Below are 56546 nucleotides of genomic sequence, written 5' to 3' on the forward strand. Positions count from 1 at the left end.
CGCCACCGGGTCACCGCGGGAGGCGAAGCGGGGGCTGCTGGCCTGGGCGCTGGCTCTGATGGAGGGGACCATCGTCCGCGATTCCTGGCGCCAGGACGACCCCGGCCACATGTACGACCGGATGCTCGCCACCCACCTGGACACCCTGGCCCGCTGGGGGTACGCCCCCGCCCCGATCGAGCAAGAGCTCATTGACGGGCTCGACACCACCGCTAACCACGACGACGAGGACGGTGTCGGCGAGGACGCCGGCACTGAGGAACACGAGAAGGGGGAGGACTGATGAGCGCTGTTGTGCGTTTGACTGTGCGGACCGCGTCGCTGCTGGGTGCGTTGCAGGGGCTGGTGCCGCACCTGCCGTCCCGGCAGCGGGATGAGGACCGGCCGGTCGGGGTCGGGGTGGCGCGCCTGACTGTCGCCGGCGACTACCTGCTGTGCCTGGCCGTCGCGAAGGACCGGGCCCGCTACGTGTGTACCCGGGCCCTGGTGGTCGACGTCGACGACGACGGCATGCCGGTGCCGGACGTGTGGGCCACCCGCCCGGTGCTGGCGGACCTGATCGGCATGCTGGCCCACGCCGACGCCCAGGACGTCGAGCTCACCATCGACGAGCGCAACCTGGCACTGACGGTGCGTGAGGTCGGGGTGCTGTGGGGCGGCCGCCAGGTCACCGTGCGCACGGACCCCCCGCCCCTGGACCCCGAGCGGGCCGACGTGGCCGCCATGCTGGTGCAGGCCTCCCAGGCCCGCCTGGCGTCCTGCGGGCACGTGGCCCTGTGGGCAAAGGACGCCACCGCCATGGGCCGCACCGCCGCGATGGTCGGTGACTCCCTGTCGTGCCGGCTCGGGGTCATGGGCGGGGATCAGACGGTCCTGGTGTGGGGGTACTCCGCTCGCCGCCGCACCGACGCCAACGACCTGGAGGAGGTGGTGCCGGGGTCCACCTACCTGGGCCTCACCATGGGCTCCCAGGACTCACACACGCTGCCTGTGTTTGAGGACGTGTCCTGCTACGCGGGGGACCTGCTGGACCCGCTGCTGGACGCCGTCCTGCCCGACCTCGACGGCGATGACGCCGACGCCGAGGTCTCCAGCATGGATGTGGAGGGCGCGTTCGTCCGCGCTATCGACGGCTACCTGGCCGGCCAGGACCCCGACGGCCCCGATGACACCGTCGGCGGCTCGCCGTGGGGTGGTGATGCGGCATGAGAGTGATCGTGCGTATCGAGCGGGACCTTGCCGGCCCGATCGAGGTCATCGAGGAGGTCCCCGCCGAGGTCGTGGATGAGTCGTCCGGGTCTGAGGTGGTGGCGGCCATCCGCCGTGAGGCGGCCCGGGTGGAGCGCCTGCTGTCCTGGGCCACCTCGCGGGCCCGCAGCCGCATCAACGCCACCACGGATCGGGAGGCGTGATGGGTACCCACGACCCCCGCGCCCCCCTGGTTCGACCTCTACACCAAGGACCACTGCCCGCGCTGCGACCAGGTGATCCGGCACCTGGAGCAGCTGGGCGCCCAGTACCGGGCCCGCCCGCTGGTCGATCACCCCGAGGCCCGGCGCCTGGCCGCCGACCAGCACATCACCAGCGCGCCCGTAGTGGTGGCAATGACCCCCGTGGGGCTTGTGGCCGGCGTGTGGGGCGGCTTCCGCCCCGACAAGGTCCGCCAGCACATCGACAACTACACGCCCAGCGTCTGGGACGAGCAGGAGGCCGGAGCATGACCACCAACACGACCCCCACCGATCTTGGGGTGCTGGTGTGGGACGCGGAGATGCGCCTGGCGGCCGCCGACGTCCTGACCGGCAACGGCCGGGACGGCCGGCGGGAAAAGATCCGCAAGACGCGGGCGATCCGGACCGTGGCTGAGGCGACCGCCCGCTACCGGCGCGCTCCTCGCCTTCACCGGGCGCGGATCGTCATCGACGTCGACTACCCCGACCGCCGCCGCCGGGACATCCACAACCTGCACTGGACCGTCAAGCCCCTGGTCGACGGCCTCACCAGGGCCGGCCTGCTCCCGGATGACGACGACCGCCACCTGGACTGCATCACCCTCCAGCCCTCCGGTCGGCTCTCGCCCAAGATCCTCGGCCAGCGCACCTACACCTTCCACATCCACGTCTACCAGGAGCCCACACCATGACCGACACACTCACCATCCGACCCACCCCCGCCGCCGAGCTGGAGCGTGGAATGCTCATCCGCCACCATGGTGAGACCCGGCAGATCGTGAGGGTGTGCGACTACGGCACGCAGCACGTCGTCATCTATTGCCACGACGGCACCAGTACATACCGTTCCGACGCGACACTCGACGTCGTCGTGCCGCCTGAGTCCGACCCTGAGCCCGAGGCCGAGTCCTGGCCGACGGAGCCGATCATCCGCATCCTCGACGGCCACCAGGGCCACCGCGACATCGGCGGCATGGTCGCCCTGCGCAGCAGCATGTACGCCTACCGCCTGCTCTCAGACGGCGACGAGGCCGCCCTCGTCCTCCGAGACCAGCCCGACGCGGAGATCGAGGACTGGGAGGGCCTGTCCGTCGTGCCGACCGAGGCCGTGCGGACGCTCAGCAGGCGGCTCTCTGAGCTTGGCATCGCCTCGCCGCTCCGCCGCGACGCCGCCATGGCCCGCGTCGTCGACGCCGCCGAGGGCCTCGTCCAGGTCGCTGACACCGGTCAGGACGCGGACTGATGACCAGTGGCATGAAGATCACCGGGACGGATCTGGCGGGCCTGATCCCTGCTGGCTCCTCGTCCGCGCCGGTACCCAACTCGGTGGCCTACGCCCTGCTGGAGCGCCTTGCCGACGCCGGCGGCCCCGACACCTGCGCCCATGGCCACGAATGGACGATCGCCACCGCCCGGGTCCGGGTACGTGACCGCCGCCGCTCCGGCAGAGGCATCGTCATCGAGCGTGACTGCCGCATCTGCAAGCACGAGGCGTACCGCGAGGCCCGCCGCCACACCCGCCACCAGATGAAGGGCGGGCGCCTCACATGACCACCACCCGTCACCTGGACGCCAAGCAGTCCCGGCAGGAGGAGATCGCTCTGGCCTACCAGGCCGCCTGCGAGGCCCGACGCGGCAAGCGGCATGGCGTCGTCGTCACTCCCGTGGAGGTAGTGGACCACCAGGTCCGCGCCGTGCTCCAGCTGGCGCAGGACCAGCACGGCCCCGGCAGGGACACGCTCGTGCGTATCCGCGCCCTGGACCCGTTCGGCGGGACCGGCATCTACCTCGCTCGCATGCTCCAGCTGGTGCCACTGTGCCCGGACGACAAGATCGTCCTCGCCTCCCAGGCGGTGATGGTCGAGATCGACCCTGACGCCTGCCAGGCCGCCGTCACCAATCTCAGAGCGGTGATGGCCGAGGAGACCGGCCAGGACCAGATCATGCCGCTGGTGTGCCAGGCCGACACCTACACCACCGGTGACGAGGTGTGGGACATGACCTGGCGGCTGGCCCACCTGTACCGGCGCACCCGAGCTGCCTGTGAGGAGGCGTCCGCGTGAGGACCGCCGCCGACTACGACTCCATGTGGAGCATCGCCACCCGCCAGGGTATACACCCCGGCCGCTGGAAGAACCTGCTCGACGGGCGCGAGAGCCTCGCCCACGTGTGCCGCATGGTCGCCTCTGACGCCATGGGTGCCGGCCTGCTGGTCTCCAAGCGGCGCGCGCTGCGCCCCGCCTACGCGCCCGGCATCGCCGAGTACACCAGCCGCATCACCGCTCTCGGCGCGATCCTGTACGCCAGGGACCTGCCCACCGTGGCAGCCCGACGCCTGGCGGCCCAGGCCCGGATCACGCAGGTTGCCGCCGTCATCGACCAGTGGCGAACCCTGGACGCCAACCGTGAGGCCGAGGCCGCCCTCGACGCCGTCGGCGGCCCGGGCACCGGCTCAGACATCTGGTGGTCCCGCCTACTCGACCACCACGCCCGCCCCTGCTGGGTCCCCGCCGACACCCACGACGACGACCTACCCCACGCCGCCCTGGTCATGACCGCCGCCACCGCCCTGTGCTGGCTCACGAACCTGTACACCGACCACCGCGTCACCGAAGATCCCCGCACCCTCGGATTCATCACCTACCCCGAACTATCCGCCTGGAAACGCGACCGCCACCACCAGACAGCCAACTAACCGACCAACCAGCAAAGGACCACAGCCATGACAGCACTACAACCACCGCCCGAGCCCAACAACCAGGGACCCGCCTACGTGATCGGCAAAATCATCGGCGGTCTGATCCTCGCCAGCCTAGGCGCCGCCGTCGTCTCCGCGCTCGCGGCCCTGACCATCATCATCTGGCGGTGGGCACTATGACCGCCACCAAACCCGGTCGGTACATCAACCGCCCAGTCGCCACCGAAGCCATCCAATGGGACGGCAGCGAGGAGTGCCTTGGGGCCATCGCGCGATGGGCTGAGGATGCCCTGGTGACCGTCTCTGTGGAGGGCCAGCTAGGCATCGACTCGCCGGAGAGTGCCATGCTTGCCTGCCCCGGGGACTGGATCATCCGCGGCGTGCCAGGCGAGTACTACCCCCGGAGGCCCAACACCTTCAACTCCGCCTTCCGGCCCGCCCCGCAAGGCGGCGCTGCGGGACCGACGGGTTCCGACGCCGACTACCTGTACCGCATCGCAGATCTTCTGCCAGGCAAGCACCGCGACCGCGCCCGCAACATCACCTCGGATGTCGAGCTGTTGCTCACCCATGTGGAGGACGCAATCTGGGTGATCGACCACGCCACCACCTCGCCCGAGCGGCGTCTCGCCGAGGTTCGTGAGTTGCTCGCCCAGCACCTGGTCACCGAGGACACCCGAGCGGAGATCGAAACCGAGGACGGCAGCCCGCCGACGGCGGACCGGATGCAGGCCCTGGCTGCCTTCCAGGTCGCTGTCGCTGCCTGCACTCTCGGCCTCGACGGCGACGCTCTGTCCGCTGTGCTGTCGCAGGCGCTGCAGGCGGCAGAGAGAACTGCCAGCTCTCAGCGGTCCCTCCGGGGGTAACCCCCGATGACGCTTGCTTGTTCTCGTGGCCCGCCCGCGCTCGCGGGCGCTATGGCCCTTGTTGTTCTTGTTTCCCCCATTGTTAGGAGCCTTGTATGACTTGGCAGCGGTCTGGTGACACTGCGGCGGATGATCCCCGTGTGCTCGCGGTGCTGTCTCAGCCTGAGGCTGATGGTCGGCTCCTGAACGAGGTACGCGGGTTCATCTGGGCGCTGTCGCTGGAGAGCGCGAAGTACAAGACGGACTACGCGGTCAACCTGGGTGTGACGGTCAAGTGCGCGGGCGGTGACTTCGAGCGCGCCAAGCTCCTGACCGACCTGTGCGTCCGCACCGGGCTCCTGGAGCGGGTGGAGATCAACGGCCTGCCTGGGGTGAAGCTGATTGAGGATCCGGACTTCATTCACCTGATCAAGAAGGCCGAGAGCGACTGGGACCGTCAGCGCAAACGCGACTGCTCGGACCCGAACCTGAAGTGGCCGGTAATCCTTCGCGATGGGGACCACTGCCGGTACTGCCACCACGAGGTGCACTGGACCGGCAAGATGTCCAACCGCAAGGCCACGCTGGACCATCGCGTCCCCGGTCAGCCGGGGACTGTGGACACCCTTGTGGTGGCGTGCGCGCGTTGCAACAGCGCGCGTCGTGACGACGAGGACGGGACCTGGGACCAGGAGCACCCGCTCCTACCTGTCCCGGCCCGCCCCTACTACGGCAACTGGTCCCGCAAGCACCTGGTCGAGCGCGGGCTGTTAGTGGCCGACGCCCCGGTGGGGGCGGACTCCGACAATATTCGGCAGGTGGACGCCTCCGGCCCTGATCAAGCCGGCCAGGTGGTCCCCGCCCTGGGAACGCCCCCGGCGTCGTCGCAGCCAGCGACGGCGCGTCCGCAGGGGCTCCAGGTCGGCAACCCCGGCACCGCAGATCTCGGTGCGCCCGCGGGTTCCTCGCCAGCGTCGGAGACTGCTCCCGCCCCGGTGTCGGCCGGCCAGCAGCCCCCGCCGCCCAGGCGCATGCGCTGGGGACCGCCACGCCGCAGCCCCAGGCCCGACCCGCAGGCGGGCCCGCCACCACCACACCCACGCCGTGACCGGGAGTTCACCGTGAGTTCACCGGGAGTTCACCATGAGTTCGGAACTGACTTCGAACTCAGTTCGAACTCCCAGCCTCCGGAGTACGTACTCCCCGGGTCGGGACGGGACGGACTCGGGAAGGGTCCGGGAAGGGACGGGCCTGGGTCGGGCACGGGTCGGGTCCGGGCTCGGGACGGCGCCGGGTCCGGGCCTGGGTCGGGTCTGGGTCGGGACGGGAGCGCTTGCCTGCCTCGGTCCCGCAGAAGGAGGAAACGGCGATGAGCGCATGTGTCCGTGGCTGCACGGTCCGTGGCATGCACGCCCCGGACTGTGACGGCACCAGCACCGACCCAAGCGGCCAGGTAGTTGAGTGCCTGGGGTGTCTGCCCAGGCCGGTGGTGGAGGGCGTGCTGTGTGGCCGGTGTTGGGGGCGCTTGCAGTCTGCTGTGCGCACGCTGCCGTCGTTGGTGGAGCACCTGTGTGCGGTGGCGGCGCCGTCGGTGTCGTCCCCGTCCGGTCACACTGGTGGTGGGGCCTCGCCGCCTGGGCCCAGGGTGCTGTATTCGCAGGCGCTCGGGGCTGCGGATGATCTGGTGGGGATGCTGGCTGCCTGGTGTGATCAGGTGGCCGACGACCGTGGGCTCGCTGTCCCGCGGCCGCCGGGGCTGTGGCTTACCGGTGACGGCGAGGCGGTTGCCGGGGTGCGCTCGTCTGGAGCCGCCCGGGACCTGGCTGACTGGCTGGGGCCGCATCTGTCGTGGTGCGCGGCCCAGTCGTGGGCTGGGGACATGGTGGAGGACCTGGGCCCGGCTGTGGCTCGGGCGTCGGCCGCGTGGCCGGTGGAGGAGCCGGACCGTCGGATCACGACGGTGAGGTGCCCCAGGTGCGGGCGACGGTCGCTGGTGCTGCACCCGCCGCGTGTGGAGCGCGGCTCCCTACAGGTGTCCTGCTCGGCGCCTTCGTGCGGCGCGGTGCTGTCGGAGGAGGACTGGGCACGCGCCCGCTCCTGGGCAGTAGCCGTGGCCCGCATGGCCGCCGGCCCCGACGACACCACGGAGGCTGGGGCGTGATCGTCGACGGCGAGCAGTGGGAGCGGCTGGCCGACGTGCCCCGGCTGCTCGGGTCCCGGCCGGCCGCCACCATCCGGGCGTGGGTCCGGTCGGGCCGGGTACGGGCCATCCGCCTGGGCGACGGCGGCCACCGCGAGGTATACGTGGCGATCACCGACGTGCTCGCCGCCGACGCCTCCACGCCCCGCCGCCGAGCCCGCCATCGGCGTGTCACCTAGCCAGTGCTTGCCGCCGCCCGCCTGGCGCTTATAACATGCCTGCCAGCGGGACAGCTGCGCCCGCCGTCCGAGCCCCGACCCAATACGGCCGGGGCTTCTCAGTCTCCGTGAGCCTCGATCTGGGCGCGGAGCGCGCGGATCTCCTCGCGCAGGGACTCGACCTGAGCTCGGGTGGCTGCCTCCTGTTCGGCGCTCTCCTCGGTGACGAGTGAGACGATCCAGGATGCCAGGGTTGCTGTGACGACGCCGATGAGTGCGACCCCGCCGATCATGAGCAGGATCGCGGCGCCTCTTCCGAGCGGAGTCACGGGTGCCAGGTCGCCGTAGCCAACCGTGGTGATGGTGACCAGTGCCCACCACAGAGCATCGCCGAAGGACGTAATGGACGCCCCGGGCACATGCCTCTCGGCGTCGAGCACGGCGAGTGCTGCGATGAGAGATAGCAGCATGACGGAGCCGACGGTGTAGATGGTGATCTTGCCGCGGAGCGCGGTGCCGGCGCTGCGCTGTAGGACGCCGAGGAGCGTGACGAGGCGCAATAGCCGCAAAGGCCGGAGCATCGGCAGGACCACAGCGGCGAGGTCAAGCAGGTGGTGTGCGAGCCATTGCCCCCGGTCGGGAGCTAGCACGAGCCGCACGCCGAAGTCGATGGCGAAGGCCATCCAGATGCCGTTGAGTATCAGCTCGGCGGTGGATCTCTGGCCTCCATGGAGATCCGCGATGACTTCCCATGCGTAGACGGCGAGAAACAGTAAAGCTGCAACTGTCAGCGGCGGTTCTGTGCAATGCTCCCAGGAGCGGAGCCGCCTGGTGTCGGTGCTGGCGTCGGGCATGCCCCTGATCGTAGGCACCCCCCAGGGTTCGGCCCCCTCCCCCTGTGAGGCCCCCCATCGTGAAGCACCCCCCCCGGGTGTGATACCCCGCCCCCCCTCGACATCCCCCTCCCCGGAGGTGACCATGGTGCAGTCTCGTGGGCACCGTCGGCTGCGGCGGCTGCGGGAGGAGATGCGGGCCGCCCGCCCCCAGCCCTGCCGCCGGTGTGGGCAGCCGATCGACTATGACGCTCCGCCTGGCGACCCCCGCTCGTTCCAGCTTGGGCACCGTCTGTCGTGGCGGGATCATCCTGACGAGCGCCTTGATCCAGCGAATCTGTGGCCAGAGCACGAGCTGTGCAATAAGCAGGCTGGTGCCACGGATGCTGGAGCGCAGCTCGGTCTTCGCTCGCGCGATTGGTGAGCGGGGAGGGGGTCGGAAATCTCTGTGGCGGGATTGGCGGCGCAGTCCGCCGGCAGTGCTCCCTCTCCCCACTGGGATTCGGGGCGGGTATCCCCCTCATTTCCCGGAATGGCAACGAAAAGTGGCGTCTCAATGTATGACCGCGCAGCGATTCGGGCGATGGCCGCCCAAGGCAAAACCGTGGAGGAGATCGCCGCAACGCTCGGCGCGACCATCACCACTGTGCGCCGGGCGCTGGATCTCTCCCGGCCGGCCACCTACCAGCGCGATGCGTTCGCGGACGGTCCAGTCGGCGATCAGATCCGAGCGGTACTCGCCCAGTACCCGCAGATGAAGGCAACCGGCATCGCGTACCGGATCGGTTGGTCGGGATCCATGCGAACGCTCCGCCACGTCGTCGCACAAATCCGGACCGAGCATGAGGAGGCGCGTTCTGGTGGCTGACATCGAACCACCTCAGCATGTAACCGGCGGTGCCGCGCAGGTGTGGCGCGACGTCGTCGCCGCTCACCCGAAGCCCGGCACGCTCGACTCACGCAGGCTTGAGGCTTACTGCTACGCCGTCGATCATCTACGCCGGGCGCACCAGGCGGTCGCCGAGGAGGGGCTCACCGTCGAGGACGCCCGGGGGCAGGTTGTGAAGAACCCGGCGCTCGCGGCCGCGAAGGAAGCTCAGGAGCAGATCCGCCGCTGGGGCGCGGAGTTCACTCCTCCGCATCCTCCGAGACGGCGTCGGGGCACTATGTATGACGCGACGACGGCGTCGATCACCGCGGCAGACCACCTGAGTGATGGGAAGTACCGCGGCGCGTGTGAGGCGGTCAAGACGCTGGCGTGGCTGATCGACGAGGCACAGCGGGCGGGCATTGAGGCACTGCAGAAGACCGCGTTCGGCGCTATCCCCGCCTATCTGAAGGGGTGCGCTGATTTACAGATTACGCCGGCGGCGCTCCCCGAGGATGCTGCCCGTCCGAAGCGACGTGGAGAAGGCCGACTGAAGGCTCTGCGAGGAGGTTTGGCGAGTGCGTCTGGGCAGTGAGACGCCGAGGATCTTCACGCCGCCGCTTCGCCCGCTCACTCCCGAGACTTCATGGGGTTTCGCCGCTGTGGAGTTCGCCGAGCTGCTCGGTATCCATCTGCTGCCGTGGCAACGGTGGCTATGCATCCACATGCTGGAGCTGCTACCTGATGGGCGTCTCCGATTCCGCATCGTCGTTACCCTCGTCGCTCGCCAGAATGGCAAGAGCACTGTCGCGATGGTTGTGCTCCTGTTCCTGATGTACGTCAGGGGATGGTCGGTGCTGGGCACCGCGCAGGACTTGGAAACATCGGAAGCGCTGTGGGCTGAGGCAGTCGAGCTTGTCGACCCTGCGGAGCATGAGGACGATCCCGACTTCGTGGACGAGCTTGGTGATGAGGTCCGCCGGATCTCGCTTGGGTCCGGGATGAAAGCCCTGCAGTTGTGGAACGGCGCGACCTACAAGGTGAAGGCCACGTCACGGCGGGCGGGCCGTGGCAAGCACGTGCAGCTGGTCGTGTTCGACGAGCTGCGGGAGCACCAGGACTGGTCCTCGTGGTCCGCCGTCTCGAAGACCACGATGGCTCAGGACTCCGGGCTGGTGCTGGCGCTGTCAAACGCCGGCGACCACGCCAGCGTCGTCCTGCGTCATATGCGGCGCCTAGGGCACATAGCCCTCGGAGACCCAGACGGCATCTGGGCTGACGCTCCGGACGACACAACCAACGGGCTGGACGACGACGGCGAGACCGACGCCCTCACGCAGTCCCTGGGCCTGTTCGAGTGGTCGACACCGCCCGGCGCGTCCCGGTGGGACCGCGCCTCCTGGGCACAGTCCAACCCCTCCATGAACCACCGCCGGGCGGATGGATCAATCGGTATCCGCGAGGAGACGATCGCGGCATCCGCCGCTACTGACCCGCCGGGCGAGTTCATGACCGAGGTCCAGTGCCAGTGGCTCTCCTCCTCCGCCAGGCCACCATTCGTGGAGGGCGCCTGGGAGGCCGGCCTCCGCACTGACACGTTCATCCCCGCAGAGAACACGGTCGTCTACGGCCTCGACGTCTCCTGGGACCGCAGCGCCTCATACGTCGCTGCGGCCGGAAACAACCGTGGCGTCCCCCAGGTCGAGATCGCCGCCCGGCTACCACGCACCGACTTCACCGCCGACTGGTTCCGCGCACGAGCCAACCCCCGACGCCCCGATCACGGTCATCGCCCAGGGCAAGGGCGCTCCTGTATCCACTTTGCTCCCGGACCTGGAGGAGATCGACGGCGTGAACGTCATCCGCTGGCAAGGAGACGACCTCGGCGCATGGTTCGGCCGCATGTGGGACCTCGTCACCGCATCGCTCCCGGCGCAGAACTCAGTAGTCGTCGGGGGCATCAACCATTTGCCGCAGCCCGTCCTCGACGTCGCCGCCGGCACCGCACTCTGGCGCAACGTCGGCGACACCCGAGTCATCGACCGCAAGGGCTCCCCAGAGGACGCCGCCCCACTGATCGCGGCCACCGCCGCCGTCGGCTACCTCACCACTCCACACGACGAGCCCAGGTCTGCCTACGACGACACCGACGGCGTCATGTACGTCTAGAAAGGACGACAGCGTGCGCACCTACCGCCATCTCATCGCCGCCAACATCGTCGTCAACCTCAAGACCGGTACCGCGCTTGCGGGCGCGCTGGTGAAGCAGTCGGGGCCGCTCCTGTTTCTGCGGAATGTAACGGTCTACGCAGAGGGTCGGGAGCCTCAGCCGGCGGATGGGGAGATCGTCGTTGAGCGCGGCGAGATCGAGTTCATTCAGAAGCCGATAGCGGGGTGACAACGTGACGTTCGTTGTTTCAGCGTCCGCCGTCCAGCAACTCGCTCGCCCTATCTCGGCGCCGTCTCTGACACTGTCGGTGACAGACGACTGGCGAGTGGACTATGAGGACATCTGGCGCACTCAGGATGCCGTGCGCACGGTTGTGGACTTCCTCGCCCGCTCAATCGCCAGCCTGTCCCCGCACGTGTTCGAGCGCGTCTCCGATACCGATCGTGTCCGGGTCACGGATCATTCTCTGGCGCGTCTGCTGTCGGCTCCGAATCCGCGGACGACCCGCTACCGGCTGCTGAATGACCTGGTCCATGACATCGCCATCTTTGACACTGCCTACTGGCTCAAGATCCGCATCGGTGATGCCTTCGGCCTAGTACGCGTACCGCCCAGGATGGTTACTCCGCGCGGCGGGTCGTGGATCTCCCCGGAGTACTACGAGCTCCGCGGTGATCGGGGCTCTCGTAAGGTCCCGCCGGACCAGCTGGTGCACTTCCGTGGCTACAGCCCGGACGGTGACCTGACCGGCACGCCTCCTATGGAGGCTCTCCGGCAGGCGCTGGCCGAGGGCTTCGAGGCTGGCCGGATGCGCTCGCAGGTGCTCCGTAACGGCGCCCGCGCCTCCGGCTACCTGCAGCGTCCTAAGGACGCGGCCAGGTGGAGTGAGGAGGCGCGGGAGAAGTTCGCTCGCTCGTGGGCGTCGCAGTACACGGGCGCTAATGCGTCGTCGGGCGGTGGCACGCCGATCCTGGAAGACGGGATGACTTTCGTCAAGGTCGCCCAGACTGCCGATGAGCTGCAGTACGTGGAGGTTCGCAAGCTCACCCGCGAGGAGGTGGCGGCGGCCTTCCACGTGCCGGCCCCCATGGTCGGCATCCTCGACCACGCGACGTTCAGCAATATCCGGGAGCAGCACAAGCAGCTGTACCAGGACACGCTCGGCCCGTGGCTGGACATGATCGAGCAGGAGATCGCCTTGCAGCTGATCCCCGATGTCGAGCCCACACGCCGCTTGTACGTCGAGTTCGATATCCAGGCGAAGCTGCGCGGGTCGCTGGACGAGGAGGCGCAGTCGCTCTATCAGGCTGCCGGTGGCCCGTACATGACCCGCAACGAGGTACGTGCACGCCGCAATCTGCCGGCGCTGCCTGGCGGAGACGAGCTGATCACGCCGCTGTCGGTCACCACGACCGGCGGGGACGCAGCGCCAACGACTACTGGTGATACGGCGTCGGAGGACCCGCCGGACGACGACGGCGATGAGGAAGCCAAGTCGGCCCCGCTGTCTGTGAAAGCGGGCGCGCGCCGGGCTGCCCCGACTGCCGAGCAGATCCGCCAGGCCCGCGATTCGGCCGAGCAGACCCTGACCAGGTTCTTCCGGCGGCAGCGGGACTCCGTGCTGTCAGTACTCGGAGCTAAGGCCGCCGACTGGTGGGACAGCCGGAGGTGGGACAAGGAGCTCTCCGACGACCTCGAAACCCTTGCCCTGGACATCACCGCCAAGGTCGGGGCCGCCGCAGCGGAGGCGCTCGGCTTCACCGCCGACGTCTACGACGTCGCCAGAACCCACAAGTTTCTGCGCGCAGTCGCTGAGTCCCGTGCCGGAGCCATCAACTCCACTACCAGGGACGCGATCGCTGCTGCCCTCGACCACGACGACGAGGAAGACGGGCCGTCTCCGGCTGACGTGTTCGATGCCGCGACCGGCGACCGCGGCCGTACCGCGGCCGTCACCCTCGCGACCACGCTGACGACCTTCGCGGCGACCGAAGCCGCCCGCCAGGCCGCCCCCGCCACCGCGTTGAAGATGTGGACCGTCACCTCCGGGAATCCGCGCGCCTCGCACGCGGCGATGGACGGCGAGACCGTCCCCGTCGACGACCTGTTCAGCAACGGCATGAGCTGGCCGGGCGACCCTGTGGGCGGCGCAGACGAGGTCGCCGGCTGCACCTGCACCGTCACCACCATCATCCCCTGACCAATCCGAGGAAGGACCGTCATGGAGTTCAAGACCGCGCCCGTCCGGATCAAGGCCGGCCCCGAGGACAACCTCGCCGAGGGCGAGTTCCTCGTCTATCCGTCCACCTTCACGCGTACCCCCGACTCCTACGGCGACGTCGTCGCCCCCGGCGCCTTCACCAACACCATCAAGGAGTGGAAGGAGTCGGGAAACCTCCTGCCGGGACTCTACGGGCACCGCATGGACGACCCCGACTACGCCGTCGCTTACGCCCTCGACATGGGCGAGGACGACCACGGCTGGTGGGTACATGGCGCCTTTGACCTCGACTCCCCCAAGGGCCATCAGGTCTACCGGCTCGTCAAGGGCCGCCGCCTCACCCAGCTGTCCTTCGCCTTCGACGTCCTGTCCTCCGGCGCCGTCACCCTCGACGACGGCACCAAGGCCAACGAGCTCCGCGAACTCAAGGTGTACGAATTCAGCTTCGTGCCCGTGGGCGCGAATCAGGACACGTCCGTGGTCGCCGTCAAGGACGCCACGATCGCCCTCACCCGCAGCCTCAAATCCGGGCGCGTCCTCGCCCAGAAGCACATCGACTCCCTCCGCACCGCGTGGGAGGCCATCGGCGGCGTCCTCGACGCCGCCGAAGCCTCCCCCAACCCCAACGACCAGGAGAAAGCCAGCACCACCCCGCAGGCCAAGCCCGAGGACCCCACACGGGGCAAGAGCGAGGACCAGCAGACCCCGGTGTCCGCAAGAGCCCTGGCAGCCAGAGCCGCGCTCGCGGCCATCCACACCATCTGATCCCAGGGAAGGGACACACATCATCATGGATAAGCTCACCATGCTCAAGGATGCGGCCGCCAAGGCCGCTCAGGACGCCCAGGACATCGCGCAGAAGGCCGTCGACGAGCGCCGGGACCTCACCGACGCCGAGCAGAACGACTACAAGGCCTCCATGGCCAAGGCCGCCGAGCTGCTGGAACAGGCGAAGGCCGTCAAGAAGGACAACGATCTCCTAGCCGAGGTCAAGGCGTTCGCCAGCGAGCTCGGGGGTGTCAAGACTGAGGACATTGACCTGACCGGGACGGTCTCCAACACGCTCTCCCAGCGGGAGAACATCGGTGCCACGTTCGTCAAGTCCGACGCCTACCAGGCTCTCATCAAGACGTTCGGGTCCCGCATCCCCGAGCGTGCGCAGATCCAGACCCCGCCGGTCGCGGTCAAGTCTCTGTTCACCGGCGCCGGCGACACGTCAGCGGGGGCATTCGTCGTTCCGGAGGACTCCGGCATCATCGAGATGCTCGGCCGTCGGCCGCTCACGCTCCGGGACGTCATCTCCCGTCGGCGCACCAGCTCCGATGTCGTCGAGTACGTCCGCCAGACCGCCCACACCAACGCGGCTGCCCCTGTGCCCGAGGCGACTACCGCCGAGGCTCCGACTGCGGACATCGTTGCCGGCGGCTACAAGCCCGAGGGCTCCTGGGCGTTCGAGCGAGTCTCCACCGCGGTCAAGACCATCGCTGAGTGGGTGCCGGCCACCAACCGGGCTCTGGCGGATGCCAAGCAGTTGGAGGACCTGATCAACGCCGAGCTGGCAGCCGACCTGGCTGAGACCGAGGAGACGCAGATGCTCTCCGGTGACGGGGCTGGTGAGAACCTGACCGGCATCCTGTCTACCTCCGGCATCCAGCAGCAGGCCTACGACACGGACATCTTCACCTCCGTTCGCCGCGCCATTACCAAGGCCCGCACCGTCGGCCGCGTCGCCCCGAACGCCATCATGCTCTCCCCCGTCGACGTCGAGACCATCGACCTCGCCCGGGAGAACGGCAGCACGGGCAAGTTCCTCGGGGCCGGCCCCTTCGCGATGGGTCCCCGCACCCTGTGGGGCCTGCCCATCCTGGAGTCCGAGGCGATCGCTGAGGGCACTGGCCTGGTCGGTGACTTCACGAAGGCCGTGCTGTGGGATCGTGAGCAGACCACGATCGCCGTGTCAAACTCCCACGCGGACTTCTTCATTCGCAACCTCGTCGCCATCCTCGCCGAGGAACGCCTCGCGTTCGGGGTCACCCGCCCCGCCGCGTTCGTCCGGACCGCTGTCCAGGCCTGACCCGCTGGTGGCCGCCCCGGAGACGATGCGGGGCGGCCACCAGACCCCTACCGAGGAGGTACCACCCCATGGGGAAGCACTCCGCACCTGTGGAAGGAGCCAAGATGGAACTCAGGCCCTACACCGTGACTGTCAACGGCACCCGCACAACCCTGCTGCTGACTGACCGTGATGCCGCCGCACGCGGGCTCCTGCTGGCCCCGGAGCCCGAGGTGGAGGTCAAGCCCGCCCCGACGCCGGCGAACAAGTCGCGTAGGCCGTCCCGTAAGGCGGTGACCAGCCGTGGCCCTGCCTCCGCTAGCTGAACCACAGCAGCTCGCCAACTACACGGCCGGCGCAATCGCCGTCTCCGACCCGCGCGCCAAGACGCTCCTGGAGGCAGCATCTGAGGCCGCCCGCCGCTACTGCGGCTGGCACATCGCACCAGTGGTCACCGAGACCCTGGTCTTGGACGGCTCCGGCTTCCACATCATCGAGCTACCAACCATGCGCGTGAAAACCATCAACGCGCTCATCGAACGCCTCCCCGGGCGCAACGGTCGCACCCACAAGTGGACTCCCGATGAGCTCGCCGACCTCGAATGGTCACGGCTGGGCACGCTCCGCCGCCGCCACGGCATCTGGACCGACCGGTACCAGGGCATCACCATCACCCTCAGCCACGGCTACGACGCTGCCCCGGACGTAGCCCAGACCGTCTGCCAGATCGCAGCCATGGCGCTTGCCTCCCCTACCGGCGCCACTCACGAGCAGGCCGGCGGAGTCTCCATCTCCTACGGCACGACCGCCTCCGGTGTCGCCGGCGGCCTCACGCTCCTAGACCGTGATCGTCTAGCCCTCGACCCCTACGTCATCCGGAGGCCCTGATGCCACTGCCTGCCTGGGCGGCCGACACGGTCACCATCATTACGCCCTCCTGGCGCACCGAGCGGGGCAAGCAGATCCCCGACTACGACAATCCCTCCACGATCACCGAGATCACCGGGTGCAGCATCCAGCCCGCCGGCACCGCCGAGACCCTCGCCGCACGCCAAGCCACCACCGTCCGGCTGACCGTCTACCTCCCCGCCGGCACCGTCATCGACGCTCACGACGCCGTCGTGGTCGCAGGTACCCGCTACCACGCCGACGGCGCCGGCCAGCAGTGGCGGTCCCCCACCGGCGCGCTCAACCACACGATCGTCAACCTCGTCGACTGGGAAGGATGACCGACTGTGGCAACTGCAATCCGCTTCGAGTGGAACCACGAAGAGTTCCAGCGCGTCCTCAACTCCTCACAGATCCGAGACCGCATCAACGCCATGGGCCGCGCTGTCGCCTCCGCCGCAGGCGAAGGATTCGAGGTCGAGGAGTACACCGCCAACTACGGCGGCTCGCCACGCCCCATGGCCGTCGTACGCGCGGCCACCTACGAGGCCCGCCTAGCAGAAGCGCGGGACAAGGCCCTCACCAGGGCGCTCGGCGCAGCCTCTGGAGCCCGCTGATGGAGCTCATCCGCACGATCGACGTCGCCGACGCGATCAGGGCACATATCGCCGAGGCGCTCGCGGTGGAGTGCACGGCCGGCACAACCCCGACCGAGTTCGCGCGTCGGTCGGTGCACGTGACGAGAGTCGGCGGGCACCGGCGGGATCTGGTCACCGACGTCGCGACTCTGTCGATCGACAGCCGGCACCTGACTTCAGAAGTCGGGGCGGATGAGCTCGCACGTGATGTCGACGCGGTCGTGCACGCTGCCGAGGGCACCATGCTCGGCGAGACGTCCTGCTACGACGTCACCACGCTGGCGGGCCCGTACCAGAACCCTGACCCTACGAATCCTGCCCTGTACCGAGTCTCCGCCTCCTACCAGGTGGCGGCCCGTATGACCACCTGACGAAAGAGAAAGAAGGAACCCCCATGCCAGTCTCAGCAGCAAACGTGATGGTCGGCGCCGCCGACCAGGAAACCACCGGCGCGATCCTGAACCACGATGTCGGCCAGAAGAGGCCCATGAACGCCCTGGACAATTTATCCGGGTACAAGGACTCTGGCTACATCTCCCCGGACGGTCTGACGCTGACGCCCGAGTACAACACCACCGATATCACCGAGTGGAACGGCGCCCTCGTCCGCCGCATCCTTGAGTCCTTCAACGGCACACTCTCCTGGGCGCACCTGGAAACCGACGCGGAATCCCTGCGCACCTGGGCCGGAGACGTCGACGTTGAGGAGGCGACTGAGGAGGTCGGGAAGACTATTGTGGCCGCTCTCGGTGCTCACGAACACCCGCACCGGACATGGGCGTTCCGTATCAAGGATGGAAAGCGGCGAATCCTGATCTGGGTGCCGGACGGGCAGGTCACCGACGCCGGCGAAGTCACCTTCACCAAGGCCGGTGCGATCACCTGGCCGGTGACGCTCTCCACCTACCCCGACTCGAAGGGGAACTGCATCTACATCATCCTCACCGACGGTAAGACCACCACCGCCATCGGCGGCTGACCCTAGGAAGGAATCACAATGCCGTTTAAGGTCCCCGCCGCGAAGGCGTCAATCAGACAGAACCTGTTTGAGTTCACGATTCCGGGGTCGAAGAAGGTCTATTCGCTACCGCTGATGCAGTACATCTCCGCGGATTTCTCCGAAAGATTGGCCTCACTTGCCTCGCGAGTCAAGACCGCTGAGCAGCATGAGGACAAAGACGCCGTACCGCTTGCCATGGCTGAGACCACGTCCTTGCAGCGGGAGATAATCGAGCATTACTGTCCCGGCCTATATGCGCGTCTGTCCAATGACCAGATCGGGGCGCTCATGGATGCCTGGCGGCAGGAATCGAGTGTGGGCCTGGGGGAATCCTCGCCGTCTGCCAAGAACTGAGTACCTACGGCGAGGCGATTGAGGCCGACCTGCTGAGGTCTGGCCTCCGGCTCTCTGATCTTGGCACGGAGCGCCTGTCCTGGCGGGACCTGTGGGTATTCATCACCTACTCGCCGCGGGACAGCTCCTATGCGCGCGCGGTCCTGGGCGAGGAGGCCCTGTGGGGGCTCACCGAGCACTTGCTGGCAGCCGCCGTCGACGCCCTCAACATAGCGAATTGGCAGCGCGCCAACGCCGGCAAGAAGTCCCCCAGCCCTCGGCCGAAACCGATCCCACGGCCGGGGGTCAAGACAGAGGAGAAGCGCTTCGGGCAGGGCGCTATCCCCATCCGGGATTTCAACTCCTGGTGGGAGAACGGATAGCGTCATTTGAGGTGAGTGGGTATGGCTGGTGAGGCGTCCATCGCGCAGGTGTATCTGTCGATCCTGCCGTCCATGGCGGGCTCCCAGGGCAAGATTGCGTCCGAGATGACCGCCGCCCTGTCCGGCACTGGGTCGGTCGCAGACAAGGCCGGGCAGGCGGCCGGAGCGTCACTCGGTGGCGGGCTTCTGGCGTCCGCGAAGCGGATGCTCGCCCCTGCGGCAGTCGCGGCAGCGGTCGCGGGTGTCGGCACGGGCCTGTACAACATTGGGAAGACCTTCGACGACATGACCGAGACCATCCGTGTCGGTACCGGCGCGTCCGGCGAGAGCCTGGATGGGCTGGTCGACGTCGCGAAGAAGGTCGGCTCCCAGGTGCCCGTGTCGTTCGAGTCGATCGGCCCTGTGGTCGCTGACCTGAATACCAGGCTCGGTCTGTCCGGTGACACGTTGACGACGGTCGCCTCCCAGTATTTGGAAGCGGGCCGCATTCTCGGCCAGGACGTCGACATCCAGACCACGACCGCCGCGTTCACCGCGTTCGGCATCGAGGGCGCCAATGTCGAGAAGGCGATGGACTCCCTGTTCCAGACGTCGCAGGCCACCGGCGTGGGCATGAACGAACTCGCCTCCGCAGCCCAGTCATCGGCGCCCGCGATGCAGAACCTCGGCTTCAGCTTCGAGGAGACCATCGCCCTCGTCGGGTCTCTCGACAAGGCAGGCCTGAACTCCACGCAGACCCTCTCCGCCATGTCCAAGGGACTGGTCACCCTCGCCAAGGACGGGGAGGAACCGCAGGAGGCATTCCGGCGCGTAACCGGCGAGATCCAGGACCTAATCACCGCCGGGGACACCGCCGGCGCGATCGACCTCGCATCCGGAATCTTCGGCACCAAGGCCGCCTCACAGTTCGTTGGCGCCGTCCAGTCCGGCACCCTCGCACTCGACGACCTCGTCGGCGCCACCGGCGCCACGAGCGACACCATCCTCGGGCTCGGCGGCGACACCATGGACTTCGCCGAGCAGTGGCAACTGGTCAAGAACAACGCCCAGCTCGCACTAGAACCCCTTGGCTCCGCCGTGTTCAGCATGCTCGGTGACGCGCTCGCGGGGATGGTCGAGCCCATGCAGGCGGTCGCAACCTGGATGCAGGAGAACCCGGCGTTGACGAAGGCCCTGGTCGTAGCGCTTGGAGCGCTCGCCGTCGGGCTGGGCGTAGCGGCGGCGGCCCAGTGGGTGATGAACTCCGCGCTGCTCGCCAGCCCCATCACCTGGATCATCGTCGGCATCACCGCGCTGATCGCAGCGATCGTCGCCGTCGTCGCCAACTGGGACAGCGTCACCGCATGGATTCAGTCCACGGGGTCTGCGTTCCTGGACTGGTGGAATGGCCTGTGGGACTCCATAGGCGCATGGATCTCCCAGACCTGGGACAACATCAAGACCTGGGTGGGCCAGAAGTGGCAGGCCGCCATCGACAAGGTCAAGGGCATCGGCCAGGCATTCAGCACCTGGTGGAGCAGCCTTTGGAAGACCGTATCCACGTTCCTGTCCAATGCCTGGAACGGAATCATCAACTGGGTCAAGGGAATCCCCGGCAGGTTCATCGCGGCCATCGCCAGCCTCGCCGGCTCCCTGCGCAGCACGATGACCAACGCGACCAACGGCGCGAAGAACGCCGTCACAAGCGGGTTCAACGCCGTCGTCTCCTGGGTCCGCGGCATCCCCTCACGGATCGTGAGCGCCCTCGGAAACACGGGCCAGCTGCTCGTGAACGCCGGCAAGAACATCATCAATGGCTTCCTCAACGGCCTCAAGAATGCGTTCAACGGGGTCAAGAACTTCGTCTCCGGCATCGGCTCCTGGATCAAGTCTCACAAAGGCCCCGAGTCCTACGACCGCCGCCTCCTTGTCCCCGCTGGCGGATGGATCATGGCCGGCCTCGAACAGGGCCTGCGCGCCGAGATTCCATCCCTGCGCCGCACCATGGACGACATCACCGATGAGATTCAGGTCGGAGCCCAGATCTCCGTGTCCAGTACCGCCAACAACACGCGAGCCCTCGGCACGAGCAACTACGCCAAGGGCGGCAGCGGCCCGACCGTAGTGCTCAACCAGTACAACCCCGTCGCTGCACCCGACTCCAAGATCCGCGACGACGTCGCCGCCGGCATCCGACTCGCAGCCATAATCTAAGGAGGCCACGGGTGAGCGAGTACCAGCTCGACGGTCAGGACCTCGACGACCCCCAGGGCCGCTGGCGCCTCACCAACACCACCACCCTGCCCAACTGGGGAGCACCCCGCCTCATCAACATCGAGGTACCCGGCCGCACCGGATTCCTCCCCACCGTGCCCACCTCTGCCGACCCAATCACCATCACCCTCGGCCTGCTCGTCACCGACTCCGACCACGGACGCTCGGGACTGGACGCCAACCTGCAAGCGCTTGCTGCCATAGTTCGGCGGCATGATCGGCTGCTGACACTTACGCACACACTGGAAGACGGGGCTGTCAGGGAGACACTGGTGCGATTGTCTGGCGCGATCGAGCCTGAGTTCTACCCTGCCGGTTCTGCTGCGGTCCTGACGGTGGTGCTGGAGGCTCCGTCAGGGCTGTGGTGGGACGTGGAGGAGACCGTGGCGCCCAGCACTGACCTGTCACCGCTCGACGGCGGGGCAATGCCGATCCCGGACGCAGTCCTGCGGGTACGGCCGTCCGCGCAGCGGGTCATCATCCAGGACGTGGCGAGCGGCGACACGCTCACCTGGGAAGGGTCGCTCGTCAGCAACGGCACCCTCACCATTGAGCCCGCCAAGTTCGCGGCAACCTGGTCCAACGGTACGGACACCACCAAGGGACTATCCCTGCCCGCCCACGGCTTCCACCTGACACCCGACTCGACCGGCCGCCATGCCCTGACCGTGCAGGGAGGCGTCGTCGAGGTGACCGCGCGGAGGTGCTTCTGATGGCCGCCGTCGACGTGCAGTGGCCCAGCGGCTGGGGCAGGGGCGCAGGATTCACCACCAGCGGCAGCACCGTCACCTACGACGGCAACCCCGCCAGCAATGCCCGCCGCCTTACCTCCCCCGTCCTCCGCCTGGACGAGGGGAGCTACATCGTCAGCTTCCAGTACACGGCCGAGGCGGACTGCTACCTGGAGTGCTACGCCTACTTCTACGAGGGCGACACGTACGTGCGCAGCGCCTGGTCCACGCGCGAGCGCATTTACGTGACAGCCACGTCAACCCCGACGACCGTCGAGTGGCAGGTGCCAGTCGCCTACCAGGGCTCCGAGACGGGCATGAAGATCATCATCCAGGCAATGGCCGGGGGCGTGAAGGGCACGATCCGTGCAGTCACTGCCCGCGAGGCGCCCGCCTGGGAGACGCCCTGGCGGTTCGCGTGGTGGCTGGACGGGGCCGGGTGGGTGCGGGACTCCGCCACCCAGGTCACCTACGACGGCACCGACTACGCGACTGCGGGTGCCGCCCAGCGGCGCCTCTACCCGCAGGTGATGCTGCCCGTCCCGGAGGGCCGGTACATCCTGACCATGGAGGTCAAGACCACCTCCGTGGAGAAGCCGTCGGCGACGGCCTACTACTTCAGCGCTGGCACGTACGCCATGACCCGCACGGCCAATGTCGCGCAGGTGCCGCCCCTGCCCGGCGGCGACACCTGGACCCGCTGGGATATCCCCTACGAAGTCGCCTACGCGTCCGGCGAGGGGTATGCCCGCCCGCTAGTGGTCCTCCCGGCCGGGGCAGTAGTCAGCATCCGGGCCGTGCGCATCCTCCGCACCGACATCCAGGACCCGCAGATCGCACTCGCCTGGACCGGTAACTGGTGGGTGAACGCGGAGACCACGAAGACTGCCTCCACCATCTCGTCGTCAACCGCGCAGACGACCGGCACCTACGGCCGGTGGGGCAGCAACACTAAGCCGTGGCCGGGGGGCCGCACCTACAGGTTCAGCGTGGTCGTGGAGGCGGATGCGGACGCCCCCGTGTCCATGTCCATGGGCGCCTACATCCTGACTACTGGCGGCGCCTACGCCCGGTCGATCTGGCCAGCAGGCAACAATAAGTCGGTGGAGCCCGGCCGCCGCCAGGTCCACAGCGTGGACGTAGTGGTGGACTATCGCCAGGGGGAGGGCAACCTCCAGCTCATCTCCTATCTCCGCCCGGGCGGCAGCACGCTCATCGTCCACCAGGCCATCGTCCAGGACATCACCGACCTTGCCGCGCCGACCGCACCGGCTGGCGTCCGGCGCCCGCAGATGCGGGCTGTCGCCTACAGCATCCTGGGGGACCGGATCGGGCAGCTGCCGGACGTGCTGTCGATGACGGCGACCCTGCCGCGCAACGACACGCCGACGCTGAGCCTCTCCTACGCGCCGGAGCCTGCCGCACGGGGCGACCTGGTGGAGCGGGACATCGAGATCGGTGTGGAGGTGTCCTGGGACGGCTATGCCTGGTTCGAGCCGCCGGGCTGTCGCTTCATCACCCTGTCCTCCAGCGGTAACCTCCTGGGGGACGGCACGGAGGCCCGCAACCTGGACGCCGTGCACATCTCCCACATGCTGGACGAGGCCCTGGTATGGGAGGCTCCCGCAGCGGCTCAGGATGCGGACGGCAAGTACAACTTCCTGTCCGTCTCGGCTGGGACCATCTTGCGCACGGTCTGGGACGCCGCCGTACGGCGCGGGTGGGGGCGGGGGCTCACTCTCGACTGCACCACCGCACGAGACAGTGCGGGGGCTGCTTGGACGACGGTGACCACCTTAGCGTTCGAGGTGTCCACGACTATCGGCTCCGTGCTGGGGGCTCTGACTGATCTCGGCATGTGTGATTGGCGGTGGGAAGGCCGAACGCTCCGCGTCTTCAATGCGGACACCGTGTTGGCCGGCGAGAGAGCCATCGTGTGGCCTCTGGCCGTGGGCACAACGTCGGCGCCGGAGTCTCGGTCGTGGCAGGATCTCGCCACCGATGTGATCGTCAAGGGAGAGGGCCACGCGTCCTGGACCTATCACAACGACGAGGCTCCTACGTCTCTGCGTCGTATTGAGCGTGTGGTAGAGGCTGGCGGCGTCGAGCTGGAGTCCACAGCCCGTCTCTCCGCCCAGGCCACGCTAAGAGCCGGGGCGACCACCGCAGAGGAGATCACGCGGGAGTGGAGCGCATTCGACGCGAAGTGGCTGCCGTTCGCCGACTACACGGTGGGCGACTGGATCCAGGTACAGCGTGCCAGTGGCAACGACAGGCTGCAGGTCGCCCAGGTGTCTCTCACCTGGGACGGTAATGGGCTAAGTGGTCACACGACGTTCGGCACCGTCCTGGCGGACAGCCTGTCCCGTCTGGCGAAGCGGGCAAAAGGCATCGTCGGGCTGGCGTCCACGGGCGGGAACTCGACCCGGCCGGCGGCGACCGCCGCGAAGCGCACCCCGGCAGTACCCGCCGGGCTGGTAGCTCGCACCACGGCCTGGACGACCTCGTACGGGTCCACGGTCGCCACGATGGACGCCACCTGGACTGCGGTCACCACCGACACGCGCGGTGTGGCGCTGGAGGGCATCGAGTACCAGCTGCGTGTTGCCCAGGTAAGCGGGCCGCCGCGTATTTGGTCTGTCGGATCGTCAACGGCGGGCTCCGTGGAGGGCCTGACGGCAGGTGAGCAGTACACGGTAGAGGTACGTGCCGTCGCCACCCAGGAGGGCACGTACTCGGCATGGTCGAGCCCCTACGGGTTCATCACTTCCACGGATGACACCCCGCCAGAGAGGCCCTCCAAGCCAGCAGCACGCAACTCCTTGTCAGTCCTGGTCGTCACGTGGGACGGGCGGGACTACAAGGGCGGCAACATGCCCGTCGATTTCTCCCACCTGGAGGTGTCCGTAGTCGCACCCGGCGCGACACCCCGGGCCACCTCCCGCACCTACATGCCGGAGGATCGGGAGGTGCGGATCACAGGCCTGGACTACAGCACGTGGGAGGTGCGGCTGAGGGCGTTCGACTTCGCGGGTAACGCCTCTGCGTGGTCCGACCCGGTGCAGGCGGAGCTTGAGCCCCTGGTGGATGCTGACGCGATTCAGGCGCAGCTGGACGCCATGCTGCCTGGTCTGGAGGAGAGGTCCGCGATCTACCAGCGGGCCGCCGCACTGGTGGCCTCCGGCACCGCCGTTGCCGACCGGCTGCCCCCGGACGAGGGCGTGCCCGGGGAGACGCTGTGGATCGCACCAGACGGCAAAGTTTGGCGCATGAAGACCCATTACTGATGACAGGAACGGAGAAACCATGGCGTTCACCGCGAAGACCTGGAAGGACTACCCGGCGGGCAAGACACCCATCACGGCCGGCGAATTGAACCGGATCGAGCAGGGCATCAAGACGGCCGACACGACCGCGAGCAACGCGGCCACGAAGGCGCAGCTGACCACCCTCCAGAACAGTCTGAACACCACGAACAGCTCCATTTCGGCGCTCAACGAGACGATTCTGGCAGGGAAGCCCGTCCTCGCGAAGTGGGATCTGACCGCCACCACCCTAGGCGCGAACTCGACGACCATCATCCCTGCTGGCGCGCCCGCTGCGCCCTGCACGCTGTCCGGTACGGGGTTTGTTGTGCCCGCCTCCGCCATGTTCGCGATCTGTACCGCATACGTGTACATCGGCACCGGCAACTCGGCGCGGGCATTCGTTGAGATCGTCAACTCCAGGAGCGACAACTACACGCTGGGCTCCAGCCAGATTCTGGCCCGCGCGACGGCATACGCCGAGGACCGCGCAACCCTCACCTGGATTGGCCTCCCCGATAGCGTCTACCAGGTACGCGCGTTCCGAACTACCGCCGGGTCCGCACTCGGCCAGATTCGAGTCCTGGTGTTCCCGTGACCGAGCAGTACATTCACTGGCCATCGTCGGCCCAGTACCCGGCCACGTCGGGGGCCGGGAACCAGCTGCACCCGACCTCCGACTATGCGGTCGCGGACACGGCGACCACCGTCCACTCGCTGAAGGGGTCCACCTGGGAGCGGGTGTCCGACGAGACGATGACCGCTATCGGCCAGGCGGTGGCAACCGTCATTGACTCCACGAACGTAGCCGCCGCCAGCGGCGACTTCGAGGTGTCCCTGGACCGCATTGCCCCGTCCGCCGAGTACACGCAGGCGAAGACGGAGGTCCTCCAGGAGGTCTGGGTCCAGGATTGTCACCGCCGAGCGGGGTACGTTCCTCCAGGTCACAACGGACATGCTGGAGGCCAACTCGATCACGGGTGACAAGTTCGCGGGCGGGGCGTTTGACGGCCAGGTCATGACCGGTGCGGTCGTCCGCACGGCCGCGTCCGGGGCGCGCGTCCAGCTTGACTCGACCGGCCTGCGGGCCTGGAACTCTGCCGGGGAGTTGACCGCCCAGATCCGGGGGCAGGCCGCAGAGATCATCGGCGGCACCATCACCGGCGCGACGATCCGCACGTCTGCGGGAGCCGAACCGCACGGAGATGACCCAGGAGAACGGCCTGCGCGTCATCCAGAGCTCCCGCGTCGTTGCGCAGCTAGCCTCCAGCGTCTCTAACGGGCTTGCCGTGTACAACTCCGCCGCTGGCAAGCTTGTGTCCGTCGCGAACTCAATATTCGGCGCCCAGTACAAGGAGCAGGAGTTCCCGGCTAATACGAACCCAACCTCTAGCGGGGCGTATACGTGGAACGTCACGTTCAATGCGGTGCCGTCCGGCAGGGGAATCTTTGTCGTCACCGGCGACATGCTCATGGGGGCGCAGTCCCCCGCTTGGGCGGGCCTGAACCTGTACAAGACGGATGACACGCGCATCGGCGGCAACTCGCTGATCTACAACGCCGCCGGATGGGGCGGGGCGTCGTTCTGCATCACTGCCATCGGAAGTGGGTTCGCGACAACGGGGACGTTCACCGTCAAGGCGCAGCTGCGTGCCGCAACGCCAGGACGCGGTGTCGCATTTACGCATTGGGCCCCACAGAAGATGGGCGTTCTGTTCATTCCCGCATAAGGAGGCCCTATGGAATCTCTGGTCAAGGCATACGCGGCTGAGCTCGCCGCGATGACTCACCGTGCGCTGTCTGCTGAGGCACGCGTGCAGGAGCTGGAGCGGCAGCTGGCAGAGCTGTCCACCGCTGGCGACACAGAGTCTGCGCAACCCCAGTAGCAGCCCCTCCCACAGTTTTCTCTTGGCTCCGACCGAAAGGGCGGAGCTTTTCTCATGCCCAGAACTCAACAGAGACAGGAGATGAGCTATGGCTCTGACCGGAATGGATATCGCCTCCTACCAGGCGTCCCTCAACCTGGCGAACGTCGGAGGCGATTTTGTCATCATCAAGGCGACCGAGGGGACGCGATACGTCAATCCTTACTGCGATAAGCACTATCAGCAGGCCAAGGCCGCCAACAAATTGCGGGGCGTCTACCATTTCGCCCGCAATCGCAGCAACAGCGCCGCTGCCGAGGCTCGGCACTTCGTCTCCAACATCAAGGGCTACATCCGTGATGCGGTGCTGGTATTGGACTGGGAGGACGGCTCCGGCGTAGCCGATGTCGCCTGGGCGAAGGCGTGGCTGGACACGGTCACGCAGCTGACCGGCGTGCGGCCACTGATCTACATGTCCGCCTCCCCGGCGTCCCAGTACGCCTGGGAGACGGTCGCCAAGGATTACGGCCTGTGGATTGCCGGGTACCCCACCTCCAAGGCCCGCGGCCTGGAAGCCCCCGACTGCCCCTACCGGCCCGGCCACAACTGGAAAGTCGCGATGTGGCAGTACACATCCTCCGGGCGTGTCAGCGGCTACGGCGGCAATCTGGACCTCAACGTCTTCTACGGCGACAAGGCGGCCTGGCTCAAGTACGCAGGTGCCACCGCCACTACGACCGCTGCTACGGCCTCGACGTCGACGGCTGCCGCCAAGCCGGCCGTCGCCAAAACCACTGCGGCCGCCGTGGACATAACCGGCATCCAGCGGGCGGTGCACACGACCGTAGACAACATCGTCGGCAAGCAGACGCGCACCGCCGTGTCCCTGGTCGCCCAGGCAAGCCGCTGGGGCGGCACCAAATTCCCGAACGGAGTCGCCGCCACACAGCGCGCCGTCGGCGCCACCCCGGACGGCATCTGGGGCCCCGCCTCCAAAACCGCCCACGACAACACCGTCAAGGCCATCCAGACGGCGCTCGGCAAGCTCGGCTACCGGCTCGACGTCGACGGCATCTGGGGGCCGGCCACCGAGAAGGCCGTCACCGACGCCCTCAACCGCGGCCGCCAGGCCTAACACCCCCAGGAGGAGAATCATCATGCTCGCCCTGCTCGACGGCACCCAACAGCTGACCGCATCCGCAATCGCCGGCCTGCTCTGGCCTCTCATCCAGGCGGTCCTCTACCGCGTGGAGTGGACCCCGCTGCGCTCGCGGCTGGTCGCGATCGGTGCGGCCGCGGTCTTGTCCGTGGTCATCTGGTGGGCCGGCGCCTACCCGGCCACATGGGAGATGCTCACCGCTCAGGCCGCGGTCGCTCTCGGCTGCATCCAGACCAGCTTCACCCTGCTGAAGCAGTGGGGTGTGCTGGATTGGCTCGGCGCGGTCACCCCCGGCGGGGAGAGCCGCGAGGCCTACCAGGCTCGGCACCGCGCCGACAACACGGGCACCGCCGGGGAGTGACCTACGATGCCTACGCCACTCGCCGTCCGGTCGGTGTGGGGCTCGCTCACTCCGCCGCGGGTGATATCCCTGCTCGCGGCCGCCACCTACGTGTGCCTGGGCGCCGCCGGGGCAGCGGTCCTGGCCCGCCCCGGCCCCACGCCGGCGGACGTGGGCATAGGGGCTGTCCTGATGATCCTGGGGGCGCTCGCGGCCGCGCCGGCGGCCTGGCGGGGCTGGTGGGGCGTGGAGGCTCCCGCCGCCGCACTCACGGTCCTCGGGATGGGGGCGGTCACCGCCCTGGGCCTCACCAGATCTCTCGTGGACGAGCGGTGGCCGTCATGGCACCTGTGGATCGCGCTCACGGTCGCCCTGCTCATCGGTCAGCGGGTCTTGCGGATCTGGGGCAGGTGGTGGGAGCCCGGCTGTGAGCCGCACACGCGCCTGCGCAGGGAGGAGACCCGCCTGTTGGCAGCCCGCACCATCGGCGCGGATATCCTCGCCGCCTACGACGACGTCGACGCGCCAGAGCGGGAGGAGTCCTCCCATGACCATCCGGCCTGACCTGATCGTCTCCGTCCTGGTCGCCGCCCTCGGATCCCCGCTGCTGCTGTCCCTGGCCCAGGCCGTGCGCAGGTCGTGGATGCAGCGCCGCGATATCGAGACCGAGGTTCAGCGCTGGCGTCGCCAGGCCGCCGCCTGGGAGACCACGTGCTGGGCCACCAGGGCGCTCGCCGTCCAGGCCGGGGTGCCTATCGACCGGCTTCCCCGCGGCCCGGGCGAGACATCAGCGACCGCCGCACACGATCCCCCGCCCGACCCGGGCGCCGGTTGACGCAGCACACCACGAGGGGCCGACCACCGCGTATTCGGTGGTCGGCCCCTCGTCTTCGTGTCTCAGCGGGCGAGCGCCCGGGCGGGGATGACCCACTCCCGCCCGATCTTCCGCCCCGGCAGCGTGCCCGCGCCCAGGCGCTCGCGGACTGCCTGGGGTGTCACGCCGAGTCTGCTGGCGGCCTCGGTGACGCCCACCAGGTCATCGTCTGAGCGGACGTCCTGGTCCGCGCGCCGGTCCCAGGCCGTGGTCGGTACGACCTCCAGGCCGATCATGCCGCCCAGGTGCTCCCCGAGCGCCCGGGCGGTGGTCAGAGCCTGCCCCAGCGTCTCCGCGCTGAGGGTGATCACGGCGTCCCAGGCGCCCTCCGCGAGGAGGGACGGGGATACGGCGGGGTGGTAGTCGCGCAGCGCTTCAACCAGGGCGTCGTCGACGTCGTCGCCCTTTGCGCGGATGGTGAGGGTCGCGTTGTACTCCATGCTCGGCTCCTGTCCTGGTGGGTGAGATGATGTGGGGACCTGGGGAGGTCGGAGGCACCACATCTGCCTCCGACCTCCCCAGCTCGTCAGCGGCGGGGCGGCCACTGGAAGCCATCGCGCTTGAGCGGGGCGAGCCCGTTGGCGAGGCTCCGGCGGTCCGAGGCCGTCCCCGAGAACGTGGTCAGGAGGCGACCGTCCTTGCCGACTCGGATGTGTCCGCGACGGGTCTCCTCGACGCTGTACCCGGCGGCCTTGAGCGCCTTGACGAGCTTCTTGAGGTCCTTGTCCATCATCTACCACCCCCTTTCGGTATGGCAAGAGCATAGCACCCTACCTTGCGCTAACGCAAGGTAAGGTGCTGCAGGGAGGAGGTGCACTGCCTCACCCCCGTCCGACGCACGCAGGCGACATTCGCAGCGGCTGCACCTATGGCTGCACCGAGGGCTGCACAAGGGGTCGCGTCACCCTCGTATTTCGGCACTATTGCGGCAACTACTCAGGTAGTATCGACACCCTCAGACACATTCTCAACGGCCTTCTAATCCGCAGGTTCCCGGTTCGAGTCCGGGCGGGGGCACCACCGGTGCGTGCGGCCCGGCCCCTACGTGCGCCGCATTGCCGTGCCGTACGTGCCGGTACCGGGCCCCAGGGCGAACGCAGCGCCACTGAACGCACGGTCGGACCCGCTCACCCTCATCGGGTGCCCTGGGAAAGGCCGACGACGCAGTTGAGCCGAGGCCACGGCTCACCGCGGGTTCACCGTCCCGCGAGCTACTCCTCGCCGTAGGCCTCCGCCTGGGCGATCGCGTCATTCAACTGGCGTTCCAGTTTCTTCAAGCGCCGCAGGTGTACAACCCAGCCACCCACGAGACAGGCAGTCAGGAGGAGGTTCACCACAGCCAGTGCCGCCGTCATGACGCCCGAACGGGCCAGCACCACCATCACGAGGGCCCAGATAACAACCAGTCCCCGCCACAACCTGTCGGCGCCTCGCTCGCGCTCGGCTTGATAGGCCAGCTTGTCCAACATCTCCGCAGTAACGCGCTGAACTGCCATGGGCCATGAGATACGCCAGCGCCCGAGCCACCGTTCGAACCGGGTCTAGACTCGGCGACCGTGAGTCGACAGATAACTACCGCCGATCCCCTGGTTTGGATCGACTGCGAGATGACGGGCCTGAACCTGGAGACGGACGCGCTGATCGAGGTGGCCGTGATCGTCACCGACTACGAGCTCAAGCCCCTGGGCAAGGGCATCGACGTCCTCATCAAGCCCCCGGCGGCCGCCCTGGAGCAGATGGGCGACTACGTGCGCGAGATGCACACCAGCTCCGGCCTGCTGGAGGAGCTCAAGGAGGGGCTGACGCTTCAAGAGGCCGGCCGCACGGTCCTGGACTATGTGAAGTCCCTGGTTCCGGAGGCCCGCACCGCGCAGCTCGCCGGCAACTCGGTGGGAACCGACAAGTCCTTCCTGGCCCGCGACATGCCCGAGCTCATCGACTACCTGCACTACCGGATCGTGGACGTCTCCTCCATCAAGGAGGTCGCCAAGCGCTGGTTCCCGCGCACCTTCTTCCACGCCCCGGACAAGCACGGCGGTCACCGCGCGCTGGCGGACATCCTGGAGTCGATCGACGAGCTGCGCTACTACCGGGCGGTGCTGTTCCCCAAGGGCGAGGGCCCCACGAGCGAGGAGTGCCAGGCGGCCGCGGCCGAGATCGTTGCGCACCCGACGGCGCAGCTGCTCTGACGACGTCGGCTCCCGGCTTCTCCGCCCGGCGGGCCGCGGCGCCCCGCACCATCAGGGCCAGCGCCCCGACGACGGCGCCCGCCCCCGACGCCTGCACTCACCGCCCTGCCCCGGCGCCTGCACTCACCGCCCTGCCCCGGCGCCTGCACTCACCGCCCTGCCCCGGCGCCCGCCCTCACTGCCCTGCCCCGGCGCCCGCCCTCACCGCCCTGCCCCGAGGGTGACGCAGTACACGGCGCACGGATTGGTGTAGCCGCAGGTGAGCCGATAAAGTACCGACTCGGTGCGACGCCGTCGCCCAATGGTGGCTGTAGCTCAGTCGGTAGAGCGCCTGGTTGTGGTCCAGGAGGTCGCGGGTTCAAGCCCCGTCAGCCACCCCATCAGTCTCCCCCCAGAGTTCCAACGGATGCGGGGGCCGATAGGTTCAGTGACGGTTCCACGGCACGTGCTCGGCCGCTATCCGCCATCGAAGTGCGACGATCATCCCATCGAAGGCACGCTCAGGCACTAGGGCGTTTTGTGCCAGTGGGTGTGATGGTCGGCGTGGTGTGTGGGATGGGGTGAGGCCTTTGGGGTATTACGCGTGGTGTGAGAACAGAGCGTGACACCACCTAAGGCCTGGGCTGATGAGTGTAGATGCTTGCGCCCGCCATGACCTGGCCGATGCCCAGTGGGGGCTGCCCACGCCTCGTTGGACCGCTCACGCCCCGATGGACCGCTGTAACCAGCGGCTACGGCGGTCCAACGGGGGCACAGGGGTCCAACCGGGGGACAGCGGTCCAACCGGCGGGGTCGACGGCCACGCACGCACACACCCAACCGCCCACCGCCACCCAAGCGCTAACACAACACGACCTAGGGCGTTACGCTGATAACAGCCGATTTGCCTAGGTCGTGGATGATCACCACAGCGGAGCTTGGAGGTAATCGTGACCGGACGTCTTGTCGGATGGGGGTACCAGGGAAGGACCCTGGACGATCTGGTGTCTGCGATGTGCAAGTACGTACGGGTCTACGCGCATGGTTGGCGTCCGCCTCACTCCTGTATCCCGCGTGAAGGGCTTCTCCAAGTCGAGGTTGCGCGATCGGCTCGAGGCCGAGGGCTTCGTCTATGAGCACCGGCCGGAACCTGGTAACCCGAAGGACAACCGACCCGGCTACGCCAACCCCGGCACGGATGAGGCCAACCGCACTCACTTACGCTACTTCGAGCAAGTCCTCGACTCGGCCAAGGGGACGGCGGCGATTGACTACTTGGCGACGCTCGTCGATGCGGGCGAGACCGTCTTCATCTTGTGCTTCGAGCACGACCAGCGCTGCTGCCACCGTGCCCAGGTCATCGACGCCGCACACCAGACATGTACGCCAACCACCAGCACACCGCACCCCCAGACGCGAAGAACTACTGAAGACCACCGAACTGCAGTCGGCAGGACGGCCGCCGCCGCATCTCCATCCCACGGATGAGGACAGGCCGTCCGGCGCCATGCAGCATTGGCTCAGCACGCGCCGTCGCCTGGAAAGGACCATCCGTGCACCGTAGAGAGTTCATGCTCATGCTCGCCGCGGGCACCGCCAGCGCCCTCGCCTCCTGCTCCGCTGGCTCGGGTACCGCGAGCACGCCGACGGGCGCATCCGCCATACCAACCGAGACGACGCCGACGCCCTCCCCTCCCACAACGCCGTCTCCGTCCCCCACCCCCTCGCGCAGCCCCCTGTGGCTCCAGGACGGTCCCCCGGCTCTGCCCGAGCCTCAAGCACCCGGCCCACTCATCACCGGCCTGCCCGACAGCGTCGGCAATGTCGTGGCGATCACCGTCGACGACGGTGCGGACGCCTCGGTGATCGACGCCTACCTCGACTTCGCCACCGACTCCGGAGTCCGACTCACCTTCTTCGTCACCGGCTCCTACCCGGGCTGGTCCGACTGCCGGGACAAGATGCTGCCGCTGGTTGAATCCGGCCAGGTGCAGCTGGGAAACCACACGTGGACGCATCCGGGACTGACCGAGCTCACAGAGTCGGGCATCATCTCCGAGTTGTCGCAGTGCGAGTCTCTGCTGAACACCAGCTTCGGCGTCACCGGCGCCCCGTTCATCCGGCCTCCGTTCGGCTACCGCAATGGCTGGACGGACTCGGTGTGCACGCAGTTGGGCTACTCCACGCAGGTCATGTGGTACGGCTCCTTCGGCGACTCGGGCCTGCTGACCCAGGAGGTGCTGTTGGGCGAGGCGCGCAAATGGCTGCTGGCCGAGCACATCGTGCTGGGCCACGCCAACGCACCCACGGTCACCCAGCTGTACGGCGAGATCATCGAGATCCTGCGCGAGCGGTCATTGCAGACCGTCACCCTTGATGACATCTACTTCGGCCCGGGCCACGACCGCCACGTGTGACCCGGCGCCCGGAGCCGTCCCAACCGGTCCCGGCGCCCGCCAACCGCTACCGCGGCTCGACGCCCCGGCGCAGCAGGCCGACGATGTGCCCGTCGATCAGCGCCTCCCAGGAGGCCTCCACCACGTCCGTGCCCACCCCGACCGTCGACCAGGTCTGCTCCCCGTCGGTGATGTCGATGAGTACGCGCACCACCGAGCGGGTGCCGCGCTCGGTGTCCAGGATGCGCACCTTATAGTCGGTCAGCTCGAAGTCGGCGGTCTCCGGGTAGACCTGCTCCAGCGCCGCGCACAGCGCGTGGTCCAGGGCGTTGACGGGACCGTTGCCCTCCCCCAGGACCGCGTATCGTCGTCCGCCGGCCCACAGCCGCACGGTCGCCTCCGTCTCAGTGACGGTGTCGCCCTCGGTGGACAGCAGCCGCTGCCCGGGCAGGGGGCGGGCCTGGATGGAGGCGCGCCAGGACTCGATGCGGAAGTACTCGGGCAGGTCGCCGCGGGCGCTGCGCAGTAGCAGCTCGAAGGAGCCGTCGGCGGCGTCGTAGGTGTAGCCGACGGCCTCGCGGGCCTTGACGGTCTCGGTGACCCGGGTGAGCAGTTCCCGGTCGCCGGCGGTGTCGATGCCGAACTCGCGGGCCTTGAGCTCGATGGAGGCGCGCCCGGCCATTTCCGAGACCAGCATGGTCATGGTGTTGCCCACGCGCTCGGGGTCGATGTGCTGGTACAGGTTCGGGTCCACGCGGATCGCGGAGGCGTGCAGGCCGGCCTTGTGCGCGAAGGCCTTCGCACCCACGTAGGGCAGACGCCCCGACGGCGGCCGGTTGACGATCTCGCCGACGTGCCGGGCGACCGCGGACAGCTCCGCCAGCCGCCGGGCGCGCTCGTCGGCGTCGCCGGGCAGCACCGTCCAGTCGGTCTTGAGCTCCAGGTCGGCGATCAGGGTGAGCAGGTTGGCATTGCCGGTGCGCTCGCCCAGCCCGTTGACACAGCCCTGCACCTGCCGGGCGCCGGCCTCGACCGCGGCCAGGGCCCCGGCGACGGCGACCCCCGAGTCATCGTGGGTGTGGATGCCGACGGTGCAGTCCCCGTGTCCGGCCCGCTCCAGGATCTCCCGCAGCCGGGCGACCCGTCGGCCGATCACGCCGGGCAGGGTGCCGCCGTTGGTGTCACAGGGAATGACGGCACTGGCGCCGGCCTGCGCCGCGGCCAGGGCGACGGCGAGCGGGTAGGGCAGGTCTGCTTTAGCGGCTGCCGGGCCGACGACGTCCGCGGCGTCACTGGCAAGCGCACCTGCCGCGGCCTGCCCGACCACGGCGGCCCCACCGGCCGCGCGCGCCTCGGCGTGGTCGACGCCGTCGAAGAAGTGCTCCAGGTCCACCATCACCTCACGGCCGGCGCCGACCAGCACCGCCACCGTGTCTCGCACCATGCGCAGGTTCTCCTCCAGGCTGGTGCGCAGCGCGCGCTCCACATGCACCGGATCGGACTTGGCGACGATGGTCACCACCGGCGCCCCCGCCTCCAGCAGCGCCCCCACCTGCGGGTCCTCCTCGGCGGCCACGCCCGCCTTGCAGGTGGAGCCGAAGGCCACCAGCCTGGCCGTGCCCAGCTTCAACTCGGTGCGGGCACGGGCGAAGAACTCGGTGTCCTTGGGGATGGCGCCGGGCCAGCCGGCCTCGATGTAGGCGACGCCGAGCTCGTCCAACAGGCGGGCGACGGCGAGCTTGTCCGCGACGGTGAAGGCGACGGACTGCTGCTGGGCGCCGTCACGCAGGGTGGTGTCATAGGCGGCGACGGCGTTGGGCGTGCCTGCGGGCATGTGGGGGTCCCCTTCTCCGGTGGCTGTTCACCGGAGAGTCTGTCACACACTGACACGGTGTCTGCTCCCTTGGCCGCCGCACTCTGAGAAGGTGCTCACCCGGCGGCGCCATTGCGTGGCGTGTACGGGAAGAGCCCGGTAGCGTCTAGGCACTGGTCCCGCCTGCCCGCTGACATGGAAGAAGAGCCGATGAGCGCCGTCCACGCTGCACGCACCGTCTCCGTGTTCGGCTCGTGCGTAAGCAGGGACACGGTTGAGGTGCTGCGCCGGCAGGGCTGGCGGGTCGGCGCGTACGTGGCGCGCCAGTCCCTGCTGTCGGCGGGATCACGCATTCCGGAGGGCACCCTCGACCTGAACAGGTTCGACTCCGCCTTCGTCAGGCGCGTGCATGCCGAGGACCTGGCCGGTGACCGCAGCTCTCGGCTTGCGGCCACGGCGGCGCGCACGGACGTGCTGCTGTGGGACATCGTTGATGAGCGCCTGGGGGTGCTGGAACTGCCCGACGGCAAGGTGCTCACCCGCACCACCGAGGGTCTGACCGCAGGACTGTATGACTCGTTGGCCGGCGCCCGCCTGCTGGAGTTCGGCTCGGATGAGCACTTCGAGCGGTGGGAGGCGACGCTGCCGGCGTGGCGGGCGGAGCTGGCCGAGCTGGGCCTGCTCGACCGGACGCTGCTGCTGCAGACGGCGTGGGCGATCGTGGATGAGGACGGGGAGAAGACCCCGACGTCGTGGGGCGTGGGCGCGCTGGAGGCGAACTGGTTCGCCCAGCGTTACTACCAGGCCGCAGCCAGGGCAACGGGGATACGCGTGCTGCACCTGCCGGACGAGCTGACCCTCGCGGGCACCCACCACACCTGGGGGCCGGCACCGTTCCACTACCAGGACGCGGCCTACACGTGGCTGGCGGACCGGATCAACCGCTTCGCGGCAGAGGTCTGCGCACCGAGCGGAGCCTGACGCCTTTCCCCGAGCCCGGCCCACCGCCTTGGTAACGTTCCGGCAGCGCGAGTAGATACGGTGCGGTAGAGGTTAGACCACACGCTATCCTTTGAAACGACTTTGTCAGAGAGTCCCCTCTCTGGCAGCAGAGTTCCCACTAGGAGTACCCGTGCCGAAGAACGTCATGGTCGTTTACGGCACACGTCCCGAGGCGATCAAACTGGCGCCGGTCATCCGGGGGCTGCGCGAGCACGCGCGACTGAATCCAGTCCTCGTCTCCACCGGACAGCACCGGGAGATGCTGGAGCAGGTCAGTGAGATCTTCGGGCTCGCCCCGGACCATGACATCGACGTCTTCGAGGCCGGGCAGAACCTGAACACGCTCAGCGCGAAGATCTTCGCCCGGCTGGACCCCGTGCTCGAACACGTCAGCCCGGACGCGGTCCTGGTGCAGGGTGATACGACGACAGTCGCCGCCGCCGCGCTGGCGGCCTTCTACCGGCGCGTGCCGGTGGTGCACCTGGAGGCGGGGCTGCGCTCCGGCGACCTCGCCTCCCCCTTCCCCGAGGAGGCCAACCGGCGGGTCACCACGCAGCTGACCGCGCTGCACCTGGCACCGACGCCGCGCTCGCGGGCGCACCTGCTGCGCGAGGGCGTGGACCCGGAAACCGTTGTGGTCACCGGAAACACGGTGATCGATGCGCTGCTGCGCGCCCGGAGCCGGAACACGCCTCCCGTCGACGCCCGCCTGCGCGAGGCCGTCGCCCAGCACCGCCCGCTCATACTGGTCACTGCCCACCGGCGTGAGAACTGGGGCGAGGCCATGGTGGAGGTCGGGCGCGCGCTGGCCCGCCTGGCCACCCGCTATCCGGAGCACCTGATCGTGCTGCCGGCGCACCGCAATCCGCTGGTGCGCGAGGCGCTGGAGCAGCATGCGGCGGGGGCGGACAACGTGCTGTTCACGGAGCCGTTGTCCTATGGGGAGTTCACGACCGTCATGGGGGCGGCGCAGATCGTGCTGACGGACTCCGGCGGCGTGCAGGAGGAGGCCCCGAGCCTCGGCAAGCCGGTGCTGGTGATGCGGGAGAACACTGAGCGCCCCGAAGGCGTGGACGCCGGCACCGTCCGCCTGGTCGGCACGGCTGAGGACCGCCTGGTGGCGGAGGTATCCGCCTTGCTCGACTCCCCCGACCTGTATCAGCAGATGGCTCACGCCGCCAACCCCTACGGCGACGGCCATGCCTCCGAGCGCGCGGTGGCGGCGATCGCCGCGCTGCTGGGAGTTGGCGAGCGCCTACCAGACTTCCGTCCCGTCGTATCACGTCCCACCGATCACCTGAGGTCAGTATCACTGTGAACGCCCTGAACTCGTCCCCCTCCTCGTCAGGATCGCAGCCGGAGGCCGTCTCCGCGGCCGGCGCCCAGCCCGATGCCGCCGCCCAGCCCGATGCCGGCGCCCAGCCCGATGCCGGCGCCCAGCCCGATGCCGCCGCCCCGCCAGATCTGCGTGAGTCCTGGCCGACGACGGACATCGGCGGCTCGCGCCTGCACCTGCCCCAGGGGTCGATCCCGGCCCTCGACTGCGCCATGTGGGTGCTGGCGATTGCACTGGTCGTGTCCCTGAACGTCGCCCCCGGCTCCCGGGAGCCGGGCAGCGCCGCCGTCGGCTTCATGATCCTGCTCCCGGTGGTGCTGCAACTGCTGGCATGGGTGCTGTTCCTGCGTGGCCGAGCCCGGTTCGCGACCAGCGACGAGATCCCGCAGATCCTGATCACCGACGTGCTGGTTGCGGCGGTCCTGGTGGCGGTGTCCGCCCTGTCCCAGGGGGCGCTGCTGCCGCTCGACGCGGCGGCGGTCTCCGGAGCGGTGGCGCTCACCCTGCACCTGGCGGCGCGGTGGCTCTTCCAGCGCTTCGTGGCGTGGCGGCACCGCCCGCAGGCGCACCGCACCCGGCGCACGATCGTGCTCGGTGCCGGCTACGGCGGGGTGCAGGCGATAAGCCTGATGCAGCAGGATCAGGAGGGTGTCTTCACGCCGGTGGGCATCTTGGACGACGACCCGTCCAAGCGCCACCTGCGCATCAGCGGCGTGCGCGTGCTCGGGCCGTGGGAGGCGCTCGGGCAAGTGGCCAACGAGACCCGCGCGGACCAGGTCCTGCTGGCGGTTCCCTCCGCCGGCCCGGACAAGGTCGACGAGGTCGTGGAGATGGCGCAGTCCCTCGGGCTGGAGATCCGCATCATGCCCTCCGTGACGGAGCTGGTCGACCGGGCGCCCTCATACCGCCCGGACGCCTCCCAGCTGCACTCGACCAATGTGTTCCGGCCCCCGCAGATCGCGGACCTGCTCGGGCGCCGCGAGATCGACACCGACGTCGATGCGATCGGCGCCTACCTCAGTGGCGAGCGGGTCCTGGTGACGGGTGCCGGCGGGTCGATCGGCTCCCAGCTGTGCCACGCCATTGCCCGCTACGAGCCGGACCGGCTGATCATGGTGGACCGGGACGACTCGGCCCTGCACGCGGTGCAGCTGTCGCTGGACGGCCAGGCCATGCTCGACTCCCCCGACCTGATTCTCGGCGACCTGCGCACCCCGGGGTTCATTCCGGCGCTGTTCGACGAGAACAGGCCGACCATCGTCTTCCACGCCGCCGCCCTCAAGCACGTGACCCTGACGGAGCGCTTCCCGGAGGAGGCGTTCCTGACGAATGTGGCCGCCACCCACGATCTGCTGATGGCGGCGGCGAGCCACGACGTGCGGCGCTTCATCAACATCTCCACGGACAAGGCCGCCGACCCGCAGTGCGTGCTCGGCTACTCCAAGCGGGTGGCGGAGCGGCTGACGGCGACGATCGGCCGCAGCCTGGCACCCGAGCGCCGCTTCATGTCGGTCCGCTTCGGGAATGTGCTGGGGTCGCGCGGTTCGGCGCTGCTGACATTCGCCTCTCAGCTGGAGCGCGGACTGCCGCTGACGATCACGGACCCGAGCATGGAGCGCTTCTTCATGAGTGTGGATGAGGCCTGCCAGCTGGTTCTGCAAGCGGGTGTGCTCGGCCGCTCGGGCGAGGTCCTGGTGCTGGACATGGGCAAGCCCCACAACATTGAGGAGATCGCGCGGCGCTTCGCCACCCTGATGGGGCACCCCGACGCCCAGGTCACCTACACGCGCGTGCGTCCGGGAGAGAAGCTCACCGAGGAGCTGTTCGGCCGGGGCGAGGAGGATGTGCGCCCCAATCACCCGCTGATCTCGCAGACCTCCGTTCCGCCGTTCCCGATGGAGAAGCTGGACGCGATCGCAGACCTGAGCGAACGCGCCCGTTGGGGTCAGCACGGTGCCCTGGTACGCCGCTGGATGGAAGCGGAGAGCGGGGCATGACACTTGCCCTCGTCCTCGGCTTCCTGGCCGCCGCGGCAGCAGCGGCGCTGGCCACGCCGGCGCTCATTCCGATGCTGCGCCGCGCCCAGGTTGTCGACATCCCGGTGGGCCGCTCGCTGCATTCGGCGCCGACGCCGCGCGGCGGCGGGCTGGCGGTAGTGCTCGGCGCGGTTGTGGTGATGGGGGTGGCGCCCCTGGTCGCCTGGCACCGGGTCGGGCTGACCCACCTGTCCACCCGCTTCAGCGTGATCATGCTGGGCTTGGTGACGATTCTGGCCTTCGCGATCGTGGGTCTGCTCGAGGACCTGTTCTCGCTGTCCACCCAGTCACGCCTGTGCATGCAACTGGCGGTGGGACTGCTGCTGGGCATTGCGGCCACGGCGCAGGCGGGGGCGAACCCGTGGGTGGCGGTGCCGGTGGCAGTGTGCGCGGCCGGCGTGGTCAACGCCACCAACTTCATGGACGGCGCGAACGGGCTGGCGTCAGGGCACGCGGTGGTGACCGGCCTGTGGTTCGTGGCGGTCTCCCTCCTGCACCCGGTTCCGGGACTGGGCTTCGTAATGATCGCGGTGTCCGGTGCCGCCGCCGGCTTCCTGCCCTTCAACGCGCCTCGCGCCCGCGTGTTCCTGGGAGACTCGGGCTCGTACGCGCTGGGTGGCGCCTGGGCCTTCGCCGCGACGATGTGCCTGGCCACCGGAGTGCCGACCAGCGCCGCGGTAGCACCCTTGCTGGTGCTGGTTGCCGACACCGGCTTCACCCTGATGATGCGAGTGCGCACCGGGCAGCGCTGGTACGAGCCACACAAGCTGCACGTATATCAGCGGCTGGTGACCTTCGGCTGGCCGCACTGGGCAGTTGCCCTACTGGTTGCCGGCACGGCCGCGCTCTGCTCGGCGCTGGCGTGGGCGGGTCTGGCAGTGAGCCGGCAGTCGTTCGCCTGGGGGCTGATTCTCGCCGTGTTGACCGGATACCTGTACCTGCCGCTGGCGGTCGGCGCCGGCGACCCGTTCCGCACGCTCCGGCCGGTGAGGTGAGTGCCATGAGGATCCTGCTGCTGACCCACTACTGGGCACCGGAGACGGGGGCGCCGCAGAAGCGCTGGAGCTGGCTCGCCCGCGGCCTGGTGGAGCGGGGGCATGAGCTGGCCGTGCTCACCCCGGCCCCGCACTACCCGGCCGGGCGCCTGCTCGACGCCGACCCGCGCCACGCGCCCGGCGCGGTTCACCGGGATGCCTCGGGCGCGATGATTCACCGCACCGCATTCCGCCCCTACGACGCCGGCCTGGGGGGCAGGGGCGCGGATCAGGCGGTGGCTGCGGCCGACGCCCTGCGGCTGGGGCTGCGGCGCTTCTCCGGTTCACGCCGCCCCGACGTCGTCGTCGGCTCGGTGCCCGGCCTGCCGACGCTGCCTGCGGCCCTGGCACTGGGACGTGCACTGCGGCGCCCGGTGGTTGCCGAGCTGCGTGACGCCTGGCCCGACATCCTGGACTCCGCCTCGAGCTGGGCCGGCGGGGACCGTCCCGGGGTGCGGCGTCGGGCGGTCAGGGCGGTACGCGGGGCGGTTCCGCCGGTGATCACCCGGCTGGAGCGCGACGCCGACGCCGTGGTGACCACCACGGACTCCTTCGCCGCGGCACTGCGTGAGCGGGGCCTGGACCGCGTGGTTACCGTGCGCAACACCGCGGCCGCCTCGGTGCCGGCGCCGCCGGTGCCGGTTGCGAGGGACGACGGCGCCCTGCACGTGCTGTACCTGGGCACGGTGGGCCGGGCGCAGGGGATGGTCGGCGCGGTACGGGCCGCCGCCGTGGCCGCCCGGCGGGGTGCTCCGGTGGTGCTCCGGATCGTCGGTGACGGCGCACAGGCCGTGGCCGTGCGTGAGGAGGCGCGTCGGCTGGGGGCCCCGGTGGAGGTCCTCGCCCCGGTGCCTGCGGATACTGTGCATGAGCAGTATGCGTGGGCGGACACGGTGCTGGTGTCCTTGCAGGACTGGCCGGCGATGGCGCTGACGGTCCCGTCCAAGCTGTACGAGGTAATGGCCACGGGCCGGCACGTCAGCGGTGCGGTTGCGGGTGAGGCCGCGGCGATTGTGCGCGCGGCGGGCGCGGGCGACGTCGTCGCCCCGCAGGATCCGGAGGCGCTGGCCGAATTGTGGACGGCGCTGGCCGCCGACCGCTCCCGCCTGTCCCCCACAGGCGGCATGGGCTGGCTGAGGACGCACGCCGACGGGCCCACCCTGGTGTCACGCTATGAGTCGCTCCTGGAAGGGGTTGCCGGTGCTTGATGCTCAACGCCTACGGAATCTGCGCCTGCTGGCGAATACGACCGCCCGGCACCTGGCAGAGGACCCGCTGCTGCTGGCGGTGCAGTCGGCCCGTCGGCTCCCGCCTGCGACGCGGGGCCGCCTGGCGCAGGCGGTGGGGGCCGGTGCGGGCCACGACTCGATGCGGCTGGCGCTGGGCGCCTTCCTCGCCGACCAGCCCGCCCAGGCGAGGCGGGCGCTGGAGACGGCGGAGCCGCGCACTGCGGCGGGCCGGAGGCTGGCGTTGGAGCTGGCGGTCCAGCTCGGCCGGGTCTCCCCCGACGCCGCAGCACTGCTGCCGCCGACTGTGCTAGCCCGGGAGCTGTGGTCCCGGGGACGGCTGCATGAGGCGGTGGCGGCGCTCGAAGGCGTGCGCGGAGCGCAGGCCCAGCGTGCGCGGCTGCGCTCACAGCTGGCAACGATGAGCCCGGGTTTCATGCTCCCGCCCGTGTCCCCGTCGCCCGCCTGGGCCGGACCGGACAAGGACGGTGCGGTGCGGGTACTGCACGTGCTAACCAATTCCTTCCCGGGTACCCAGTCCGGATACGCGGTGCGCTCGCATGCGGTGCTGGGCGCGCAGCGCAGTGCCGGGATCGAGGTGCGCGCGGTGACCCGGATCGGGTATCCGGTAACGGTGGGGCTGGTCGGTGCGGACGGCGAGGACGTGGTGGATGGGATCACCTACCGGCGGCTGCTGCCGCCCAGCCTGGCGCCGACGCCGGCGGCACGGCTGGTGCAGACGACCCGCCTGCTCGCGCATGAGGTGGAGGCGTTTCGCCCGCACGTGCTGCACACGACCACGAACTTCCAGAACGCGCTGGTTACGCGCGCCGTGGCCCAGTCCTACGGGCTGGCGTGGGTGTATGAGATGCGCGGGGTCCTGGAGCAGACCTGGGTGGCTTCCCGCCCGGTGGAGCAGCAGGAGCAGGCCCTGGCCTCGGAGCGCTTCGGCCTGCTGCACGACAAGGAGACCGAGATGGCGCTGGCGGCCGACGCCGTCGTCGTCCTCTCGGAGGTTCAGCGCGCGGATCTGATCGCTCGCGGAGTGCCGGAGGCCAGGATCCGGATCGTGCCGAACGCGGTTGATGACGCCGTGCTGTCGGTGCCGACTGTTGCGGGGGCCGACGCCCGGGCGGCGCTGGGGCTGCCACGCGAGGGCTTTTGGGTGGGCAGTGTCTCCTCCCTGGTGGAGTATGAGGGCTTCGACCTGCTGCTGGAGGCGGTTGCCCGATGCCGTGCGCAGGGTGTGGATGTGCGCTGCCTGCTGGTGGGCGACGGGGTGAGCCGTCCGGGGTTGGAGGCCCGGACGGCGCAGCTGGGGCTGGGTCCGGACACGTGCGTACTACCGGGGCGGGTGCCGCCGCGCGACGCCATCTCCTGGTACCAGGCGCTGGACCTGTTCTGCGTACCGCGCCGGGACACGCCCGTGTGCCGCTCGGTGACACCGATCAAGCCCTTCACCGCAATGGCACTGGGCCGCCAGGTACTGGTCTCCGACCTGCCGGCCCTGCGGGAAGTGGCTGCCCGCGGCACGGGGAGCCTGTTCCCCGCGGAAGACGTAGTGGCCCTGGCCACTGCGCTTGCCTCCGCGAGTCGTTCTGAGGATTCGGGCAATGTTGCCGTTCACGGGCACAATGGTGCCCGCACTGCCCCTGCCGACCTACCCACTTGGAGCCAGAACGGCTCGGTCTATGGCGCAATGTATGAGGAGTTGAGGTGAGCACACAGTCTCAGGAGCCGATGCCCATGACATGGCTTGATCACGCTTACGAGACCTACTACATGCGCAGTTCCCACGTAGTCTCCGACCGGCAGCTGCAGTCCCTGTCCCCCGTAGGGCTGCGACCGCCGTTGGGCAGGTACATCGCCCAACTGTGGCAGCGGCGGCACTTCATTTGGGCCGATGCCCGGGCCAAGGCGCTGGGCTCTCAGCGCGGCACTCTGCTCGGCAACGCCTGGCTGATCGTGAAGCCGATGCTGGACTCCCTCGTGTTCTTCATTATCTTCGGCATGGTGCTGCAGACCTCCAGGGGGATTGAGAACTTCATCGGCTACCTGATCATCGGCGTCACTCTCTTCCCTCCCCTGCAACGTTCCATCACCGGCGGGGCACTGGTGATCAGGAACGGCCGAAACATGATCCGGGGATTCTCCTTCCCCCGCGCGGTGCTCCCGATCTCCTACACGCTGCGCTCGGCCATCGACACGCTGCCGCCCATGGCGTCGGTGCTGATCCTGGTGATGGTCCTGCCCCCGCACGCCCTGCCCACGTGGCACTGGCTGCTGATAGTCCCCCTCTTTCTGCTGCAGTTCATGCTCGCCCTGGGGCTGACGTTCGTCGCCGCGCGTATCACCACCCTGCTGCCGGACATGCGCAACATCTGGCCGTTCCTCACTCAGTTCTGGTTCTACGGATCCGGCGTGTTCTTCTCATACGAGCGCTTCATCAACCACCCGAAGGTGCTCGCGTTCATGGATGTCAACCCCGGATACCTGCTACTGACCATGTACCGCAACTGCATCCTGTACAGCACCACGCCAGACCCACGATCCTGGGCACTGCTTGTTGCCTGGGCATGCGGCCTACTGATTGGCGGCTTCGTGTTCTTCTGGCAGAAGGAGGTGTCCTATGCCGTCGAGCGCTGACAATGCCAAGCACCCGATTGCTACAGACCCCACCGTAGTGGTCCGCGACGTGCACGTCCGCTACCGGTCCCCCTCCAGCGATGCCAGCGCCATGCGCGCCGTCTCCCCCGGCACACGCGCATTCCTGCGCGTAACGGGCCAGCGACCGAAGGTGACGGTGGACGCACTCAAGGGAGTCTCGCTGGTGGCGCGCGCCGGCGAGTCAATCGGGATCCTCGGCCGCAACGGCTCAGGCAAGTCCACGCTGCTGCGCATCATCGCGGGCCTGGAGACGCCGCGTGCCGGCACCGTCCGGGCCAGGTCCACCCCGGTACTGCTGGGAGTCAACGCCGCCCTGGTGCCGGATCTACCCGGGGAGCGGAACGTGCTGCTCGGGTGCCTGGCCATGGGGCTTTCGAAGGAGCGCGCTCAGGAGGTGCTGCCCGAGGTTGTGGAGTTGGCGGGTATCGGGAAGGCGATCTACCGCCCGATGAAGACCTACTCCTCCGGGATGGCCTCACGTCTGCGCTTCGCGATCGCTGCTGCGGCCAACCCCGACATCCTCCTGATCGACGAGGCGCTCAGCACGGGTGATGCCGCGTTCAAGGAGCGCAGTGAGCGGAAGATGACTGAGCTGCGTGAAGCCGCCGGCACGGTCTTCCTGGTCAGCCATGCCGCGCAGACGATTGAGGAGATGTGCTCGCGGGCGATCTGGCTTATGGAGGGCGAGATCATTGGTGACGGACCCGGCCCGGAGATCGCCCATGACTACCGCTGGTGGTCATGGAACATCACCAAGAACGAGCTCGCCAAGGCCGATGAGATCCTCGCGCGCTGCCGCCGGAAATGGGCGCCCAGAGAGCCCGTGATCTCCGATCCAGAGCTTTACAAGCGGCAAACGCGCCACGCCTCCTAGGCGCTTCCCCCGGTTGAGGGTGCACGGCGCGGAGGAGGCGGCTTGGGCGGTCGGCCGGGTTACCGGACCGACCGTCCAAGCCGCCTGGCGCCTACTGTCCTGAAACCGCTCGGACGCACCGCGTCAGCAGTGCGGCTATTTCCTCGGCGAGTTCCTCTCGCGACTCCTTGCGGTCGAACTCGCGTAGCCGGAATCCCATTCCCCCTGACAAGCGGCCCATGACCTGGATCCCGCTGCTGGCCAGTGCCTCGTGCAGGTCGTCGACATGGCTCCCGTCGCGCACGGAGAGCGCGACTCCAATGGCCTTGGCCCCCATCTCCAGGTCGAAGGCAATGCGCCCGAGCCGACCCCCGTCCCTCTCTAGTACGCCGACGTTTGAGCGCCAGAACCACGAGCGCGTCCAGGAGTCCCCGGGGACTCCGCAGCGGGCACGCACGGCCTCCTGCAGCCACTCGCGGAAGACCCTGTCGCCGTCAACGGGCGTAGCGCGGGAGACTTCCTTCAAGGCGCGGCGCACCTCGGTCCAGGGGATACTGTCCGGGAAGACCTCTGCGAGCGCGCCGACAACACCGTAGTCAACCGCGAACTGTCCCCGGTCCTCCACGTTCTGCAGCCGCTTGGGCACCTTCCAGCCCATATTGAGGCCGCGGAAGTGCGCCAGATAGAAGCGGTCGTCGGGCGGCACATCGGCACCACGGATGAAGTGGCACGTCGGTGAGGTAGCGGAGGACAGGGACGAGTACCTGGCCGTCCACTTCGGGCGGCACGGATGACCGGTCTTGAGGATCTTGAAGAAGTCCCAGAAACGCGGCGTGCGCGACGTGTCCGAGCGCGAGTTCTCAATCCACCTGCCGCCGTAGCCGACGACGCCGTCCTCGGACTCCGCAAGCGCGTCGAAGACGTCCATATCGGTGGTCTTTATGACCAGTTCGTCGATGTCGGAGTTGATCACGCCGACTGCGGACTGCAAGAAGCGGTACCTGGCGTCCTGGAAAGCACCGATCTGCCCGTAGTCGGAGTCCCACGCGACATTCGGACCGACCCAGGGACTGCCTTGGGGACCGAATTTGTAGTTCCACTCCACGACGACGGCCGTCTGCAGCCCCTCAAGCGACCTAAGCGCTCCGAGGAGCTCTTCAGGAGTCCTGGTGGTCGAAGCATTGTCGTAGAGCAGGACCGCGTCAACGCCGTGTTCGTGCTGATAGTAGCGGATCCAGTCGAGTATCCACGCGATGGGCTCGTCCTTCTGATGAGCCATCAGCACTCTACGACCGGCGAACAGCTCGTTCATATCCGGCGTCGGCGTAAGCGCGAGCCTCGTGCCGTCGCTGAGCCGGAACTTCAGCTCGGCGTTGCCCATGCCGGGGTCACGCAGCCGCACCGTGGAGACCTGGCTGCGGTCATGCTTGACCGTGCTGAACCGCACCGGGTCTTCAGCCGCACCGAAACGCACGTCCCCACCGGTGATGAACCCCTCCAGATTCAGTAGCGGAGGTCCGACCAGAGTGATGGTGCGGCCGCTGAGGATAGCGTCGTAGAACACCGTCGAATCGTCGTAGTTGTCGGCGTAGGTGGGATCACGCTTCTCGACCGGACGCGGCGGCTCGCGCCTGAGCAAACCGGCTTCTGGCAGTGAAGCACCCACCGGGCGCACTAGCTTATACGTGGTCATAGCCGTTCCTTCTGTGCTGCTGCTTAGAGGCTGTCTGCTAATCGCCCAGCAGGGTGATCAATTGCAAGTATCGCGCCCAGAGTTGCAGCGGTCGCATCGGCGCAGTACTTCTCAGCGTCGAATGCTCCGGACGCCACGGACATGTCAGCGCCCGCCGCCTGAATGGCGTGTGCGATCTCCTCCGCGGAGGTTCCGCACGTCAGGCCATATCCGAGCCCGATCAGTTCCAGGCTCCCAGGCACATCGGAGGCGATCACCGGGACGCCCAGGGCCATCGCTTCAAGGATTGTCACCGGCTGCCCCTCATGCGTGGAGGGCAGGATGAAGCAGTCAGCGCATGCGAGAACCGGGTACGGGTTGGCCAGCTGTCCCGTGAACAGCACGTGCCCATCGACGCCACAGTGCTTTGCATGCACCTTGAGGTCGGGCTCGAGCAGCCCGGACCCAACCAGTACCAGGCCGACGTCGACGCCGCGCGAGCGAACGGCTGCGATGGCGTCGATCAGCGCCGTCTGGTTCTTCTCCCGCGACATTCGCCCGATCGACACGAAGGTGAGTGCATGCGACCGCTTGAATGCGCCCACCTCATCGGGCAGTGCCTCCTGGGACAGCCTGTGCAGCTTGTCCACCTCGATGAGGTTGCGCGCGGCGGTCTGCCGGGAACCGGTGTCAATTCCGAGCAGGCGCAGGCTCCGTTGGTTGTGTGCTGCGAGTCTCGGACTCACCGAGATGATCGCTGCGGCAGCATCGTAGAGCCGGAAGACGCGCATCAGGTCCGGGAGCTTCTCCCGGTACTCGTCATCCATCTGGTTGTGCTGATAGCAGGAGACTCGCGCGCCGCGCCGTCCCCAGGCGGCGATGAGCGACAGCCAGGTGTGCGCGTATCCGTCGTACTCGACGGCGGCGTCGGGCACGAAGTCGCCCAGCAGCCGCCTGCTCTCACGGTCCCAGTAGCTCCAGTACTCCCGCCAGAACGCGGGCGTCTCGGCGTTGGGGTGGCGCGAGAACTCGTTCGTGCACCAGCGCTCCGCCACGGTCCAGGGGGCTACCCCCTGCCGACAGATGACGTGCACGTGCTCCGGCAGGCGCATGTACATCTCCCGGCGGTCGTCGCGGCTGCGCAGTACCTTCGGCTCCACCAGGAGGCTCACCGAGTACTCGGCGGGATCCAGCGAGTTCAGCAGGGAGAGCAGCGCCGAGGCGATCCCATTGGGAATCATCGAGGCATGGAAGAGGATGGTCTTCCGGCCGACGGCGCCGTTGTCCACGCGGTAGTCACGAACCACTGAGGGCTCGGGCAGGGCGCGAACGCCGTCGAAGAACAGCCTGACCATGCGCTCCGAGGCGTTGCCGTCCTCAAGCGGGCAGTACCGCTGGAGATCCGCGTCCACGGGCGCTCCTGCGCCCGATACCGCCTGGTCGATCGCGTCAGACAGTCCGCTCCGGTCGTGGCAGTGCAGGCCCGGGACCGCATCCGGGTCCAGGTACAGTCCCCGGTCCGCCCGGTACTCATCCAGATCGTGCATGTACAGCACAATCGGCTTCCGCTGGGGCATGAAGTCGAAGAAGATCGAGGAGTAGTCCGTCACCAGGATATCGATCGCCGCGAGCAGCTCGTTCGTATCGATGTCCTTGGGGACGATGGTGACCGGGAGTTCAACGCCATCGAGTAGTTTCTCGGACAGCCGGTGGGCACGGTAGACGACCACGACGTCGTCTCGGGCGGCCATGGCCTTGAGGTCATCTACCAGGGCATCGGCGTCCAGCTCGCGCTCGCTCACGCCGCCACGCCACGTGGGGGCGTACAGCAGCAGCTTGCGCTCGTCGCCCGGTGCCAGCCCGAGCCGTGAGCGAAGCGCCTGGCGTCCTCCCGCATCCATCAGGATAGAGGTGTCCAGACGCGGCGAGCCCGCGATGACCGACACTCCCCGATACACGTCCAGCAGGTCGTGGTCCTCAATCAGCGCCCACTCGGTCAGAGCGTTCGGCGCCATCACGACGGTGCTCTGCTGGAAGTTTCGCTGGAGGTTCTCGTAGGCCAGCAGCTCGCCCTTCATGGAACGGCCGAGGGTCTTGAACGGCGTTCCGTGCCAGGTGTTCAGGTACTCCTGCCCGGGCCTACGTACGAAGTAGGGGGCAAAGGACACGTTATTGACGACGTGGCCGGCGGTGGCCAGGTACTGCATGTACTCCTGCGAGTGCAGACGGACAAACACGACGTTGTCATGATCAAGCACGTCGGCGGGGATGCCGCTCTCGTCGTTGATCGCCCACACATGGATGAGGTGCTCATACTCCGGGCGGTCCACCATCCAGCGGAACATGGCCAGGGGGTGGCACCCGATGGACGCGCCGTGGTTCGACTCCCACAACACCAGGTTCGGGCTGACGGGGAGTGTCTCCAGCGCCTCTGCGTAGCGAACGTTGCGCAGCGCGGTAGGCGTCTTGGCGTAGGCGGCCGGGTCCAGTCCGTCCTTTGAGCCGAACTCCTCAACATGCTCAAGGATCTCGCATGCCAGTGCGGGCTCGCCGGCCTCGTTCACGGCGACCGCCAGGCGCACCCGGGTGGTGCGGTCCCCCTTGAGGACCAGCGGCAGTATGGCGCGAATGCGTGCCACCTTGTCGACCTTGCTCAGGTACCGCCCGCGCATGTTGAGCAGGCGCGCCTCAACCAGGTCGATCGGACGGTGCCGGTTGAGCACGTGCGGGGACAGCACGTGGGCGTAGGCATCGTTCAGCTTGGGCTCTTTGGGGACACCCGTGTACTCCAGATAGGACTTCACCGCGTCGTCGTACCGTCCCATGGCCGCCAGCACGACCCCGCGCCGGTAGTTCCACCAGTGCCCAGAGCGGCCACGCAGGGTGGATAACGCCTGCGAGTATGCGAGCTCTGCCGCGACGTAGTCGCCCGCTCGTTCACGCGCCAGGCCGAACTTGTAGTGCTTGTACCCGCTTTCGGGGTCACTAAGCACCGAGAGCGCGTAGTGCTCGCTCGCCTCACGATAGTCGCGCAGTTTGTCCTTACAGAAGGCGATCTCGTACTCGACCTGCGTCTCCGTCATGTTCTCGCCCGGGAACACGCGGACGAGCTCAGCTGCCAGGCGCCAGTCGGAGCGCTGGTACGCGAACTGCGCCGGCCCCTTCTCCTTGGCCTTCCCGCCCGCCATGTTGCAGGCGCGGGCGAAAGTGTCGCCGGCCGCCTTCTCACCCGATCGGTACTGGATCATGCCGAGATCGAACAACTCGGCCGCCTTGAGACTCCCTACGTCTGAGATTCGCGCAAGCAGTTCACGGGCCCGCTCCCGATTGCCCATGGCCAGCTCGCCGGCGAGCGTCTTGCGCAACCAGTCACAGTCTCCCCAGTGGCTGGGCAGACCGCTGCGCAGGACTTCGAGCCGCCGCCACAGCGGCGTGTCCTTGGGCAGTGCGGTCAGAAGCTGCGCGGAGACCCGAGGGTCGGGCCCGCCGGCCGCACGAGTCAAGAGACTGTTCGCATCGTCCCCAGCACCCCGCTCACGCATCAGCCGCACTAGGCCGAGCAGAGCCTCGATGTTGGTCGGGTCATCCTCGACGATGCTCGAGTAGACGGCCTCCGCCTCCTCCGGCCGCTCGAGCCTCTCAGCGATAAGCCCCATCCGCATCCGGGAGGCAGGATCGTGCGCCGAGGCAGGAAGCTCGATGTAGATACTTCTGGCGAGCTCCAGGTCGCCCTCCGCATAGGCTTGCGCTGCCGCATAGCGCGCGAAGCGACTACCGGTGCGCCCCCGGAAGCGGCCACTCGCTCGTTCCCCGACACTGCGCGCCCACCGCACCTGCAGCGCCTGACTCTGCCTTCCCTCCGTTGCCATGGAGCGACTCACCCCTGTCACAGTCTCTGCATGTCGTTCTTGATCTGCGTCGTCGAGATCTCCGGCGTGCGCGGGAGATAGACGACCTCACACAAGCCCGCGAGCTGCTCGTCGAACTTGCCCCTCCAGTCATCCCCCATGACGAACACGTCGATGTCGTACCGCTTGACGTCATCAACCTTCTGCTCCCACGTGTACTCCGGCACCACCAGATCCACGTACCGGATCGCCTCAAGCATCCGCCGACGCTCATCGTAGGAGAAGTAGGACTTCTTACCCTTCCCGGCATTGAACTCATCCGAGGACAACACCACCACCAGGTAGTCACCAAGCGCCCTCGCACGGCGCAACAACTCGATATGCCCGTAGTGCAGCAGGTCGTACGTGCCGTAAGTGATGACGCGCTTCATGAGTCCTCGCATGGGTAATGGGTAGCCGTTCCGCGACCAGATGCTTGCCAACTCGTAACTAGCACGAAGGTCGCGAATGAGCAAAGCTTACCTGAGTCCCGGCGGTTCGGTGCACCAGATGCCGCTCGTCTAGGACCAGGAAGAAGTCGAGGGATCTGGCACGAACGGCGCCCTCGCGCCCACCTTCGGCCGCATGCCCCTCCAGATGCCGTCTAAGCAGGCTTGCGACCCGCCTGATGCTCCCTAGCATGCTGCTTGTTACCTAGCTCTTCCGGTTTGAGGGTGTGCGGTGAGGTGGTGGGGGTGCGCATGCCGGGGTGACGGGTAGGGGGCCGATCCCCCCAGTGATTGGTGAGCTTTTCAACACCACCGATCACGAAGACCTCGACATGGCCGGGTAGTGCGTTCGCCGCCCCTGGTCTTGCTGGATCCCTGGGCATCGACGGCCTGTGGCAAGTCGCCGCGGCGCACGGATCGCCCCTGGAGAGGCTCCGGCGGAGTGCCGCCCGCATGCCTCCTTGGAGGAGGACGCGTGCTGTTGGCGGGGTGGAGCGCAGGGCGCGCCGGTGGGGACGGCGGTCAGGCGCCTGGCGCAGGTGGCGGTGGGGTGGCTGCCCACGCACTTGCTGGTGCGCCTGCGGCGGTGGCGGCGCCAGGGCCGCGAACGCGTGCGGGTGGCAGGAGGCGTCTCGCGCCGCCGCCAAGCGGGCCGTCCTCACCCTGGCGGCAGTGGACCGGGGCATGCGGGACACCAGTATGGAACTCATGAGCCTGACCCATGTGGCGGCAGCGCCGGGGGTGTCTTGGCACACTGTCAGCATCCGTGCCCGGAGGCTCCAGACAACAGCCACTACACCCCCGGGGACCGGATAAGCCGGCTGCCGGCGCGAGCGTGGCACCTTAGGCCGCGGCGTCGGCATGAGTGCGCGCTTCTGCCCGGTGGAGATGAGCGCGTGCCTCTGCCCGGTGGAGTGTAGGGGGCGGCGACACCGCACGACCCCGGTGCTTCTGCACGGCCCCGGTGCTTCTGCACGACCCCGGTGCTTCTGCACGGCCCCGGTGCTTCTGCACGGCCCCGGTGCTTCTGCACGACCTTGGTGTGTGTTGCACGACCCCGGGGTGGTCGTGCAACACACACCAAGGTCGTGGAACACGGCCCCAGGTCGTGCAGAACATAGGAGCAGCGCAAGCGGCACCGCCACCGACACCATCGCCGAGCCCGAACCCGAGCTCGAGCCCGCGTCGGCGTCCGAACCCGAGCCCGAGCGCGAGCCCGAGCCCGAGCCCGAGTCCGAGGCTGACTTCGAGGCTGAGGCTGAGGCTGAGTCCGAGGCTGAGGCTGAGTCCGAGGCTGACTTCCAGGCCATGGACGTCGGCGAGCAGACCACCACCAACCACCCCAAGCCGGCAACCACCGACGCAAACGTGCCACATCAGACCGGTATGTCGCAGCATGAGAGGCGCAATGCACAGCACCGGAACACCATGCCTTACTTGTCCGCCACCAACCCCACGCCCCGAAGCGAGGCGTACCCCGGCCGCGGTCACGCATCGCACGGCGACCGTGACCGTCCGCACAGTCGGCCGGGCACCGGTCTGAGGCGGTCCCCAATGCAACGCCGCCGCACGCGCGAGCACCTGCTACCCCTTGCCTTGGCGCGGCGGAGGACCGCCACCTAGGCGACGGACATCGCTGCCGCAGGTCCTGTGCTCACGGGCTCCTTCAGCGTCTTGGTCCACCGGCTCAAGTGTGCAGCCGCCCACTTCGCCTCTGACCAAAGAGCAGCGATGCAGGGTTAGTCATGCCAGTCTCCCAGCCGTCCGCGAACGCGCTCCACCAGGTCGCACGAATAGCGGATAGCCGCGTAGCGAGCCTTCCGAGGTAGGAGTCCAAAAACGGCACAGCGGAAGCTCAGGCCGGAACCGTGAGCAGTACTGCTGGAGCGACCGCCCCGCGACGCCATGCGCCGACGCCCGGCGCAAGATGTGAACTGCGTGCGGCGACGTGCACATACGCCACCGATACCCCTCCGGCGCCGGCGCAATGCCCACCGTATCCCCCGCCCAACGCGCTCCTACGCGCGACCGCCAAAAGACCGGACGCAGCTCGGCCCCGCTCCGAAATCAAGAGAGCTTCGCCACAACAACGCGAAAACCGTGCTCAGCCGAATATCTCGCGCCGCCCCGGAGCAATACCAATGCCTTCAACTTGCATGTTGAGGAGCCCGGTCACGGTCCTCAGCGTCCTCACAGAAACATGCGGATGATCCACAATCCGTTCATCAGTTGAAACCACGAACAAGTGCCGCCTGCCCACCTCATCAAGGCGCTCCGACATACCCGCCACAAGACTAAACAACGGCGACCCAACTCCCGACACTAAAACTAGGCGGGCATCCTCAGAACCTTCATGCCCAGTAGAATCAGCGACAAGCCGATCAAAATACTCATCTTTCGTGTTCAGGAACACACCGCCCCGCGTCCAGTGTGTATCGTCATACCTAGTCTCATAAGAAGCGTCGTCCAAGATCGGGTCTACAACAACGCCCCGAAATCCTGCGAGCAGAACCTGGGACAACGCAGCAGTCCCACCTTTCGACGCACCATATACAACCACTTGCGATGGCTCTAGACTCAGGCCTCCTGAAACCTGGTTGATCAGCGCACGCACATCCCAATCACGTCGCGGGTAGTTAACTGTAGGGAGATAAAACCCACCGACCACTCCATCCAGATCGGCGATCCGCAACACCGCAACACCATCAGGAAGATGCTTGGAAATACTCCGAAAGTTCGGTTCGAAGTACCTGGTCAACGACGCTTTATCGAAAGGGCTCGCCATCGAGGAGAATACGACTACCAAAGAACCGATACGAACGCCTTCGGGGACAAACAGCTTATAAATCAGGCCAGACTCGTCAACTTTCATATCTCCCTGGCGCACTGGCTGCCAGAAAGACGGAATTCTTCTCAGATGCACGAATCTGCTTGTACGCCCATCGCTCGCGTACGCGACGAAACCGTGCTCCGCCAAGGCGAACACCACGGGGCGAATCTCGTCAAATGTACGCGCTACACGCATCAGATTCTCATTGCCTAATACGTACCGGCCATGCTCGACCTCTATCAAATCGACCGCGTCGCACCCCTCGATGACCGACAGCGCCGCCCCAGGGCCACTGTCCAGAGACAGACGGATAGCTCTCTTTGCAAGCACTTGCACCATCACGGCCTACTTCCCATACGTCCCAGCCTACCTCCGAGGGACAAGAACAGATCCAACCAGTCCTTCCGCAAACGCTCAGCATTATTAGAGTGGGCCAACCGACGAGCGCCCGCGAAAGACATTCGTTCACGAATATCGTTATGCACCAGCAGAAGCCTAACCGCGTCGATCAGCTCATCGACATTACCAGGATCAACGATAAAGCCGCTGACCCCATCCTCAATAGCGTACCGAGCGCCATACTTAAAATCATATGCCACAGGAACGCAACCCGACATCACACACTCCATCAACGACAACGACTGCCCCTCGTACTCCGACGGGAACAACGCAACCGCACTCGCAGCGTATTCCTTCCTCGGCGCGTCTGAAAAACCCATAAGCGAGACGTGCCCAGACAAACCGGAAGACTCGATTGCAGCTCGTATACCATCATCTTCCGGCCCCCGCCCCCAAATATCAAGCCTCGCTTCCGGCACACTGGCCAGAATCCGCCCAAACTCCTTAACAACGTTGACGATCCCCTTCTCCGGGGACAGCCGCGATATAATCACGACTCTAAGCGGGTCACGCTCAACCTGCTCGGCAGCAGCCTGAGACTCGACGACATGTGGAATGACATAAACGTTGTCCAATGCTGGGTTCATCTTCAGCAGATCAAACTTCTGCTCATCGGTCAGTACGACTACCGCATCCATCGTTCCGAGCGCATCCAAGGTCGAACGGAGCTCCGGCTTGAACTCCGACCTTGAATAACGCCTAGAACCACCGAGATGAGAGTTGTGGAAGGTGTAAACCACCTTGAAGTTCAGCAGTGCTGATGCCCGATCCAGGGCCGGTCTCCTGAACGCCCACTCGGAAATCAAAACGTGGTCGCGCAAGACGTCGCCATTGAAATTGACAAGCCAGTACGTCAGCATTTCATTGAGGCTACCGAATACTACCTCCCGCAAATCGGCATCAAGGTAGACCCATCGCGCGGGAGCGCCGTCTTTATGCTCAACGAGCAGATAACGCACTCCACCGTCGTTAAAGTACTCCTCGGCCTTCAGCTCGTTGTCGTCGTCGAACGACTGCACTTGGCAAACCTCGTTCTTGTCCGAAAAGCGGAGGCGACGATACCGCTTTCCAGAGGCCAACAAGTCGACGAAGACTGGCCTACGCCCCTCAGCGTCCAGTTTCTCGAAAGCAACATACTCGCCTGAACGGTAGTACCTTCTGATCGTCGGGTCACTATCGTCGGTGCGCACTTCCGTGCAGTCCTCCCTCGCAAAGCGAGGTCTACTGGCCGGTGGCAATGTTGCCGTGGAGCGAGGAAGCTGCGCAAAGTCCCGGTACAGGTTACGCACCTCCGTACGAGGCCCCAGCCTGTCTTCGCCTCGAAGAGCGCATAGTTCGCTCTCCAACATCGGCTGGAACGCATCCACCAAGATGACGGGCCAGCCTCCGCCATCAGACAACTGCTTGCTACGTAGCACTACCGAATTCGCCAGACCGGCCGCCCTGTAGGTCAACGGTCCACTCAAAAGCATCGGATACGTCATTCCCACAGAGCTCTCCTCGGACGCAGCG

At 67.6% G+C, this 56546-nt stretch carries 60 protein-coding genes, 1 tRNA gene and 1 pseudogene (1 of these 62 running past the window's edge); 52 read left to right on the plus strand and 10 right to left on the minus strand.

What is annotated here, in order from left to right; genetic code table 11:
• From E4J16_RS09585 to E4J16_RS09645, 14 genes and pseudogenes are all read left to right on the plus strand, one after another.
• Positions 1 to 283 carry the 3' portion of a ParB N-terminal domain-containing protein gene (locus E4J16_RS09585; RefSeq protein ID WP_136313857.1) on the plus strand. Its footprint begins 1568 nt before the window's first position, so only the last 283 of its 1851 coding nucleotides appear in the window; its start codon lies beyond the left edge, outside the window; the stop codon is at positions 281 to 283.
• On the plus strand, positions 283 to 1209 hold the full coding sequence (locus tag E4J16_RS09590; RefSeq protein WP_136313858.1) for a hypothetical protein: 927 nt from the start codon (positions 283 to 285) through the stop codon (positions 1207 to 1209). The genes E4J16_RS09585 and E4J16_RS09590 overlap by 1 nt, the downstream gene beginning before the upstream one ends.
• A complete protein-coding gene (locus E4J16_RS09595) occupies positions 1206 to 1412 on the plus strand; it encodes a hypothetical protein (RefSeq protein ID WP_136313859.1) in 207 nt (68 codons plus the stop codon). Before E4J16_RS09590 ends, E4J16_RS09595 begins: the two co-directional genes overlap by 4 nt.
• Positions 1413 to 1460: 48 nt before the next feature.
• Positions 1461 to 1721, plus strand: a pseudogene (locus E4J16_RS09600) (thioredoxin domain-containing protein); the annotation flags it as partial.
• On the plus strand, positions 1718 to 2143 hold the full coding sequence (locus tag E4J16_RS09605) for a RusA family crossover junction endodeoxyribonuclease (protein ID WP_136313861.1): 426 nt from the start codon (positions 1718 to 1720) through the stop codon (positions 2141 to 2143). The pseudogene E4J16_RS09600 and the gene E4J16_RS09605, both read left to right, overlap by 4 nt.
• The gene (locus E4J16_RS09610) at positions 2140 to 2694 is read left to right on the plus strand and encodes a hypothetical protein (RefSeq protein WP_136313862.1); all 555 of its coding nucleotides are present in this window, start codon (positions 2140 to 2142) and stop codon (positions 2692 to 2694) included. The genes E4J16_RS09605 and E4J16_RS09610 overlap by 4 nt, the downstream gene beginning before the upstream one ends.
• Entirely contained in the window at positions 2694 to 3002 is a 309-nt protein-coding gene (locus E4J16_RS09615) for a hypothetical protein (RefSeq protein WP_136313863.1), read from the plus strand. Before E4J16_RS09610 ends, E4J16_RS09615 begins: the two co-directional genes overlap by 1 nt.
• Positions 2999 to 3514, plus strand: coding sequence for a hypothetical protein (locus E4J16_RS09620; RefSeq protein ID WP_136313864.1), 516 nt, complete (start codon positions 2999 to 3001; stop codon positions 3512 to 3514). Before E4J16_RS09615 ends, E4J16_RS09620 begins: the two co-directional genes overlap by 4 nt.
• Positions 3511 to 4146 (plus strand): hypothetical protein, encoded by a 636-nt coding sequence (locus E4J16_RS09625; RefSeq protein WP_136313865.1) that lies wholly within the window; start codon positions 3511 to 3513, stop codon positions 4144 to 4146. Before E4J16_RS09620 ends, E4J16_RS09625 begins: the two co-directional genes overlap by 4 nt.
• Positions 4147 to 4173: 27 nt before the next feature.
• Entirely contained in the window at positions 4174 to 4329 is a 156-nt protein-coding gene (locus E4J16_RS15125; RefSeq protein ID WP_168708077.1) for a hypothetical protein, read from the plus strand.
• Positions 4326 to 5015 carry a hypothetical protein gene (locus E4J16_RS09630; RefSeq protein ID WP_136192430.1) on the plus strand — a complete coding sequence of 230 codons (690 nt, stop codon included), beginning with the start codon at positions 4326 to 4328 and terminating at the stop codon, positions 5013 to 5015. The genes E4J16_RS15125 and E4J16_RS09630 overlap by 4 nt, the downstream gene beginning before the upstream one ends.
• A 95-nt stretch (positions 5016 to 5110) precedes the next feature.
• Complete coding sequence (locus E4J16_RS09635; protein ID WP_136192431.1) at positions 5111 to 6367, plus strand: HNH endonuclease; 1257 nt, start codon at positions 5111 to 5113, stop codon at positions 6365 to 6367.
• Between the two features lie 272 nt (positions 6368 to 6639).
• The gene (locus E4J16_RS15980) at positions 6640 to 7155 is read left to right on the plus strand and encodes a TFIIB-type zinc ribbon-containing protein (protein ID WP_136192432.1); all 516 of its coding nucleotides are present in this window, start codon (positions 6640 to 6642) and stop codon (positions 7153 to 7155) included.
• Positions 7152 to 7373 (plus strand): MerR family transcriptional regulator, encoded by a 222-nt coding sequence (locus tag E4J16_RS09645; RefSeq protein WP_136192433.1) that lies wholly within the window; start codon positions 7152 to 7154, stop codon positions 7371 to 7373. The genes E4J16_RS15980 and E4J16_RS09645 overlap by 4 nt, the downstream gene beginning before the upstream one ends.
• Positions 7374 to 7471: 98 nt before the next feature.
• Here E4J16_RS09645 and E4J16_RS09650 read toward each other — a convergent pair whose 3' ends face one another.
• A complete protein-coding gene (locus E4J16_RS09650) occupies positions 7472 to 8206 on the minus strand; it encodes a potassium channel family protein (protein ID WP_136313866.1) in 735 nt (244 codons plus the stop codon).
• A gap of 535 nt (positions 8207 to 8741) precedes the next feature.
• On the opposite strand from E4J16_RS09650, the gene E4J16_RS09655 reads away from it, so the two are divergent.
• The 26 genes from E4J16_RS09655 to E4J16_RS09770 all read left to right on the plus strand — a co-directional run bounded on the left by E4J16_RS09655 (position 8742) and on the right by E4J16_RS09770 (position 29227).
• Positions 8742 to 9053 carry a hypothetical protein gene (locus E4J16_RS09655; RefSeq protein WP_136192435.1) on the plus strand — a complete coding sequence of 104 codons (312 nt, stop codon included), beginning with the start codon at positions 8742 to 8744 and terminating at the stop codon, positions 9051 to 9053.
• The gene (locus tag E4J16_RS09660; RefSeq protein ID WP_168708078.1) at positions 9046 to 9648 is read left to right on the plus strand and encodes a P27 family phage terminase small subunit; all 603 of its coding nucleotides are present in this window, start codon (positions 9046 to 9048) and stop codon (positions 9646 to 9648) included. The genes E4J16_RS09655 and E4J16_RS09660 overlap by 8 nt, the downstream gene beginning before the upstream one ends.
• A 1091-nt stretch (positions 9649 to 10739) precedes the next feature.
• Complete coding sequence (locus E4J16_RS09665; RefSeq protein ID WP_136313867.1) at positions 10740 to 11222, plus strand: hypothetical protein; 483 nt, start codon at positions 10740 to 10742, stop codon at positions 11220 to 11222.
• Between the two features lie 13 nt (positions 11223 to 11235).
• Positions 11236 to 11451, plus strand: coding sequence for a hypothetical protein (locus E4J16_RS09670; protein WP_136192438.1), 216 nt, complete (start codon positions 11236 to 11238; stop codon positions 11449 to 11451).
• A 79-nt stretch (positions 11452 to 11530) separates the two neighbouring features.
• Positions 11531 to 13423, plus strand: coding sequence for a phage portal protein (locus tag E4J16_RS09675; protein WP_204519787.1), 1893 nt, complete (start codon positions 11531 to 11533; stop codon positions 13421 to 13423).
• A gap of 21 nt (positions 13424 to 13444) precedes the next feature.
• The gene (locus E4J16_RS09680; protein ID WP_136313869.1) at positions 13445 to 14209 is read left to right on the plus strand and encodes an HK97 family phage prohead protease; all 765 of its coding nucleotides are present in this window, start codon (positions 13445 to 13447) and stop codon (positions 14207 to 14209) included.
• Positions 14210 to 14234: 25 nt separating this feature from the next.
• Positions 14235 to 15518, plus strand: a complete 1284-nt coding sequence (locus tag E4J16_RS09685) for a phage major capsid protein (protein WP_204519789.1) — start codon at positions 14235 to 14237, stop codon at positions 15516 to 15518.
• A 104-nt stretch (positions 15519 to 15622) separates the two neighbouring features.
• On the plus strand, positions 15623 to 15823 hold the full coding sequence (locus E4J16_RS09690; RefSeq protein WP_204519790.1) for a hypothetical protein: 201 nt from the start codon (positions 15623 to 15625) through the stop codon (positions 15821 to 15823).
• A complete protein-coding gene (locus tag E4J16_RS09695) occupies positions 15801 to 16385 on the plus strand; it encodes a hypothetical protein (protein ID WP_136313871.1) in 585 nt (194 codons plus the stop codon). Before E4J16_RS09690 ends, E4J16_RS09695 begins: the two co-directional genes overlap by 23 nt.
• Entirely contained in the window at positions 16385 to 16726 is a 342-nt protein-coding gene (locus tag E4J16_RS09700) for a hypothetical protein (RefSeq protein WP_136192443.1), read from the plus strand. The genes E4J16_RS09695 and E4J16_RS09700 overlap by 1 nt, the downstream gene beginning before the upstream one ends.
• A gap of 6 nt (positions 16727 to 16732) precedes the next feature.
• Positions 16733 to 17002: a hypothetical protein gene (locus E4J16_RS09705; protein WP_136313872.1), complete on the plus strand. Its 270-nt coding sequence runs from the start codon at positions 16733 to 16735 to the stop codon at positions 17000 to 17002.
• Positions 17002 to 17394: a hypothetical protein gene (locus E4J16_RS09710; protein WP_136313873.1), complete on the plus strand. Its 393-nt coding sequence runs from the start codon at positions 17002 to 17004 to the stop codon at positions 17392 to 17394. Before E4J16_RS09705 ends, E4J16_RS09710 begins: the two co-directional genes overlap by 1 nt.
• 23 nt (positions 17395 to 17417) lie before the next feature.
• On the plus strand, positions 17418 to 18002 hold the full coding sequence (locus tag E4J16_RS09715; RefSeq protein ID WP_136313874.1) for a phage tail tube protein: 585 nt from the start codon (positions 17418 to 17420) through the stop codon (positions 18000 to 18002).
• Between the two features lie 18 nt (positions 18003 to 18020).
• Positions 18021 to 18377, plus strand: coding sequence for a hypothetical protein (locus E4J16_RS09720; RefSeq protein ID WP_136313875.1), 357 nt, complete (start codon positions 18021 to 18023; stop codon positions 18375 to 18377).
• 158 nt (positions 18378 to 18535) lie between these two features.
• The gene (locus E4J16_RS16265) at positions 18536 to 18739 is read left to right on the plus strand and encodes a DUF5361 domain-containing protein (protein WP_420809342.1); all 204 of its coding nucleotides are present in this window, start codon (positions 18536 to 18538) and stop codon (positions 18737 to 18739) included.
• 21 nt (positions 18740 to 18760) lie between these two features.
• Positions 18761 to 20932 carry a phage tail tape measure protein gene (locus E4J16_RS09725; RefSeq protein WP_136313876.1) on the plus strand — a complete coding sequence of 724 codons (2172 nt, stop codon included), beginning with the start codon at positions 18761 to 18763 and terminating at the stop codon, positions 20930 to 20932.
• Between the two features lie 11 nt (positions 20933 to 20943).
• A complete protein-coding gene (locus E4J16_RS09730) occupies positions 20944 to 21705 on the plus strand; it encodes a phage tail family protein (RefSeq protein ID WP_136313877.1) in 762 nt (253 codons plus the stop codon).
• Positions 21705 to 25010 (plus strand): phage tail protein, encoded by a 3306-nt coding sequence (locus tag E4J16_RS09735; protein ID WP_136313878.1) that lies wholly within the window; start codon positions 21705 to 21707, stop codon positions 25008 to 25010. Before E4J16_RS09730 ends, E4J16_RS09735 begins: the two co-directional genes overlap by 1 nt.
• 19 nt (positions 25011 to 25029) lie before the next feature.
• Positions 25030 to 25626, plus strand: a complete 597-nt coding sequence (locus tag E4J16_RS09740) for a hypothetical protein (protein ID WP_136313879.1) — start codon at positions 25030 to 25032, stop codon at positions 25624 to 25626.
• Positions 25623 to 26012, plus strand: a complete 390-nt coding sequence (locus E4J16_RS09745; RefSeq protein WP_136313880.1) for a hypothetical protein — start codon at positions 25623 to 25625, stop codon at positions 26010 to 26012. The genes E4J16_RS09740 and E4J16_RS09745 overlap by 4 nt, the downstream gene beginning before the upstream one ends.
• A 221-nt stretch (positions 26013 to 26233) precedes the next feature.
• The gene (locus E4J16_RS09750; protein WP_136313881.1) at positions 26234 to 26758 is read left to right on the plus strand and encodes a hypothetical protein; all 525 of its coding nucleotides are present in this window, start codon (positions 26234 to 26236) and stop codon (positions 26756 to 26758) included.
• Between the two features lie 9 nt (positions 26759 to 26767).
• Entirely contained in the window at positions 26768 to 26914 is a 147-nt protein-coding gene (locus E4J16_RS15130) for a hypothetical protein (RefSeq protein ID WP_168708080.1), read from the plus strand.
• A gap of 88 nt (positions 26915 to 27002) precedes the next feature.
• Entirely contained in the window at positions 27003 to 28028 is a 1026-nt protein-coding gene (locus E4J16_RS09755; protein WP_136313882.1) for a GH25 family lysozyme, read from the plus strand.
• A gap of 22 nt (positions 28029 to 28050) precedes the next feature.
• Positions 28051 to 28413 carry a hypothetical protein gene (locus tag E4J16_RS09760; RefSeq protein WP_136192453.1) on the plus strand — a complete coding sequence of 121 codons (363 nt, stop codon included), beginning with the start codon at positions 28051 to 28053 and terminating at the stop codon, positions 28411 to 28413.
• Between the two features lie 6 nt (positions 28414 to 28419).
• Entirely contained in the window at positions 28420 to 28956 is a 537-nt protein-coding gene (locus E4J16_RS09765) for a hypothetical protein (RefSeq protein ID WP_136192454.1), read from the plus strand.
• On the plus strand, positions 28940 to 29227 hold the full coding sequence (locus E4J16_RS09770; RefSeq protein ID WP_136192455.1) for a hypothetical protein: 288 nt from the start codon (positions 28940 to 28942) through the stop codon (positions 29225 to 29227). The genes E4J16_RS09765 and E4J16_RS09770 overlap by 17 nt, the downstream gene beginning before the upstream one ends.
• A gap of 62 nt (positions 29228 to 29289) precedes the next feature.
• Here E4J16_RS09770 and E4J16_RS15350 read toward each other — a convergent pair whose 3' ends face one another.
• From E4J16_RS15350 to E4J16_RS09785, 3 genes are all read right to left on the minus strand, one after another.
• A complete protein-coding gene (locus E4J16_RS15350; protein ID WP_204519791.1) occupies positions 29290 to 29706 on the minus strand; it encodes a helix-turn-helix domain-containing protein in 417 nt (138 codons plus the stop codon).
• Positions 29707 to 29792: 86 nt separating this feature from the next.
• Positions 29793 to 29999: a hypothetical protein gene (locus tag E4J16_RS09780; protein WP_136192456.1), complete on the minus strand. Its 207-nt coding sequence runs from the start codon at positions 29997 to 29999 to the stop codon at positions 29793 to 29795.
• A 478-nt stretch (positions 30000 to 30477) separates the two neighbouring features.
• Positions 30478 to 30762 carry a hypothetical protein gene (locus E4J16_RS09785; protein WP_136313883.1) on the minus strand — a complete coding sequence of 95 codons (285 nt, stop codon included), beginning with the start codon at positions 30760 to 30762 and terminating at the stop codon, positions 30478 to 30480.
• Between the two features lie 72 nt (positions 30763 to 30834).
• On the opposite strand from E4J16_RS09785, the gene orn reads away from it, so the two are divergent.
• The 4 genes from orn (at position 30835) to E4J16_RS09805 (ending at position 33851) form a co-directional block, all read left to right on the plus strand.
• Entirely contained in the window at positions 30835 to 31455 is a 621-nt protein-coding gene (gene orn, locus E4J16_RS09790) for an oligoribonuclease (RefSeq protein WP_136314654.1), read from the plus strand.
• 304 nt (positions 31456 to 31759) lie between these two features.
• Positions 31760 to 31835 (plus strand) — tRNA-His (locus tag E4J16_RS09795).
• A 562-nt stretch (positions 31836 to 32397) separates the two neighbouring features.
• Positions 32398 to 32922: a DUF488 domain-containing protein gene (locus E4J16_RS09800; protein WP_275669542.1), complete on the plus strand. Its 525-nt coding sequence runs from the start codon at positions 32398 to 32400 to the stop codon at positions 32920 to 32922.
• Positions 32923 to 32987: 65 nt separating this feature from the next.
• Positions 32988 to 33851, plus strand: a complete 864-nt coding sequence (locus E4J16_RS09805; protein WP_136194515.1) for a polysaccharide deacetylase family protein — start codon at positions 32988 to 32990, stop codon at positions 33849 to 33851.
• Positions 33852 to 33897: 46 nt separating this feature from the next.
• Here E4J16_RS09805 and E4J16_RS09810 read toward each other — a convergent pair whose 3' ends face one another.
• Complete coding sequence (locus E4J16_RS09810; protein WP_136313885.1) at positions 33898 to 35664, minus strand: alpha-isopropylmalate synthase regulatory domain-containing protein; 1767 nt, start codon at positions 35662 to 35664, stop codon at positions 33898 to 33900.
• Positions 35665 to 35853: 189 nt separating this feature from the next.
• Between E4J16_RS09810 and E4J16_RS09815 the strand changes: the two genes are divergently transcribed.
• From E4J16_RS09815 to E4J16_RS09850, 8 genes are all read left to right on the plus strand, one after another.
• The gene (locus E4J16_RS09815; protein ID WP_136313886.1) at positions 35854 to 36624 is read left to right on the plus strand and encodes a DUF6270 domain-containing protein; all 771 of its coding nucleotides are present in this window, start codon (positions 35854 to 35856) and stop codon (positions 36622 to 36624) included.
• A gap of 166 nt (positions 36625 to 36790) precedes the next feature.
• Positions 36791 to 37963 (plus strand): non-hydrolyzing UDP-N-acetylglucosamine 2-epimerase, encoded by a 1173-nt coding sequence (gene wecB / locus E4J16_RS09820; protein WP_136314655.1) that lies wholly within the window; start codon positions 36791 to 36793, stop codon positions 37961 to 37963.
• Positions 37960 to 39978, plus strand: a complete 2019-nt coding sequence (locus tag E4J16_RS09825) for a polysaccharide biosynthesis protein (protein WP_240038099.1) — start codon at positions 37960 to 37962, stop codon at positions 39976 to 39978. Before wecB ends, E4J16_RS09825 begins: the two co-directional genes overlap by 4 nt.
• Positions 39975 to 41012, plus strand: coding sequence for an MraY family glycosyltransferase (locus E4J16_RS09830; RefSeq protein WP_136313887.1), 1038 nt, complete (start codon positions 39975 to 39977; stop codon positions 41010 to 41012). Before E4J16_RS09825 ends, E4J16_RS09830 begins: the two co-directional genes overlap by 4 nt.
• 5 nt (positions 41013 to 41017) lie before the next feature.
• The gene (locus tag E4J16_RS09835; protein WP_136313888.1) at positions 41018 to 42259 is read left to right on the plus strand and encodes a glycosyltransferase family 4 protein; all 1242 of its coding nucleotides are present in this window, start codon (positions 41018 to 41020) and stop codon (positions 42257 to 42259) included.
• On the plus strand, positions 42252 to 43997 hold the full coding sequence (locus tag E4J16_RS09840) for a glycosyltransferase family 4 protein (RefSeq protein ID WP_240038100.1): 1746 nt from the start codon (positions 42252 to 42254) through the stop codon (positions 43995 to 43997). Before E4J16_RS09835 ends, E4J16_RS09840 begins: the two co-directional genes overlap by 8 nt.
• A 26-nt stretch (positions 43998 to 44023) precedes the next feature.
• Complete coding sequence (locus E4J16_RS09845) at positions 44024 to 44923, plus strand: ABC transporter permease (protein WP_240038101.1); 900 nt, start codon at positions 44024 to 44026, stop codon at positions 44921 to 44923.
• The gene (locus E4J16_RS09850) at positions 44907 to 45818 is read left to right on the plus strand and encodes an ABC transporter ATP-binding protein (RefSeq protein WP_136313890.1); all 912 of its coding nucleotides are present in this window, start codon (positions 44907 to 44909) and stop codon (positions 45816 to 45818) included. The genes E4J16_RS09845 and E4J16_RS09850 overlap by 17 nt, the downstream gene beginning before the upstream one ends.
• Before the next feature lie 91 nt (positions 45819 to 45909).
• Here E4J16_RS09850 and E4J16_RS09855 read toward each other — a convergent pair whose 3' ends face one another.
• The 5 genes from E4J16_RS09855 to E4J16_RS09880 all read right to left on the minus strand — a co-directional run bounded on the left by E4J16_RS09855 (position 45910) and on the right by E4J16_RS09880 (position 56224).
• Entirely contained in the window at positions 45910 to 47490 is a 1581-nt protein-coding gene (locus tag E4J16_RS09855; protein WP_136194522.1) for a glycosyltransferase family protein, read from the minus strand.
• 23 nt (positions 47491 to 47513) lie between these two features.
• A complete protein-coding gene (locus tag E4J16_RS09860; protein ID WP_136313891.1) occupies positions 47514 to 51338 on the minus strand; it encodes a CDP-glycerol glycerophosphotransferase family protein in 3825 nt (1274 codons plus the stop codon).
• 17 nt (positions 51339 to 51355) lie between these two features.
• Positions 51356 to 51748: a glycerol-3-phosphate cytidylyltransferase gene (gene tagD / locus E4J16_RS09865; RefSeq protein WP_136194528.1), complete on the minus strand. Its 393-nt coding sequence runs from the start codon at positions 51746 to 51748 to the stop codon at positions 51356 to 51358.
• Between the two features lie 2161 nt (positions 51749 to 53909).
• Positions 53910 to 54974 carry an XcbB/CpsF family capsular polysaccharide biosynthesis protein gene (locus E4J16_RS09875; protein WP_240038456.1) on the minus strand — a complete coding sequence of 355 codons (1065 nt, stop codon included), beginning with the start codon at positions 54972 to 54974 and terminating at the stop codon, positions 53910 to 53912.
• The gene (locus tag E4J16_RS09880; RefSeq protein ID WP_168709484.1) at positions 54974 to 56224 is read right to left on the minus strand and encodes a glycosyltransferase; all 1251 of its coding nucleotides are present in this window, start codon (positions 56222 to 56224) and stop codon (positions 54974 to 54976) included. Before E4J16_RS09880 ends, E4J16_RS09875 begins: the two co-directional genes overlap by 1 nt.
• Positions 56225 to 56546 lie beyond the last annotated feature (322 nt).

This window comes from Actinomyces procaprae (genome assembly GCF_004798665.1).
GTDB classification, from domain to species: Bacteria; Actinomycetota; Actinomycetes; order Actinomycetales; family Actinomycetaceae; genus Actinomyces; species Actinomyces procaprae.

Excerpts from the sequence above, each read along its gene's own strand:
- E4J16_RS09590 (WP_136313858.1), top strand. The coding sequence starts at position 283 with ATGAGCGCTGTTGTGCGTTTGACTGTGCGGACCGCGTCGCTGCTGGGT.
- E4J16_RS09595 (WP_136313859.1), top strand. The coding sequence starts at position 1,206 with ATGAGAGTGATCGTGCGTATCGAGCGGGACCTTGCCGGCCCGATCGAG.
- E4J16_RS09605 (WP_136313861.1), top strand. The coding sequence starts at position 1,718 with ATGACCACCAACACGACCCCCACCGATCTTGGGGTGCTGGTGTGGGAC.
- E4J16_RS09610 (WP_136313862.1), top strand. The coding sequence starts at position 2,140 with ATGACCGACACACTCACCATCCGACCCACCCCCGCCGCCGAGCTGGAG.
- E4J16_RS09615 (WP_136313863.1), top strand. The coding sequence starts at position 2,694 with ATGACCAGTGGCATGAAGATCACCGGGACGGATCTGGCGGGCCTGATC.
- E4J16_RS09620 (WP_136313864.1), top strand. The coding sequence starts at position 2,999 with ATGACCACCACCCGTCACCTGGACGCCAAGCAGTCCCGGCAGGAGGAG.
- E4J16_RS15125 (WP_168708077.1), top strand. The coding sequence starts at position 4,174 with ATGACAGCACTACAACCACCGCCCGAGCCCAACAACCAGGGACCCGCC.
- E4J16_RS09630 (WP_136192430.1), top strand. The coding sequence starts at position 4,326 with ATGACCGCCACCAAACCCGGTCGGTACATCAACCGCCCAGTCGCCACC.
- E4J16_RS09635 (WP_136192431.1), top strand. The coding sequence starts at position 5,111 with ATGACTTGGCAGCGGTCTGGTGACACTGCGGCGGATGATCCCCGTGTG.
- E4J16_RS09650 (WP_136313866.1), bottom strand. The coding sequence starts at position 8,206 with ATGCCCGACGCCAGCACCGACACCAGGCGGCTCCGCTCCTGGGAGCAT.
- E4J16_RS09655 (WP_136192435.1), top strand. The coding sequence starts at position 8,742 with ATGTATGACCGCGCAGCGATTCGGGCGATGGCCGCCCAAGGCAAAACC.
- E4J16_RS09680 (WP_136313869.1), top strand. The coding sequence starts at position 13,445 with ATGGAGTTCAAGACCGCGCCCGTCCGGATCAAGGCCGGCCCCGAGGAC.
- E4J16_RS09685 (WP_204519789.1), top strand. The coding sequence starts at position 14,235 with ATGGATAAGCTCACCATGCTCAAGGATGCGGCCGCCAAGGCCGCTCAG.
- E4J16_RS09690 (WP_204519790.1), top strand. The coding sequence starts at position 15,623 with ATGGAACTCAGGCCCTACACCGTGACTGTCAACGGCACCCGCACAACC.
- E4J16_RS09700 (WP_136192443.1), top strand. The coding sequence starts at position 16,385 with ATGCCACTGCCTGCCTGGGCGGCCGACACGGTCACCATCATTACGCCC.
- E4J16_RS09710 (WP_136313873.1), top strand. The coding sequence starts at position 17,002 with ATGGAGCTCATCCGCACGATCGACGTCGCCGACGCGATCAGGGCACAT.
- E4J16_RS09715 (WP_136313874.1), top strand. The coding sequence starts at position 17,418 with ATGCCAGTCTCAGCAGCAAACGTGATGGTCGGCGCCGCCGACCAGGAA.
- E4J16_RS09720 (WP_136313875.1), top strand. The coding sequence starts at position 18,021 with ATGCCGTTTAAGGTCCCCGCCGCGAAGGCGTCAATCAGACAGAACCTG.
- E4J16_RS09725 (WP_136313876.1), top strand. The coding sequence starts at position 18,761 with ATGGCTGGTGAGGCGTCCATCGCGCAGGTGTATCTGTCGATCCTGCCG.
- E4J16_RS09735 (WP_136313878.1), top strand. The coding sequence starts at position 21,705 with ATGGCCGCCGTCGACGTGCAGTGGCCCAGCGGCTGGGGCAGGGGCGCA.
- E4J16_RS09740 (WP_136313879.1), top strand. The coding sequence starts at position 25,030 with ATGGCGTTCACCGCGAAGACCTGGAAGGACTACCCGGCGGGCAAGACA.
- E4J16_RS09750 (WP_136313881.1), top strand. The coding sequence starts at position 26,234 with ATGACCCAGGAGAACGGCCTGCGCGTCATCCAGAGCTCCCGCGTCGTT.
- E4J16_RS15130 (WP_168708080.1), top strand. The coding sequence starts at position 26,768 with ATGGAATCTCTGGTCAAGGCATACGCGGCTGAGCTCGCCGCGATGACT.
- E4J16_RS09755 (WP_136313882.1), top strand. The coding sequence starts at position 27,003 with ATGGCTCTGACCGGAATGGATATCGCCTCCTACCAGGCGTCCCTCAAC.
- E4J16_RS09760 (WP_136192453.1), top strand. The coding sequence starts at position 28,051 with ATGCTCGCCCTGCTCGACGGCACCCAACAGCTGACCGCATCCGCAATC.
- E4J16_RS09765 (WP_136192454.1), top strand. The coding sequence starts at position 28,420 with ATGCCTACGCCACTCGCCGTCCGGTCGGTGTGGGGCTCGCTCACTCCG.
- E4J16_RS09770 (WP_136192455.1), top strand. The coding sequence starts at position 28,940 with ATGACCATCCGGCCTGACCTGATCGTCTCCGTCCTGGTCGCCGCCCTC.
- E4J16_RS15350 (WP_204519791.1), bottom strand. The coding sequence starts at position 29,706 with ATGGAGTACAACGCGACCCTCACCATCCGCGCAAAGGGCGACGACGTC.
- E4J16_RS09780 (WP_136192456.1), bottom strand. The coding sequence starts at position 29,999 with ATGATGGACAAGGACCTCAAGAAGCTCGTCAAGGCGCTCAAGGCCGCC.
- E4J16_RS09785 (WP_136313883.1), bottom strand. The coding sequence starts at position 30,762 with ATGGCAGTTCAGCGCGTTACTGCGGAGATGTTGGACAAGCTGGCCTAT.
- E4J16_RS09810 (WP_136313885.1), bottom strand. The coding sequence starts at position 35,664 with ATGCCCGCAGGCACGCCCAACGCCGTCGCCGCCTATGACACCACCCTG.
- E4J16_RS09815 (WP_136313886.1), top strand. The coding sequence starts at position 35,854 with ATGAGCGCCGTCCACGCTGCACGCACCGTCTCCGTGTTCGGCTCGTGC.
- wecB (WP_136314655.1), top strand. The coding sequence starts at position 36,791 with ATGGTCGTTTACGGCACACGTCCCGAGGCGATCAAACTGGCGCCGGTC.
- E4J16_RS09830 (WP_136313887.1), top strand. The coding sequence starts at position 39,975 with ATGACACTTGCCCTCGTCCTCGGCTTCCTGGCCGCCGCGGCAGCAGCG.
- E4J16_RS09835 (WP_136313888.1), top strand. The coding sequence starts at position 41,018 with ATGAGGATCCTGCTGCTGACCCACTACTGGGCACCGGAGACGGGGGCG.
- E4J16_RS09845 (WP_240038101.1), top strand. The coding sequence starts at position 44,024 with ATGACATGGCTTGATCACGCTTACGAGACCTACTACATGCGCAGTTCC.
- E4J16_RS09850 (WP_136313890.1), top strand. The coding sequence starts at position 44,907 with ATGCCGTCGAGCGCTGACAATGCCAAGCACCCGATTGCTACAGACCCC.
- E4J16_RS09855 (WP_136194522.1), bottom strand. The coding sequence starts at position 47,490 with ATGACCACGTATAAGCTAGTGCGCCCGGTGGGTGCTTCACTGCCAGAA.
- E4J16_RS09860 (WP_136313891.1), bottom strand. The coding sequence starts at position 51,338 with ATGGCAACGGAGGGAAGGCAGAGTCAGGCGCTGCAGGTGCGGTGGGCG.
- tagD (WP_136194528.1), bottom strand. The coding sequence starts at position 51,748 with ATGAAGCGCGTCATCACTTACGGCACGTACGACCTGCTGCACTACGGG.
- E4J16_RS09875 (WP_240038456.1), bottom strand. The coding sequence starts at position 54,974 with ATGGTGCAAGTGCTTGCAAAGAGAGCTATCCGTCTGTCTCTGGACAGT.